Raw genomic sequence first — 57,671 nt, 5'->3', positions numbered from 1 at the left:
TGTTACTTTGTAATTGGCTGTATTTTCCCAGGTCCAGCTATAGCCGTTCCCTTTTATCAGGGAGCTTTGCAATCCTGTTTGTATAGGCGTGCTCAGGTTGGCGGCATTGGCACTGGCATAAGCCAGGGTTGGCGGAATCGTCCAGGCTCGTTCATCAGAGCGCATCTCCCCGCCCAGGTTGGTTTTCAATACCAGCCCTTTTACGGGTTCCACCTGCAGGTACATACTACCGATGCCTTTGAAGGATTTATGTTCGTCCTGGTATAGATCCAGCGTTTGCACCGGGTTATAGTGCTGCCCGTTAAACAGCAATCCCATACCGCCCGGGCCCGGCCAGTTATTCGTGGTAGCATAGTCGCCATTCGGCAAATAAACCGGCAGCACGGGAGGCATCATGATCGCTAAAGTAATGGGCGATCCCAAAGAAGGATTGGCCGCTGAAGTATTGGCATAGTTAACACTGAAGGTTGCGCTGTTTACGGCTCCCTGTGCGGGCCGCACCTGTGTAATGCCATAGGACGGGGCCAGGTTCACTCCCATTTTCAACCACGGCTTTAAATTAAGTTCGAGATTTGTTCTGAAACCACCCCGTTTAAACCCCGTACCTTTTAAGATCCCGTCCTGGTTCAAAATATAACCGGAAACAAAATATTTAGTTTTATCATTCCCTCCCGAAGCATTGATCTCCAAATTGGAAATGGGCGCTTTTCCGAAGATCTCACGCTGCCAGTCAACATTGGCCATTGAATCCGGGTAGTCAAATATAGCGGGATAGGCCCGGCCGGCATTATTGTAAGCATCCTTCACATAGTCTATATACTGCTCCTTGTTCAAGACCTTAATATATTTGCTGACTTCCTGCATTCCAACATAGGAACTTACCTGGAACCGGGCATCGCCGGACCTCCCTTTTTTGGTTGTTACCAGTACCACACCATTACCCGCACGCGATCCGTAAATAGCAGCAGCGGCGGCATCTTTTAATACATCAATTGTTGCAATATCGGCCGGGTTGATCTGGCCAAAGCTATTGGCGTCATCCAGCGGTACTCCATCAACAACATATAAGGGAGCATTGCCCGCGCCAATGGATCCAACGCCCCGGATCTTAACCTGCGGGTCATCGCCGGGGGCGCCGCTGCCCTGCTGAATATTAACGCCCGCCATTTTACCCTGCACCGCCTGTAAGGCATTGGTGACGGGCTTTTCGGCAATATCCTTTGCCGTTACGGAGGATATGGATGTTGACACAGATTTTCTTGTAGTGGTTCCGTAACCGATCACCACCACATTATCCAGGTCACCGGCAACGGGTGTCAGCACAATAGTCGGGTTCCTGTCTTCCCCTATTTTTTGTTCATAGCTTTTATATCCTATATGTTCTGCAACCAGGACCGAATTCCTGTCCTTTACTTTAATTGAAAAATACCCGGCGCTGTCCGCAACGGTCACAGCTCCCTCATTCTTCACAGATATTGTAGCGGAAGATAGCCGCTCCCCCTTATCGTTCATTACTGAGCCCTGAACGATCATTCCATTTTGTGCTTGCGCCTGAAATGTTATTGCCATGATCAGCAGGAGCACCACAGCTTTAACAAAGGGCATCTTTTTCGTCATTTTCATTTCAGCTTATTTATCATTAATTATATTATACCCGTCGTCTTTATAAACCTTATTGATTTAAAAATTTGACCGATATGGTGAACAATCCCCGGTTAGCGCTGGCGGCCGGATCGATCACTTCTGTTTTAACCACCTTAATAATGCCCACTTTATCCCCGCCGGCAGCTGATGTGGCACCGGTTTTAAAGGCGATCACATCTCCCGCATTTGCCGGATTCATATTGGAAACCGTGATGCCGGATTTGGACAGGGCCTGTATTTCCGTAACCGTGGCCTTATCAAAATCGAAGCCGGCCGGAAGTTTTAAAAAGCGGGTGGCGTTCTTTACCGCAAACTGATCTGCATTTCTGCCATTAGCTCCGGTATATTCGGTATTCTTATTATCTGTGCTGCTTCCGTCCAGCGTAAGGATCCTTGGAGTAGCCGCCCCGCCGAACATATAAAATTTCATATCTATATTATTCTCCGATACCCCGATGACATCGTTCAGGTTATAGGTACGCAGGTCTTTTACGGAAAAGAGGGTATAAGTACCCGGGCTGGCGGCATTACCTGCTGCAAAATGCTGTGTACCGGCAATATAGTTTTGCGTATACTTTAAACCGATCGCCGTATTTACCCGGGCAGACGCGGTCTGTCCTACCTGGTCCGTCACTACCACTTTTACTGCATAGTAAGCAGTTGTTAACGGAACCGGCTCCGAAACATTCCGGTCTTTTTCACCGTTATAGGAAGTGGTCTTTACCACCGTTTCACCATTGGCGCCAATACCGTAAAACACGATCGATTTGATGCCGCCATCGGCATGGCTAACAATGGGTATGTTCACATTGCCTGCCACATCTGCCTGCACAAACAGGCTGTTGATCCGTATTACCGGAAGATCTATCAGCGACCGGATGCGCCTTTTAACGATGGTGACACGATCTTCAAAATCCGTAGCGGTAACCTGCAAGGCGGTATCCAATGCAAAGTTGTAATTGATCAATGCATCAAATTTATACTGCATGGTGGTATCGGAAACATCCATCGATACCGGGGTACCGGTAGTACCGTCGTTTCGCAATACAACATAAGTAATGTTTGTTAACCCTGCATTTGAGGTTACGGCAAACTTTGTATTGGTCATAGCCGCCGGGTTAAATGTAAGCGTATCCGAGGGGAACGTGATGACCGGGGCAACCCGCTTCTGGATCGTTCTGAACGTAACCCACTGCGCATTGCTTTCTCCATTTTTATCGATTGCGATAATACGTAATTGGGGGAACCCCTCTTTATAATCAAACGCCTCCGAAAAATCATAGGAGTAGCTGTCTGCAAATTTCGTGATCGTCTTTACCGGTGTATTGGCGTTATTGGCTAAAAAGAACTGCACCTTCTGTAACCCCACTCCCGATGTAATGGAGCCCTCTACAACGGGCCGGGTATCTTTATTAAAATCGAGCACATAAGCAGTACTATCCATCAATATCACGGGTCCTGCCGGCAGGTTATAGTCCTTTTCTTTTTTGCACCCCGATGCTACCAAGAGCAGGGCAAAACAAACGGAAAAAAATACTTTCATACGGTAATCCTTTATTCTGGTCAATAATGTTTTAATGAAGTTTAAAAACGCTGATCGGTCCGGTGGTTAAGACACCGGTGGTGTTATGGTTACCAACAGGGCATCCCATTGTCCGGTTACTACAAAGGGGATCTGCAACTTATTCTTATCTACCCGTAAATCAGCGTCGATGATCAGCGGCAGCATTGCGCTTCCGTAACCTGTTACCGCATCCCTTGTCTGCCGGTTACGCCAAACTTTAACATGTACTTTCCCGTTGACCACCAACCCACTCAGCTCGCTCATATTGGCCAGCAGCAGGGTATAGCCCCTGCTTTGCAATGGGTTTAGCTGCGCTGCAGACAGCCCATCCCGCGCTCCAAGCATGGCAGTAACGCGCTTAGCGGCATCATCCCTGAATGCAATGCCGGTCACCAGGTCTGTACCCGTAGGCGTATTGGCACACAACACCCGTTTCCCACTCATTGCGGCGTAAAATGCATGTGCCCACCAAACGCCCCTTGGCCCTGTTCCATTGGTATTATTAAACAATCCGCCCAATACCGGCAGCGGGTAGGTGCCTACACCATAAACGGTTTGCGATGTCCAGGAGGCCCTTACCTGGGGAATGCCATAAACTTCGGCAGCAGCAAAAACATCTATCGCTACCCCCGGGCTGGTATTACGCTCATCGCCGGGCCTGATCGTTTCACCCGCAAATACGCCTTTAATTGTTTTCCCTTTGCCGTTGATATAGTTCACGATGGAATTGCGGTAGCCGTTATGCCAATCGGAAATATTATACCCGATCTGGAAATGCCAGTTGATATAATCGGGTAAGGTATTATAAGCAATAGCGGAATCGATGAACTGGTATACCAGCATAGAATCGGCGCGGGCATTTGCCGTATTATTGATGGTGGCAGAGGGCCCATGTATGGCCGCCTCAGGAAAATACTTTTTTACCGCATGATAAGCCGGGTTCCAGTATTCGGCCATAAACCGGCTAAAATCGGTCTTTAATGAGTCGTTGGGCTCGTTAAACAGGTCCCATTCAAAATTATAGCCCGCTTCCTTTGCTCTCCGGGCAAGCGTATCTGTAAGCGCGCCGTAGCCGTTCCGCTGAAAAATATCCGTATAAAAGCTGTTATAATTCCTGTAGTCGCTCACCAGCAATAGCTGTCTTTTGACACCCAGCCGGTTCAGTCTCGGGTACAGGGCAAAGGCATCGCCCTGCCGGCCGGTACGCCACAACGCCGGCTTTAGCGGCGTTATCAGCTCATCGGCTGGGGCTGCAGTGGTTACGGAGCCCAAAAAGCCAACCAACCCGTTCTTTTCGTTGCCGGTTCGCCTAAGATCAAAAGTGATCGTGGAGGGCAATACAAAAGCAGTGGTATCATCTACCCGCGGGTCAGTTACCACATCCCTGATACCGGTAGACAACTCTCTCTGGCAGCTTTGAAGCAGCACTATTCCAATAACAAGCACAAGCATTCTGTTCAATAACATTATTTACTGTTTTATTTTTTGCATAACGGGTTTCATGCTCCCTGTTGAAGAACAATTTCTCTGGCCAAAGCCTGCAGCAGTACCCGATAGCGTACTACCTGCCATTCATCATTTCATCCGGAATCATTTCATGCTATACAGATGCTGAGCCGTCAATTTCCTGCAGTCAAAACAATCTTCTTAAGCAATAACAAACCTTCCATCCGCCTTTATCCGTGTCCCTGGGCACAGGTCCGGCAATTAATGTAAACGATTGCATTAAAACAAACACTTACCCATCTAAAACAGCGGTATTGTTCCTGCGTTTCAATGGGTATCGTCCTCGTTATCATGGCAATTATGGCCCTGATGCAAGGTAGCCTTTTTTGCAACCAGAAATGCAATCGATTGCATTTTTTTACGAAAACGAAATAGTTAGCACCTGCAGACTTACGGATTTCACAGGTAAAAAAACGAAAGAGAAACCTTCTTTAAACAAAGAGGCTCCGGGCAACATCCCGGCATCGCCATGGCTCCTGCATGACCGCGTCTGTTACTCCAGGCTTTTTATCGCTATAATCAGTGGATGATCGCTGAGCACCAACTGCACTTCTGCCGTATTTTTGACCACACGCACTGCCTGCGTTCCCACTGCCGGGTCATAAATATCAAGCTGCCGTTGTTTCCCGTTGAACCGGATGGTTACGGCATCGCTGCCCTTCAGTTTTTCACCCCATACAACCAGGTAATAGGTGCCGTCGGATCTTTGGAGCAGCAGGTCGTGCACTGTAGGTATGCTGTCCTGTATGCGGTAAGCAAAGGGCCGCAGCCTGTTTTTGGGAGCCACCCTGTCCTCCAGGATGGTGGTCATGTTATGCAAATATATTGCGGCGGCCCTGGGTGTATAATCCGGGCGATAGAATCCAAACTGCTGGTTACCGGCCTCATCACTCCGGTCGCGAAGTAAATAAACCGCGGTATAACTCCAACCCCGTTTAAACTGTGCTAAATACATATTGAGCAAAAGCGCGGCATGCTGTGTTTCTGTGATGCCCGGCCCCATTGTTAAACCGGTCTCTGTGGTAACCCGGGGCAGCGTTTCCAGTTGCACAGCGGTGTACCCCTTAAACTGTTTAGCCCAGGTGATACCATAGTTTCCTGCCAGCCCGTCTACCCTGCTGTCGAAACCGGGACTGGCAGCGATCCAGGTCTGGTTATCATGCAGGCCCGGCCATCCCGGGTGAACGATATAATTATGGCAATTAGCAAAATCAGCAAACCGGGTGCCTGCCGGTAAAAGTGTTGGCGCGCCCTTCGGAATTTCCAGGAACTGCAGCCCGGTATGATCCGTCTGCGCCCCATTTTCAGAAAGGCTCCACACCGGGTATTCCTTCAAGACGGGGTCCGCTTTTACCGCAGCATACAAATCGCGCTGTAACCGGGCCACGGGCAGCCAGCTTTCATCACGCCCGCCCTTTTCTCCTTTGTAAACGATCCCCCAGTTATTCGGTTCATTGGGTCCCTCAAATGCCAGGAGGGCTCCCGCCGCTGCGATCTTCTTGCCGCCGCTTAATAACCGGGCGATATCAGTTCCCCCGCTCAGAAGTCCATAGCTAAACCTGACACCTGTTTGCCGGTGAAGTGTTATAAGATCTTCAACCGGTACCTCCCCTTCGTAACCGGTCCTGATCCAGGAGATGCCCGTATACAGAAGCGCATCCCTGGTCTTTTCAAGACTTTCACCGCGCTTTGATATCGACGAATTCACACCGATACTTGCCAGGAAGGCACGGACAGGTACTGCGGTTACAGGCGGTATCCTATTTGCCGGTGAGGCCTGCCCTTTAGCAATGGCGATCCATAAAGCAACCACGGATAAAGAGGCTCCTGCATATGCTATCCATTTGAGTTTCATCATATCCTTTTTAAAACACCGGTTTGCGTGCTTACTGCAGTTCTGCCTTTTGCTGCTTTTCCTGTTTCCTGCGCAGCTTTTCCTGTTTTCTGAAATAGCCTCTGAAAAGGAAATTATGCCGCAGGGCTTCCATATTGGTATCCAGTTTGCCCGTACTGCTTTCGAGGTTCCGGATCGTCTGCTGCAGCTGGCGGGCCGTAGCGGAATCGTTCAGCAATACGCCGGCGGGCGATTCATTAGTGTTGAGCCGGCTATTGACATTTGCGCTTACGGCCTGAAGATCGTGCGCTACCTTATTAGCCTGCACCGCCGCTTCCTGCAGCTGGGTAGCCGTACCCCTTAGTTTATTGAACACCACGGTATCACTTACGAGGTCGCTGGCCAGCACGCCGGGCTTCTGTAACCTGGCAGCGTAACCCGCAAGGCCTTCTGTAAGCTGCTGCGTATTACCGGCTGTTTTATGCAGCAGGGCCAGGGTACGGTTCAGCTGCTCGTAAACAGAGGGATCAGTGATCAGTTTACCCAGCGTGCCCCTGCCGGCTGTAATATTTTCCATAATGACCCTGAGGTTACCGGTAACAGCAACCAGGTTCTTGTTATTCACCTGGAGCGTATCCATCATCTCCTCCGTGCTGACGCTGGCTTCCACGATGATCACATCGCCATCTTCGATGGGAGCCGCCTGCGCAGTGCCTCCATCCAGGGCAATGATCTTGTTACCGACGAGCCCATCGGAACTGATCCGGGCCCTGACATCCTTGTGAATAAAAGGACGGGCGTTCTTATCAATGTTCATCAGCACTTCTATCCGGCTATGATCCATAAAAGTGATCTTTTTAATCGTGCCTACCTTCACACCGGAGTACCAGACATTATTGCCCCTGGAGAGGCCTCCCACATTATGAAAAATGCCTTTGATCTGTATAGATTGCATAAATGATTTCTTTTGTCCGCCCAAAACCAGGATCGCCGCAGCAAAAATGATCAATCCCAAAACGATAAATATACCCACAGTGGTGGCCCTTCTTGAATCAGTTGTTTTCATGCGCTATTGAATAAAATTATACTCATAAAATTCCCGGATCAGCTCATCCTCAGAGCTGAACACTTCATTAAAGTTTCCCCGCCGTATAAACCGGCCTTCTTTCAGCACAGCGATCGTGTCACCGGTCGATTTGGCGCAGGTAAGATCATGTGTAATAATGATAGAACTGGTTTTGAACCGGTGCTGCACTTCATTGATAAGATCATTGATTTCCGTGCAGGTTATCGGGTCAAGCCCTGCCGTAGGCTCGTCATACAGCATGATTGCAGGGCGAAGTATCAAGGTGCGGCCGATACCGATACGCTTCTTTTGCCCGCCGGATAACTCGGCCGGCATCTGGCCGATGGTATGAGAAAGCCCGATGGCCTCCAGCACCATTTCGATGCGCTTGTCGCGCTCCTTACGGCTCATCCCCGGCTCATTCCGCCTCAGGGGAAAGGCGAGGTTTTCGCCTACCGTCATGCTGTCGTATAACGCACCGTTCTGAAAGCAGAAACCAACTTTCAGGCGCAGCGCGCGCAGTGCATGAACCCCCAGTTCCGGCACTTCCTGCCCCAGTACATTAACGGTACCGGCATCCGGGTACAGCAATCCAACGATTACTTTTATCAGCACAGACTTTCCTGTACCGGAGCGGCCTAACACAACAATATTCTCCCCGCTGTGCAGATCCAGGTTTACCCCGCGCAGTACATGATTACCGCCAAATGATTTATACAGATCCCGGATCGAGATCACCGTTTCCTGCCTGTTGATATCGGGGATAAAAGATTTCATAGTTATCGTATCATATTCACCAGCTGAACAATAATCACCTCTTCTATAAAGATCAGGAACATGGATGCCACCACGGATACATTGGCAGATTTGCCAACGCCTTCTGTACCCTGGGTAGCATGAAATCCCTGGTAGCAACTAACGATGCCAATTGTAAACCCATATATGAGCACCTTTACAAGCGAGGACATAAGATCCAGGAATGAAATATTGGTAAATGCATTCTGTATAAATGTATCCATGCTGGTCTGCTCGTTCAGGTGGATGTCGACGAAAGCGCCGGCAAGCGCTATCAACCCGTTGTAGCACATCAGCAACGGCAGGCATACCACACAGGCCAGCACCCTTGTTACAACCAGGTATTTGAAGGGATTAATAGCCGAAACCTCCATGGCATCTATCTGCTCGGTCACTTTCATAGAAGCCAGCTCTGCACCCATGCTCGATCCCACACGGCCGGCACAGATCAGCGCTGTTACCAGCGGGGCCAGCGCCCGCACAATGGCAATGGATATCAGCGAGGGCAGCCAGGATGTAGCTCCGAACTCAGCCAGGGAGGGCCGGGACTGCTTGGTAAATACCAGCCCGGTAATGAAGCCGGTGAGACTGATCAGCGGCAACGACTTGTTGCCGATATGAAAACACTGGCGGATGAATTCCCGGGTTTCAAAAGGGGGGCGTACAACTTCGCGAAGGAACCGGCCGATAAACCCGAATATCGCGTATACGGTAATAAAGAAATGATCGATGCGCTTCGAAATAACAGGTTTGCCTGATTGTCCGATAGGTTCCATTGCCAGGTTTTAATTTTAGCAAATTGCGGCCGGGTTTACGATACAATCCGGGTATCCGCTCCGGCTCTGTCAGCACCGGGCGGCTCCTCCTGTTGCGCATACATTGCCAACACAACTGCTGTTTTGATGGTGAATGTAGCATAACCTGCGCCAAGAATAAAATTAATTCCGGGTTAAATGCCGCCCGCCGCAAAATACCCGGAGAAGCCGGCATACGGGGGTCTTGCCAGAGCCCTCTTCCATAACCGTTCTCTGCCGGGGATTACGCCACAAAAAGCGCCTTTGCGAAGGGCCTGCCAGGCCCGGAGACCTGCCTGTGGCACCCGGGAAACCATACCCGGGCAGTGCATCTTTACACTCCCGTAAAAAATACTGCAGGCTGCTCTATGAAGTTACCGGCTTTATAAACAAAGAATCGCTAAATTATTAATATTTGATTGCTAAATATTTATAAAAGCAGGATCGCTATGATCAATTTTACCCGGGTAGCCTTTAGTTACCTGGCCGGTAATCGGCAAGCGCCCCAGATAATGCGCCGCAGGTCCGCTGTGTTTCCGTACTTAAGCAACAGGGCTCGTTTCTGTATGAATTTATTAAATTTTACGGCAGATACCGTACCTTCGGGACTATTAACGGAATTGCCATTTATAGTGCACCAATGTTAGCGTAATGATCGCAGGATATCGTGATTCAGCATTATCTGGATTAAGGAAAAACGTATTTCTAACCGGGCGGTGGCGGAAGATTCAAAGACAAATCAACCTGGGATCAGCATGCAAATGGCCATTGATGTGTTGTATTTCAGAGACGCCTTAATATTGAGTTAACAAGCGGATTTTACCTTTATCAATGAATGAATGAACAAGTTGAAATGCCATCCAAACTGATATATCAAATTAATGTCCGGCTGCGCAATGGTGACCATGAAGCATTTTTGGAGATCTATGAACGCCACTCGGCGCTGCTCTACAATTTTGTGAGGAAATATATCCAGGACCAGGACACAGTTGCCGACATGGTCCATGATACCTTTTACAACCTGTGGAGATCAAGAGAACGTGTTAAGGCTGAATACCCGATCAAAAATTACCTGTACCGGATCGCCCGTAACGTTGTATTCAAGGAATTAGAAAAACAGGTTAAAACAGCGGATGCCCTTGCGAACCTGCAGCGCCAGGAAACCTTACGCGTTGCCACTACACCGGTGGACCACCTGGGCGGGGCATACCGGACCCTGTATGAGCAGGCTCTGGCGCAGCTTCCCCCTCAGCGGAAACGCATATTTCAGCTTTGCAGGGAAGAGGGCCTAAGTCATAAAGAAATTGCGCGGTTCCTGGAAATCTCGCCCAATACGGTAAAAGAACATATGTCCCTGGCCATGAAATCGATGAAAGATTACCTGGCCAGGGAGCATGATATTGTTATGCGGCTGATCATTCTTTATGTATGTTTTGGTACATAGCCGCCGGTGCAGCACGCGCTCAACACAACCCGAGCGCTTATAGCGGGTGTTTTACCGGACGGTAAATGTAGCCTGCACAGGAAAATGGTCCGACTCCCTGTTTGCCCAGTCGTAAACACTGTACAACTTCGTCGTAAACGCATTCAGCGGCGCATAGATGAGATAATCTATGGTCCGGTTAGGAGCCGCAGTTGAAAAGGTGAACTGCTTGCAGTCGCCATTTAAGCAGCCCAATGAAAAATGCCCGCGCAGTAACTCAATAGTATTGGAAGCAGGAAGCGCATTGAAATCGGCCCCCACAATAACCGGCTTGTCAAACGTTTTAACAAGTGCTACAAAGTCCTGTGCCTGCCTGATACGGTTGCGTTCATCGCCCAGATGATCAAAGTGGGTGCTGATGAAATAGAATGGTTTCCCTTCTTTTTCTACCAGGATCCGGGCAACGGATCTCCGCTCCCCGCCAAGGGCCGGGTCTACCTCCAGGTTATAGGCTTTTTTTTCCTTCACCGGCAATTTAGACAGCACCGCATCGCCGTATTCCCCGCCATAGGTATCTATGGCTTTGGCAAAAAAATAATCCATATTGGTGAGCCGGGCCAGCTCTTTGGCAATATCCCCGTTGTTCGCATTGCGGGTCGTGAACTTATCAACTTCCTGAAGGGCCACCAGTTCCGGATCTACGCGTTTAATGACATCCGCAATGGCCTGCAGGTCCGGAATCCCCCCGCTGCGCGCACCATAAATATTGTAGGTCATCGTTTTTACCGTAACCTCTTTTTGCAGGGGAGGATCTGTTTTCGGAGCTTCTTTTTTCCCCTTGCTGCAAGCGCAGAAGAGGAAAAAAAAAGCATACATATATCGTTTTCCAAACATATTCATATTGAAATAATACAGATTATCAGAAGGCTTCAATTTCTGCCACCGCGGTTGTTTCGCCGCCCGTGGCACTGCTCAGTACCGTCACCTTCATATAACGGCCGGCGACGCTTTTCTCAAGATACATGGTGGCTGCAGTTTCATCAGAAGATGCTGCAATTGTAAAAATACCGGCTGTGCTCCAGGTTACAGCGTCCTCGCTTGTTTCTATCTGTACAGTCTTGGGGAACAGATAAGCATTTGAAGCACCACGGCGGCCATACAGTTTAATACCATGCAATACCTGGCTCTTTTGCATATCGATCGTTACGTAGTGCGGATGGCCCGGCCGCCAGCCATTGACCCGCCGGTAGGTAGACAGCCAGCAGGTATTTACATCTCCATCAATGCAATAAGGCGCCCGGCCGCCAATAGCGTCGTAGTCATCATCCGAATAATCATGTATCTTCCAGTCGCTGATCGGGTAAGGAGCAAAGGGATTGGTTTCATAAAACCCGTTCACAATAAAATAAGTAGTCTTCAGCCCCGCCGCTACTGTGAGGGTGGAGCTTACTGTTTTAATGCTTACGGGAACAAGATACGCCCGGGTACCACCCAGTTTCAGCGGGTTTATATCCAGCGAAACGGAGTTACTCCCGTTCTTTCCGGATGCGATCTGGACCTGGTCCCCGCTCAGCCGGTAACTTCCGGCCGGCGGCAGTTCATAACTGGTATTGTTTTGCTCATTGTAGGTCGCGATCGATGCCGGGTCGATCTCCAGGGTAATATCAATTGCCTGGCTCAGTTCTGCAGGACCGCCATAGCCCACACCCAGGGAGCTGCTGATCCACTCATCTTTAATGGGGAGTGCTTTTGTGATAGCCCCGTTACTTGCCAGCGGCATAAACACATGCGCATAAGATTCAGGATCCTCCACCTTAAAGGCGGGCTTCTTACAGTTCTGAAATAACAGGCATAGTACCAATAAACTGCCGGTGGTAATAAGCCGGGGCGTTGTTATGATTTTATTTGTCATTGTATAATTACATTAAGTGGACGGTAAAAGATTACCAGCCGGGATTTTGCACGAGGTTTTGATTACGTTGAACTTCTGTTTGCGGGATCGGGAAGAAATAGAAACTCTTCCGGAACACTCTGGTCTCAAACCGGGTCCTCTTAAAAAAGTTCAGGTCTGTATTGGAGGTACCCCCCTCTACATTCATACCATAAAAAGATCCGCCATCGGTTTGCTCTGCAATTTTCCAGCGCCTTGTATCGAAGTACCGGAGCTGCTCCATGGTTAACTCAATACGTCTTTCCGTGCGGATATGCCGGCGCATTTCCGATTGACCCAGACCGGCTGTCAATGCCGGTAAACCTCCCCGCTCGCGTACCTGGTTAAGATATTTCAGTACATCAGGATTAGATGGCTGCGATTCATTGAGCGCTTCAACATAGTTCAGCAGTATTTCTGCATAGCGCATCATCACAAACGGGCGGGCCACATTATTTTGCGTGGGGTGATAGGTGGGTGAAATATTTTTCCGGAAAATATAGCCTGTTTCCGAATAATCATGCGAGCCGCCTTTCCCTGATTCACCGGTATAGTACAATTCGATCTCCCTTACGCCCAGGCTCGAAGTCGTATTGATCCAGTCGCTGCCGCTGTAGGTAACCGTGGCATAAAAACGCGGTTCCCGGTTAATATACATATTAAAGGTGTTCTTGGCCCGTGTTGATCCCGGTGCGCGGAAGCTGGAAAATCCTGTTTCGGAATAGCCGCTGGCGCTGTTGACAACAGGGCTTCCGTCGCTATTGTACCCCTCCACAGGGCTCTCGCCATTCGCCATCCTGTAAGCATCAATCAATTGCTGTGTAGGCCCCATAGAAGCATACCCGTTTGCTAAACGGGGTGTAGACGACCGCTGGTAGCTGCTAAGGTTATTTTTGCCCCTTGCCAGGATCCATTCTATATTCCACGAATCCAGGAAAGCATCCCTGTAAGAAAGATACGGATCCAGCACACCACTGGTATATTTCTTATAGAGCCCCAGTTTTCCTGAAGTTTCTGCATAATCGATGATCGCTTTTGCTGCTTCGGCAGCCCTGGTCCATTTGCCCACATCGTAAGTGGTACTGATAAGGGCTTTACCATCATGGTTTTTAAAGTTGGCGTACTCGGTGTTGCCATTCACCAGCGGACTGGCAGCATACAGCAGCACTTTACTTTTTACCGCCTTGCAAAGGAGTTTACTGGCCCGGCCCATATCGTTCTCCAGTACGGCATCGCCATTGTAATAGTGCTCAATATCCAGATCAGCTTCCGCCTGGTTCAGTTCAGCGATAATGTAATCAACGCACTCATCATAGGACGACCGGGGCATCTGCATTGCGGGGTCCGTCAATGGCAGATCCGGATCTATTTCTTCATCGCCCAGGATAATAAACGGACCATATTGTTTCAGGATCTCGGAATAAAAAAAGGCTCTCAGGAAGCGGGCTTCCGCCTTTCTCCGCTTGATCAGCGCTGCGCCCTCCCGCTCCTTTAATATCTCCTGGTTGCCCTCTATATGATTGATGAACGTGGTCGCAGTACGGATCCCTTTATAATAATGATCCCAAAAGTTCCAGTAGTTGGAGGACGCGTTCCAGTTGCCCAGGTTTACCCTGTACGGAGCGTTGCGCTGCGATACATCGCAATCATCAGACAGTACATCCCAGGGAGTATCATTGGTACGGTGCGCTTCGTCCCGTATATAGTTATACGCGTTGGCCAGCCAGGCTTCAGACAGGTCCCGGCGGTTAAATACTTCATCCACCGTTAACATGTCATCCGGCACCTGATCCAGGAATTTTTTTGAGCAGCCGGCGCTTAGGATAACAGCGCCCGTTACGATCAGGAATTTCAGAAAATAATTATATAGTGAGCTCATATTTGTAATACTTAAAAGTTAACATTAACACCAACAGAGTAGGTTTTTAAATTCGGATACCGCGTGCCACGGCCATCGCCCAATTCCACGTCCCAGAACCGGAACGGGCTCCAGGTAACCAGGTTGTACCCGGCAAAAAAGATATTGGCGCCGGATAAGCCAACCGGTTTAATGATCCGCTCGGGCAGCTTATAGGAAGCCTGAAGGTCTTTTAAACGCAGGTAACGGCCGTTTTTCAGCCACCAGGTACTGGTATTATAATTTCCATTGGGGCTCCCATCGGATAACCGGGGATAAAATGCATCCTGCCGGGGATTTTCGATGGTCCAGCGGTCTTCAATATTACTCAGCAGGTTACCCCGGCTCATGGAAACCGAGAAAGGCATGAGTCCTTCACCATTCATCATGATATCAACATTACCAACGCCCTGAAAGAGGGAAGACACGGAAAAACTCCCGTACGAAACCGAAAGACCGAACCCGTAAACAAGTTCGGGGATCGTACCATACCCAATGGGTATTTTATCAAAGTCATCTATTTTTCCATCGCCGTTCACATCCTGGAACCTGATATCCCCTGGTTTCACCAGGCCCGGGTGCAACGGCCCATTGGCGATCTCGTTATCCGATTCAAACAGGCCCAGCGCGTTCAGTCCCCAGCGCTGGCCTACTTTATGCCCGCGCTGATCCAGCCAGGGATATAAAGGAGCCGGCTGGTCATTTTCGATAATATTATTCCTGTTGTAAGTGAGGTTCCCAAGCACCTGGAAGGAAAATTCACCGATCTTTTTTGAGTAGGTGAGCGAGCCGTCAATCCCCTTGTTTTCGATAATACCCAGGTTCCCGTAAGGCGCTTTCTGCAATCCTACGTAACCGGGCACATTGCCCCGGCGGAGGAAAATACCTTCCCGGTGCTCTTTAAATACATCAAACTGGAAAACGAGGGCGTTGTTCTTCGTTTGAAGATCAATACCCAGGTTGGTTTTGGTGGCTGTTTCCCAGGTAACATTAACGCCATACTCGCCAATATTATACCCTTTAAAAGTGTTGCTCCGGTCCTTTCCGAAATCGTACCCGGTAGTTGCCTCCACTGTAGAAATATAAGCAAACCTGCGGTCGCCCTCTATATTACTATTGCCCACTTTACCGTGTGAAAAACGGATCTTGGCCAGTGTGAGATGATCTTTTAAACTACCGAAAAAGGATTCCTCGCTGATGACCCAGGCCAGCCCCACAGAGGGGAAAAACCCAAACCGGCTTTCCGGAGCGAAGTTTTCAGATCCGTTATATCCAAAATTAAATTCGCCAAAATAGCGGCTGTCATAGTTATAGGTAGCACGGCCGGAAAGTCCCAGGTAACGGTACGGCAGCGAGTTGATAAAATTAGTTGCCTGCGCATCCAGCCGGTCACTCTTATTAAACAACAGCATTCCCGAGGTATTATGCTTGCTGAAAGAGCGGTTATAGTTCAGCGCCGCTTCCACATACATCGTACGCTCCCCGATACTGTTGCGGCTGAACGTTAAAAAGCGCTCTCCTACATAGGTTTGCTCATATTGCATTTCCCCGTTTTCATCCCTGCCGGTAGCAAGGAAAGCATCCGGCCGTTTGGTACGCCGCATACTGGTGTAGTTGTATACATCAAACGAGAACATGGCAGTGGCCGACAGCCCCTTTGTTATAAAAGGAAGGTCATGGGTTGCCCGTAAGTTGGAAAAAAGCTGGTTGCGCCACTGGTTGGCATAACCCGTTTGCGTAAGCATCGCGTAGGGGTTTTGCAGCGAACCCGAGCGCTGGTCCGGTACGGTTCCATTCTCATACATCGGGGGATGCACCACCGGCGTCATATACCAGGCTCCTTCAAAGATATCCCCCTGCCCGGCTGCCGGGTAGTTGGCATTCGCAAGGTATCCCTGTATCCCCAACTCTATTTTTGAAAGCGGCGATGGCTTAACCGTAAGGTTGGAGGTAAGATTATAGCGCTTATAGCCAACCTGCTGGTTGTACTTGACCAGATCATCCTGCTTATACAACCCTTTTTCATCAAAGTAGCTGATGCCGACATAATAAGTTGTCAGATCAGACCCTCCGTTGATATTAAGATTGCCACGTCGCTGGTAGCCGTGCCGGTTAAACAGGGTGCCCATCCAATCCACGTTCGGGTAAAGATACGGGTCCTCACCGCTGGCTGTTTTCTGAATACGTTCCTCGCTGTACAGGGGGCTGGCGCCACGGTTGGTGAGTGCTTCGTTAGACATGCGCATATAAGTGATGCCATCTGCAAACTCGGGCAGCCTGGTAAATTCGGTGATCCCTTCGTAGTAGCGAAAGTTAAACCTCGGGCGTCCCGTGCGACCGCTTTTCGTTTTAATGATCACCACCCCGTTGGCGCCCCTTACCCCGTAAACTGCGGTTGCCGACGCATCCTTTAAAACAGTGAAGCTCTCAATATCTTCGGGGTCAACATTGGCCATTTTGCGTGGAGTACCATCAACCAGCACCAATGGCTCGCTGAGGCCCTGGCTGAAAGTGGAGATACCACGGATCCAGATACTGGCATCATCAAAGCCCGGCTCCCCGGTCCGTTGTACAGAAACCACGCCCGCAATACGGCCGGAGAGCGCGTTGGAAAGATTGGCTACAGGAATTTGGAGATCCCTGGCTTTTACGGTAGACTGCGCCCCTACAAGGCTTATTTTCTTCTGTGTTCCAAAGCCCACTACCACTACTTCATCTAACCCCTTTTCCGTCAGCTCCATTGTTACCTGTAAGGTCTGCTGCGTTCCAACGGCCATCTCCACGGGTTTATAGGAAACATTTTGGAACACAAGCGTTGCTGAAGACGGTACTACCAGTACAAATTTACCGTTGATATCCGTAGTTGTTCCGATGCCAGGTTTATCTTTTACAAAAACAGAAACTCCCGCCAGCGGCTCGCCGGCTTTATTAACAACCGTTCCGGTAATTTCGCGCTCCCGGAAAATCACCGGCCTGTCCGGCACCTGGCGACGTACGATGCGAACAAAATCGTGGCGCAATTCAAAAGTCATATTATGACTCTTTAAAAGGTCCGTAAGAATAACTTTTGCCTGTTTGGTTGCCGTATAGTTTACCCGGGCCCTCAGGAAAACCTCGTCATTATTATAAGCCAGCGGTATTTGATAATCCGTCTGCAACTTTTCAAGTGCCTGCTGCAGACTGATATTGTTGAAACTGACATGAATGGTTCGCTCCAGCTCCTTCTGCCCATAGCTGCTGTTACTGGCAAAAACGATACAGGTGGTCAAAAGAAACGCCCATAGCATAAAAGAAATGCGCATAATCTGTTTGAGATTTTGGATACAGTAAGTAAGTCTTTTTTTTTGCATCTTTGCATTGTTAATAAAGGTGATACTTTGTTAATAAATCAGCTGTGTCTCAGGAAGTTTCTCAGGCCGACTGCAGACACGCTTGAACAGCTCCAGAAGTGCCATGCACTTCTGGCTTTTTTTGGAATGGGTTATTTATTCAGGATCTTCCATATATTGTCTTTTTTATCTTTTATTAATTTCGAATTGGTAATTTCACTAAGTGTCTTCACTACCTGTTCCACGTTTTTATTGCGGAAAGTGATGGTTATCTGGGCTGAGGAAAGCCTGGGACTTACATAGATGGAATCCCCGTAAAACCGGTAGGCTTTTTCAGCAACCTGCCATAGCGGCTCATTGAGATAAACCAGCTCATTGTCGTGCCAGTTCTTGGTGTTAAAGCGGAACACGGTCCAGGCGTTTCCTGTAAGCCGGGCTTTCTGTCCTTTTTCCAGGACCGCCTTGTTAAAACTGATCTGCTCAATTTGCTGCTGAAAGCGTTGCTGATTGGCCTGCATATTTGCGAGACAGGATTGAAATTGCATGGCGCTGAGTGAAAAAACATTCACCTTCCCGGTATTCACTTCTATGGTCTTTTCAATTTTGGAATCAATATTAAACGACGTACCCACTACCCGCGTTACAAAATCGGATGCCGCTACATAGAATGGCCGGGCCGCGTCTTTCGCCACCTCAAAAAAGCCTTCCCCGTCGAGCTTCACGATCCGGATATATTTTAAATTGCCTGCGGGATATTGAAGCCTCGAATTCCCGTTCAGCAAAATCGAGCTTCCGTCGCCCAGGATTACCCGCTTATGTTCCCCGTGTTTTGTTTCAACGGTTTGCCAAACGATGGCAGGGGGAGCCGGTTCCTGTTTTTTATATAGCATCAGGAAACCGGCCACAAGGAGTACAGAAGCTGCTATAGCAACCGCCGGCCATAATCTTCTCCATTTTCCTGAAGAGCGCGTTCCTGCCTGCAGCTTGCTCAGCAGCTGTGCTTTTACCTGGTCCTGCCGGGAAAATCCCGGGAGTTTATCCTCCCTGAGTTCCAGGTCACTAAAAGCCTGCTGCATATCAGCGAGAAGTTCCTTCGCAGTTCCGGTCTCCGACAACAGTCGTTTTAACCGGGAAAGTTCCTCTGCATCAATCTGTTTTGATTTCAGCTTCCCGATCAGCAGCAATATTTCTTTATTTTCCATCTACATAATATATCCGAAAAAACGCCGGTGGTAGGGGTCGGCGTCATTATTTTTTTTTAGCCGGTCCGGCAGCAATAAAACAGGCCCGCATATGGCACGGCAAAAGGGTGAAAAAACATAAGACCGGTTTGTACAAAAAAATTTTGCCGGGCCCGTGTTGTTACAACACAGACCCGGCAAAATAAATCAGATGCCTGTCTTGATTAAAAAGCAGAGGACCGGTTTCCTGCGGATCGTGCAGACCGGCACAGGCAAAACGGAGTCTTCTGCTGCCCTGCTATGCATCCGGTATCTCAGGCTCCACCAGCTTCGCCAGCTTTTCCAGCGACTCCTGCCAGCCCAGGTAGCACATTTCTGCGGGTATCATTGCAGGTATATTCTCCTGCAAGACCTTCAATTCCGTACCAACAGAAGTTTTTTGAAGCCATACGGAGGTGGTCATAACATCCGGCATATTCGGGTCTTCAAATTTGTCGGTATACTTCAGGAATGCGTTCGGTTCAAGCGCCAGGTAATCTCCGCCAAAGGAATGGCTGTTCCCGGTTGTAAAATTCTGGAACGACATCCTAAAGGAGCAGCCTACTTTCACGTTCATTTCGTGCACGGTACAAAGAAAACCCCAGGGAGGCAACCATGAAGCGATTGCCAGGGCTTCGGTAAAAGCACGATATACTTTTTCGGGAGACGCTTTAAGCACCCGGTGCAATGAAACTTTGTTGTCTGACATAAAAATAGTTTTATAAGTCCCTACTCGTCTGGCTTTTCGGTTCCGCCCGTTTTTGAGGTGGTAGCTGCTCCACCATTTGCCGCTTGCCGGCTTCCGTTTCTTTTATCAAAGATGAAGGTAAATACCGGCTTTGAACAAGGGTGGATACGACATTCTGCAGGGCATTTTGCGAATACCCCGTTTTAGCCGGACAGCCATACCGGTATACTGCTACGGTACGCGCACCGGGGCTAATCCCCTTTAAGACCGTTTGCCGATTGATCTGGCCAAAATTGAAAACCTTTTTCTGTGCTTTCAGCATCTCCTGGGCAAAGGAGCAGCCATTCAAAGGTCCGGAACGCTGAAGCACAGCAATATATGCCGCCTTAATCATAAAAATACGCCCTTATAAGATCCAGATGCGTTAGCCCTGCTCCTGCTCTGCGGGACCATTTCGTCGCGATAAATCCCTATCTTTAAAAAAATATCTTTATGTGGGATTTTCCTGATCTGCTGTATAAGATTACTTTCTCCGCAACCGGCACAGCCTCCGTTGTGATGTTCATTAAAAAAACGAAAGCCTGACCCCAACCTGCCCGGTCAGTGAATCCCTCTTTATGTATCTGCCATGCTTACAATAATACTCATTATCCTTATTTTCCTAATTGTTGGAGGTTATACCCAACGTAACAAGTAGCGCCGCTTTTAAGCAGCAACTTATACAACCCGGCGCTTAAGTGCCCCGTGTTTGCAGCCAGGCATTAATGAGAAAAAAACGGTTCCGCATAAAATTGTCAGGCCCCATCAGACACAACGCCCCTCCGGAGCTGATCATTGCTGTAATTAGATGCGTTTACCCTGACTTGCCCGCCCCCCGGGGATCGATCACCTGCAATTCTTTGTATATTTGTACTACCAGATAAACCGGAAGACTGTTCCGCAGGATACGACCAGGTCCCGGGCTGCTTTTAGTCCCTGATGATCAGGTTGGTCCTGCCCGGGCGGATATCTGCAATGCTCCATAACAAACCGTATTATGCCCATCACCTCAAAATACCCTGTTTATGAAACCATTCCGCTTACTATTTTTAAGCTGCTGGATAGGCCTGCAAACATTAGCTTCCTGCGGCAAATCAGACCCTTCTCTTCAATCGAAACTCAATGCAGTCATCGAACAGGAACGACGGTCGCTGGAGAAAGCATTGGACGCTCCGGTTCCTTCCATCAGTGTGCTCGTCGAGACGCCCAACGGCCGCTACTTCGCCTCTTCCACGGGAAAGAACGGGAAACCGGTGAAAGAAACCACCTGGTTCCGGTTTGCAAGCAACACAAAAAATTTCACCGCTACGGCTATCCTGAACATGCAACAGGAAGGCTGGCTGCATATTGACGATAAGATCACCGCAACGATCCCCGGCAGCGGACTTTCTTATGTACCTTCAGACCCCGCCTGGAATTTTCCGCACAGGAATGAGATCACTATCCGGCAGCTGCTACAGCACAATGCCGGGGTTTACGATCTTACCAATGATACCACCCAGTACGCGGTTAACGGGGATACCTACCTGGAGCACGCCATGACCCTGGATCCGGATCACCCGTTTACGACCCCCGAGTATATCAATGTGCTTACCCAGCACCATCTTACCTATGGCCCTCCCAATACGGTCTATCACTATTCCAATACCGGCTACTCCATCCTGGGAGAGATCATTGCAAGAATATATTCCTTTCATTCCGGTAAAACCAAGACCTATGCCGATTACATGCATGAGAAGATCACCGGGGTGGCCGCTAAGATCCCGCTTGGAGTGCGGTTTATAGAAAGCGCTGCCGATAAGCAATTACCGGCGCCCTATCTTACGGGTATGATCCGGCTTCCGGATACGACCATCATTACGGACCAGGAAAATGCATCGGGTCATATAGCTGAAGGTAACGGGATTGGAACCATGACGGATCTTAACAGGTATATCCGGAGCCTGATGCAGGGGCGTAATGTGCTGAAACCGGAAACCGTTACACTGATGCAAAACAGTGAGGGCCCGGCCAAACCAACGGATGGGAGCCGGTATTCCTTAGGCTGCTCTCATATCGAAGGCCTGGGATATGGCCATAACGGCGCCACCGTAGGCTATCTTTCGATGATGGCTTACGACCCTGCTGCCGATGTATCTGTGGTGGTACTGTTACCTTACTGGGATCTTACCAGCAAAACCCGGTTTGAAGGCTGTTTAAGGGCATTGAGCAAGGCCGGCCGGGCTGCCCGTTCGGTGCTGGGCTACCCGTAAAACGGACCTTGCCCGCCATAAAACAAGCCTGGCACCGGAATAACCGGGCCAGGCTTTAACCACAACCAACACTTACAACTTAGTTCAATTCTGTAATGAACTGGTCCTTATGTTTCCTGACTTTCTTAAGATTGACCAGCCAGTCTTTTTCTGTATCTCTGTATCCCAGGGCGATGATCACTGCGCTCCGCAATCCTTTTTGTTTCAGCCCCAGGATCTCATCCAGTTGTACCGGATCAAATCCTTCCATAGGAGTGCCATCCACGCCTTCCGCTGCCGCCGCAACGATCGTTACTCCCAGTGAGAGGTAAGCCTGCCGGGCAGCATGAGCGTAGCCCCTGTCTTTATCCATGCTTCCGAAGTTGTTAAGCAATGATTGCCGGTGTCGCTCCAGCCGCTCCGGGTCGCCCCCTCTTTCCCTGGCTGTATGCTCAATAAATGCATCGATCCTTCCGGGCGTATACTGATCCCAGGCCGCAAATACCAAAAGATGCGAGCAGCCGGTAATTTGCTGCTGATCGAACGCCGCCGGTCGGATCTTTTCCTTTAACTCCTGGTTGCTGATCACAATAATCTCAAACGGCTGCAACCCGTTGGAAGAAGGTGCCAGCCGGGCTGCCTCTAAAATCCTCCCGATCTTGTCCTCCGGAATGCGCCTCCCGTCCATCGCCTTGGTGGCATACCGCCAGTTGAGTTGTTCGATTATTTTCATAGTCCTGTATTTGAAAATCATTTAAAAAAATAAAAAACATCCATGCCACAAAGGCAAGCTCCTATTGCTGTGGCTGCAGCTCCAGGTAGATCCTTACCTCCACGTCCCTTGCCACTGCCTGGCCTGTCGGATCAAAAAGGATATGATAGTCAAACCGATTGATCTTCAGTGAAGTCTGAAAACCGATCACTTCTTTACCCATCTGGTTCTTTGTTTTTCCGCCATAAATTGCCTCCAGAACAACGGGTTTTGTAACATCTTTAATAGTAAGATTGCCTTTAAGGGCATACCGGTTGCCCGTTTTCTTTTGAAACCCTGTGCTTACAAATTTCATTTCCGGGAACTTTTCCACCTCAAAAAAATCCGCGGTTTTCAGGTGCTTATCGCGGGGAGCCACGCCGGTATTGATGCTGGCTGTAGCTACCGTAAAATGGATCTTTGCATCGGAAAAATCTGCTTTTGATGTTTCGAGGGTCCCCCGGAACTGATCAAATTTGCCTGTCACAAAACTGATCCCCATATGTTTAATGGTAAAATTGACCGAAGAGTGCATGGGGTCGGCCGACCAGGTGGTTTGGGCCAATAACTGGATACTGAATATTGAAAGCCCGAGGAATAAGAAAATTTTTTTCATCTGTTGATAATTTTTTAAGAACATATACTGCTTTACAAATGCAGGTGCAAAGCAACCACAAGTGCTGGTCTTAAAAAATAACCTAGATTAAGTGGCGGTTTACAGGGTGCGGAAAGCGTTGGCCGGAACGTTAACTATTATATAAATAATCAGCGAATCAGCGGCTAATAAATCATTCCAGCCACAGATGCGCAGATTGGAGATTCATTGTAATAAAAAAGCCACCAGGACTCCCGGTGGCTTTGTCAATTATATTACCGAACGGCTATCCCACCATCCGCTTGCTTTCCTCCCACTGTATCCGGCCCAGGCCCGGATGTACATGCCGGTCACTATGGTAAGAAGAACGCACCAGGGGCCCGCTTTCCACATAGTCCAGTCCCATTTCATAACCGGCATCCTTATAAAACGCAAATTCGTCCGGATGCACGAAGCGCTGTACCGGCAGGTGTTTGGGCGTAGGTTGCAGGTATTGGCCAATGGTGACCACATCGCAGCCATTGTCTTTCAGGTTCCGCAGGGTTTGCAGCACTTCCTCCCGGCTTTCGCCCAACCCCAGCATGATGCCGCTTTTGGTGCGGGCGCCGCCTTCTTTCAGGGTCCGGATCACTTCCATACTGCGCCAGTATTTAGCCTGGATGCGTACCTGCCTGGTGAGCCGCTCCACCGTTTCAATATTATGGGAGATCACTTCCGGTGCGGCTTCCATCACCGTTTGAATATCTTCTTTTTTCCCTTTAAAATCGGGGATCAGGGTTTCCAGGGTCGTTTGGGGATTCAGTGCTTTTACGGCACGGATGGTATTAAACCAGATCCCCGCACCTCCGTCCTTCAGTTCATCCCGGTCTACCGATGTGATCACGGCATGTTTTACCTTCATGAGGTAAATCGCTTCCGCCACCCGTTGCGGCTCGTCATAGTCCACCGCTTCGGGGCGGCCGGTGGCCACTGCACAAAATCCGCAGCTGCGGGTGCAGATATTTCCCAGGATCATAAAAGTGGCGGTCCCTTCCCCCCAGCACTCACCCATATTGGGGCAGTTGCCGCTTTCACAGATCGTATGCAGTTTATGCTGATCCACCAGGCCACGCACATGCTTATAGCTTTCGCCAATGGGCAGTTTTACGCGCAGCCAGTCGGGCTTCTTTATCTTCGTTGTTACCGGTAATTCGATCATGGTGCGAAAATACTACAATTTATCATCACTATCTTTCATTTTGGGGCTGTGGGCGGCAGCACAGGCCCCGGCTGCAGTTCCCGCTGCTCCGGGCTGCGGCCACGCCTTTTGCGTGGCTAAACCCTGCGCATCGGGCAGCCCATCTACTAACAACAGGTGGCAGCAATTTGTTCGTCCTTAACAACAAAGTACTGTTTCCTCCCTGCAACTGTGGCCGGGTCACTACGCCGCTGCATGCGATTTGCAGCCGCGTCTGACTGTCTATCGCCCGCGGCGATCGTAAAACCAGCTTTGCCGTCAACTTTTTTTAAAATTCAGCCCCAAAAATGAAACAATTGCCCCGGCGCGCAGTATTATACTGTCCATATGAAAATCGTGATCGGAAGGCGAAGCAATGGCAATGCTGTAACCATTCATCTGGAGGGCACCCATTTATTTGTTTCGTATACAGAAGAGCATCAAATAGGCGGTCTCTTTGCTGATATGGCAAAAAGTCCGGATCATTCTGTACAACTATTTTTATCAGCATCGGAGGCATTAAAAATGCAGCTTTCCAGGTATTGCAAAAATGCGATAACGGAAAACGAGGCAGTATTGATAGAAATGATCCACAGAAAGCTTATCACCAGGCAAAAACGGGAGTACCCCAATACCCCGAGCGCCATCTTTGTACTGATTGAAGACATCTGGAGCTGGGTACGGCTGACCAATAAAAAGAAATACAGCCAGCGCCTTGCCCGCCTGCTTACCATGGCGCCGGCATATAAAATATTCCTGGTCTGCGGTTCTATGCTCCCTTTAAGAAACCTGCTGGCCGGGCTTATTGCTAATAACCCGAAGCTGAAAAACAAGCTGATAACAGACGATTCATTCAGGCCCCTGGGGACTCTTGGCGCTGAGCTGGTGTATACAACAGAAGGTTTTGCCTTTTATAAACCAAAGGGGGCTGCTGAGTTTGAAAGGATGTATTAGGCACCATTCTAAATAACTTCATGAACTTTTTGTACAACCAAAAGTTTCTTTTTATCTTTATTATGACTACTTTGAGGGAAAATTAAATGCGTCTGAATTCTAAAACAACCAAAATAACAATTTGAAATCTTAATCAATAATATATATACATTCAACATTAAGAACGTTATAATTCCTTAATAACTGCGACCATCAATTATTCTTCGCACCTTAATTTCAAAACAGCTTCTCAAAGATATTGCACGGGCTGCTTCTTGAACAGGAGAAAAACGGGAGCGACATTGATCGCAATAATCTATGGAGAAACGATCTATGTACTTCATTTCACTTTTACCTACTAATACTTTCTAAAAATTTATGATTACAACCCAATTCTGCAAGGACTTCCCTAAATCTATCGAACTCTTTAATCTAATCCAAGAGAAAATAATAACAATGAATCCAGAAGAAGTTAAAGCAATTTATAGTACATGGTCCAATAACTACGACAATAATGAAAAACACAATGATAAAGTTTTGGATGTCGATCGAATAAATCCCAGCATTCTTACTGAAAAAAACCGATCGAATGGCTCCTTGTTTGGAATTGACTTTCCTTCTTGGTTTGGAGATTACAATTCTGGTAAAAGGATCATGATAGTAGGTATTGATCCACTTCGCAATGAGGTTGCATTTAAAAATTCAGACAAGAAAAACAATGTAATCATAGGTACACCCTACGGGTTCCATAACTCTGCTACTCCAAAAGTCAAAAAGTATGCATTCGCCAAGCAACTCTCTGAAAAAAATTTTATATACTTAACAGACATTTTCAAAATCTATTTCAAGTTAGACAAAGGTGCGAGAAGAAGCTACGATATATTTTCTGAAGAAAAAAATCATTTCAGATTGATTCTCTTAAAAGAATTAGAGATTATAAATCCCGACTTAATTATTAGTTTGGGGCATCTCGCAGATTTCTTTTTTAAATCAATCATTAAACAGACCGACATAGCCTATAAGAACCTAAAACATCCATCGGCAAGACCTAATATTCTGCTAAAATTCCTTACCGATGAAGGACAGAAAGAGAGTACCAAACACGATGATATAAAATCAAGTTATTCTAATATTATCAACAACATATTATTGAAAAAATAACTAAGTCAAAACTTCTGTTATCCCCGCTGTGTGCGACTTGCAGTCGCACACGATTATTTTATCGCCCGCGGCGATCGCAAAAAAACTATCTTTAGACCCTAAACAAATTCACAATGACCTCAGAAGTTCTATACAACGGCGATCTGCGCACCACCTGTACCCACTTAAAAAGCGGATCGCATTTTGAAACCGATGCCCCTGTTGACAATAAGGGAAAAGGTGAACGGTTTTCCCCTACCGACCTCCTGGCGACCAGCCTTGCCGCCTGTATGATCACCGTAATGGGCATCAAAGCCCGTACCATGGACTTTGACCTGAACGATGTAAAGATAGAAGTACTGAAGAAGATGGCTGCCGATCCCCGGCGGGTAAGCGGTATCGACCTGAAGGTACATATCCCGGAAAACCTGGCCGTGATCGATGCTAAAACCATCGACATCCTGAAACGGACCGGCTATACCTGCCCGGTTGCCAAAAGCCTGCACCCGGATATTGAAATAAATATCGACTGGGGCGCCTGGGCTTGAGATACCGGATATGAGATAGGAAACGCAGGACCTGGGGGATCAGCTCCGCGTTTATAGCCGGCATCCTGCTGGTTTTATTTCCCCGCGATTGCCCGGAACAAATGAAAACGATTCAAAGACTTTTTCTCTTTCTTTTTGCGACCCTGGGGGTTATTCATCAATGCCCGGCACAAAAAGATCAGCCTGCATTTAAGGTAATCGCTTTTTTTACGGCCCGGAATGACCCGGCACATATCAGTTTTGTGCACGAGGCCAACAAGTGGTTCCCGGCAATGGCACTGAAATATCATTTCCGGTACGATTCCACCAATAACTGGAATAACCTCAATGATACATTTCTTGCCCGGTATCATGTTGTACTCTTCCTCGATACCCGGCCCGAAACGCCGGAGCAGCGAAAAGCATTTGAAGCCTATATGCAGCGGGGAGGCGGCTGGATGGGTTTTCATTTTGCCGCATTTGCCCTGCCGGGATCAGCCGTTCCCGATAACTGGCCCTGGTACCACAACCAGTTCCTGGGTTCCGGCAACTATGTAAGCAATACCTGGCGCCCGACTGCCGCCGTTTTAAAAACGGAATTGAAAAAACACCCCGCGTTAAAGGGAATACCGGCCTCATTCCGCACCGCGCCCAATGAATGGTACCGCTGGCAACACGACCTCCGGAAAAATCCGGACATTGATATCCTCTTGTCCATCGATTCCAGCAGCTTTCCGCTGGGCACGGGTCCCAAACCGCAGGAGATATGGCACTGCGGATATTACCCGGCGGTATGGAGCAATAAAAAATATCGTATGGTGTACTTTAACATGGGACATAACGATATCGATTATGAACACCATACCAACCAGGAATTATCGTTTACATTTACAAACCCCGTACAAAATCAGCTGGTGCTGAATACGCTGCTTTGGCTGGGTGGCCAAGGCAACCAAGGAGGCAAAGCCCAATAACCGGCGTGCTGCCGCAGCCTGCTTACCGGATGGTCTGCCCCCCGGGGTCACCCGGTACCGGGATAACGGCCGGTTAATAGTTAATACTTTCGTCGATATCGTATTTCATACCGGGGTAATCCAGGATCCGGCGCATCAGCCCGATCTGACCAAAGAGATAATCCTCACGCCCGATACACATGCCTACCATATTCAGCTTATTTTCTTCAACAAACCCAACACCCATTCCAAAAGGATACGCTTCATTTAACTCCTCATCGGTTATGGTATGCAGTTTCTGAAAAACCATGGGTGATATTTTATGCCATTCTGCTTTTAACGCGGTAAGCGTGGGATAGGTTGCCGCCGGATCCAGCGCCTTTGCATCTTTAAACAGCTGTTCGTTCGGGTCCTTATCGGCCAGCCCCAGCACACTGGCCAGCCAATACCGGCAGTTGACCAGGTTACCGGCCATCCATACAATATGATTGGTGCGGCCTTCGATCCGTTTTAAAGCATCGGTTTCATTGATATCCGCAATTGCATTATTGAATTGCTGGGTATGCATCCGGTAGGCTGGAATGATCAGCTGCAACCGGCTAACTGTTGTTTCCATGTTTTTATTTTTTAATATTGAAAGAACGGAAGGGATCAGCGATCAGGTATCAGCTACCGGGGTCCGGACACGGACTACTGAACTGCCAACAGCCGACGCGGCTTCCTTCCCCAAGGTCCTGTCTTACTTATTATGTCCCTGCCGGGCAGCGTAATTAATCATCCAGTGTATCCCGAATTGATCAACAAAGCTGCCGAAATAGTCGCCCCAGAACTGATCCGCCATGGGCATTTCTACTGTTCCGCCGGCGGATAGCGCGCCAAACAACCGGTCGGCTTCTTCCCTGCTTTCGGGAAAAACGCTGATATAATTGTTATTGCCAACGTTCAGTTTATGCCCCATGGAAGGCACAATATCCGAGGCCATCAGCACATCTTCGCCAATGGGGAGCGCGATATGCATCACCCGTTTTTTCTCGTCTTCCGGCAGGTTTTCAGTACCCGGGGCATCGCTCATGCGCATCACCCCGCCCAGGAATTCGCCGCCAAAAACGGATCTGTAAAAATTGAATGCTTCTTCGGCCTTGCCATCAAAATTCAAGTAAGGGTTTAATTTTGCCATTTTATTTTGATTTATAGTTAAGAGAAGTGAAATGTTGGGGAGTGAGATGTGATGTTGAGGAGTGAGATGTTGGAGCGTTATTTTTCCGCCAGCGTCTTTACCGTTTCAAGTCCTTTGATAAATCCGTTATCCATCATTTCTTTATATTTCGGATCGACGTCTACCAATACCTCAAGTGTGGTAACGCCCCCTTCTTCCTTCAGGTAGTACCGTTCCAGGGCGCCGGCCCATTCTTTTATGGCATCGCTGGTGGTATCTTCAACCCCGTTCTCAATGAAGCCCAGGTGTTCAAACACCAATTCTTCCGGTTCCCGGATGCTGCGGATGGTACTGACCATACCGTTCCCTTTCCCATCCAGGAAACGGGTACGCCCCTGTACTTTCCAGTCAGACGCTATTGTAGAGCCGGGTGCAAAGGCAGCCGTCCATTGCCGGTAGGTATCCGTGTTCCAGAGTATGTTCCATACTTTTTGTGCGGGTGCGTTGATCTGTTGTTGATAAGAATAGGTTTCCATATTTCTTTGATTAACTGTTATTAAATGAGGCCACAACGGCTCACCCGTTATTGCTGTTGTAAGCTGCTTCCAGTGCTGCAATGTTCAGCTTCTTCATTTTCATCAGTGCCTGCATCATTCGCCCGGATGCTTCCCGGTTTCCGGCAGCCATCAGTCTGCCCAATTGAGCAGGAATGATCTGCCAGCTAAGGCCGAAGCGGTCCTTCAGCCAGCCACACTGGCTTTCCGCGCCGCCGGCTGCAATCAGCGCGTCCCAATAACGGTCGATCTCCTCCTGCGTATCACATTCCACCACCAGGGAAATGCCTTCATTGAAATGAAACGGATGCGCCAGCGAGCTGTCCATAGCCGCAAGCGTGTACCCGCTGATATGAAACTGCGCATGCTGCACATTGCCGGCGGTGTCCCCGCCCCCTTCCGGATACTCCATAATGCCCTCAGTCCCCGAACCCGGGAACAGCCCCGTGTAAAAGCCGATCGCTTCCTTTGCACGTCCGTTCTGTTTATTGACAAACATCAGCGTAGGAGTAAAGTATTGCTGGGTGTTTCCCCGTTCTCCGGTATAGAGCTGCCAGGACACGCCGTATTGATCCTGCACCCAGCCGTACTTTTTACTAAAAGGATACACTTCCAGGGGCATCAGGGCCATTCCTCCTTTTATCAACTCGTGGTATAACCGCTCGGTTTCCTTTTCATCTTCACTGGCAACCAGGAATGAAACGGAGGGATTGGGGGTAAATACAGGTCCGCCGTTCAGGAACATCAGTTTTTGACCACTGCATTCAATGGTCACCACCATACCGGAGTCTGCACTGATCTTTGTATCCGGAAAAATACCGGCATAAAATGCGGCTGCTTCTTTGCCGTTTGCATCGAACCAAACACAAGGGTAAATTGACTGAATCATGAGTTCTTCGTTTTAGTAAGGAGTTGTTTTTTTGTTACCGTTCTCTTTTTGCTGCCTGCTGTTTTTTTCTTTTGTGCTTTTTCAGCTTCCGCCCATACCCGGTATGCGATCATTTCCCCGATCAGCTTTTTGGGCAATGTTGCATCCAAAGGAAACTGTACCGCACCCTTTGAGGTTTTGTATTCCCTTAGCCGGTCGGCAAATACCATTACCGGTGAACCGGTTGGATAAAAACCGATATGCTTTTCGTAAGCGGCATAATACACCAGCACCGCTGTTGTTTTTACCGCCGGCATATTGTAACTGATGACCTCTACGGCTTCTTTAGGAGCGGCCTGCTTTACGATCTTCCGCATCTCTTCCAGCTTTTTTTTCTGAATACCGGAGAACGTGTCGATGTAGGCATCTACCGTTGTAAATTTTGCAGCATTCATTCCGGGAATTTTATACTTTCTGTGTATGCTTTAAACCTGTTTAAAACGGACCGGCAAAAATCATGCTGTAACGCTTCAGCCAGGTTTACCTCGGGTTCAAACTGTTCAACCACAGTAGTTGTAGCGCCATTTTCTAAAAACCGGACCACCGCCTTGCGGCCATCTGTTAAGGTGTAGGCAATCTTTTCACAGGGGATCACCTGGTCATATACTCCTTTGTGATCAAATCCCTCGCTGCCGTCCCGCGCTTCCATGCGATAGCAGAACGCACCGCCTTCCCGCAAATCCGTTTCTGCTTTTGGAACCCACCAATGGTCAAAAGGAATATTCCAGGCAGCAATCGCCGCCGGACTTGTCCAGGCATCCCAAACCATCGGCGCCGGTTTATGCACAGTAACCGCTACGCGGATCATTGTTGATGTAGTATCCATATTATTTTATTTGATCAATCTTTGAATGTTAACCCGGAAGCCTCCAGCGCCATTTTTAAAACCGGTAAAGATGCCGGCCCCATGCCATGCAGTTTCATGATTGCCGCTTCTGAATGTTGTGCCAGCGCCTCAACACTGCTGATACCCGCGCCTTCCAGCGCCCTTCGTGCCGGCGCACCCAGCAAAGAAAGGAAACCGGTTTGCGGCTTCCTTTCCTGCTCACATACGGGACAGGAGGGACAGTCGCTGCTTTTATAATATTTATGCCCCTTTGCACAAACCCGGAATGTTCCCTTGCTCATAGCTCCTGGTTATACTTTATTGAAGAACGGCTGCATCTGCTCCAGCTGGTGCGTATGACGCTGCAAATGATAGTCCCCGAATAATACCCATTCCATACCGGTCATATCTCCAATGGTCGGGAACGGCAATCCCACACAGCGCGCCAGGAGGTTGCCTTCACTTATCCTGATGCAGAGCGTCCCGGTTATCTGCGCCAATGCAGTAATAAGTTCCTCTTTTCCGATCCGGTCTTTCGAAGGTTCCACAATGGCTGGAGCCTTTGACTTCCGGTCAAAATTCAGGAATATCTCCCGTAGCAGGGGCTCATGGGCATCCGGTGCACGGTCCGGCTCCGCCCTCGGCATCCGGAGTGCCGCATCGATCCCTCCCAGGAATTTATGTACATGATCGCCCACCTGTGCCGGCGACCAGCTGCCATCAAAGGGTACCCGGTTAAAAGCGGTGCCGGGAACCGTTTTCAACCGTTCTATAAATGCATCCGCTGAAGCCGTAAACCCCGGAAGCAGCATCGCTTCCTGAACCACTACTGTTTGCATAAAACTGGTTTATTAATAAAAAATCTCTTTTCCTGATGACACTGACCCACCCTATCAATGCAAAACGTCTGCACGATAGCCCTCTGTTTTTAAAGAAAAAGTAACCTGCCGTACGTCGATGGGGGCAGGCGATTCTATGCGCAGGATCCTATCGCAATCATCAAGGTCAAAGCTGATCTTTGATCCCGGGAAAAGCCTTCTTAAACTTTTAGCCAGCTCCCTTGCGGCAGCTTTATCCAGCACATTTGTTTTAAAGACCTCGATCAGTTTCATCCTTTTTGTTTAGATCCTGCAATCAACTATTTTATCACCTTATAATTCAGGCATACCGTTCCCGATGGAAATACCCTTGCATCCAGCAGCTGGAGGGCCGTTCTGTTGATGTTCCTGAAAAACGGTTTTCCGGCCCCAAGCAACTGGGGGTCCAGGATCAGGGAATACTCATCGATCAGCCCCAGCCGGTGTAAGGCCATACTTACATCGCCGCTCCCCAGGATCACGATATCTCCTTTTGCCGTTTCCTTTATTGCCGTAACCGTTTCGCGGCTTATCTCTTTATGAAAATAACTGTTCTGCCAGGAGCTGCTGTTGACTGTAGTGGAGAAAGTGTGTTTTTCGGCTCCGTTCATATATGCCGCGATCTCCGGGAACCGGCTCCTGGCCTCCTGTGTTGGCCAGAATGCTTCCATCATCTTAAACGTAACCCGTCCAAATAAAATTGTGGAAGCTTTGGGAAGGTTCTGTAAATTTTCGCTGGCCAACTCCTCATCCGGGGTAAACCAGTCCGTTTCCCCATCCGGACCGGAAAAAATGCCGTCAACAGCTACCCAGTTCACAACAACGATCCTGTTCATAATTTTCTATTTTCAGATGATACCAACAATGCTGTTACAAACCTACAACGCAGAACACTTAATGTTAATACGCAAATACGACAATATCTGGGGTTGATTACGACAATCTTCTATTTTATATTTGCAGGACAAAACAGGAACATATGAAAAAGGTAGTCATCCTTTTGCTAAAAGGAGCCAATCTCTCCAGCATTGAAAATCCCCGGCAGGGCTTTGAGGAGGCCAACCGGTACCTGCAGGCAAGCGGCCGCTCCGCATTATTTGAGATACAGCTGGCTGCTGCGGAACCACGGGTTCAATTAAATAACGGGCTGTATGAAGTACAGGCACACCGGCTGGTGCACGAAACCGATCAGGCCGATCTGATCCTGGTACCCGCCCTGCAGGAGCCTATTGCCGCACATATCCTGGAAAACCAGGCCATTATTCCCTGGCTGCAGGAACAACACCGGTGTGGTGCGGAAATTGCCAGTCTTTGTATGGGCGCGTTTTTACTGGCCGGCACCGGCCTGCTTAATAACAGGAGCTGTGTAACCCACTGGAAGGCGAGCAATGAATTTTCAAAACTCTTTCCCGAGGTAAACCTGGTGGCGGATAAGATCCTAACGGATGAGGGCGGTGTATATACCAGCAGCGGCGGGTTCTCTGCCTCCAACCTGGTACTTTATCTTATCGAAAAATATGCCGGCCGTGAAGTGGCGGTCTATTGCTCCAAGTACTTCCAGATCGATATCCAGCGCAGCAGCCAGTCACCCTTTATCATTTTTTCCGGGATGAAGGACCATGGCGACGAAACCATCAAAGAGGCCCAGGATTACATTGAACAGAATTTTGACGAACGCCTGCCCGTAGATACGCTTTGTGAGCGGTTTTCCGTTGGCCGCCGTACTTTTGAACGCCGTTTTAAAAAAGCGACAACCAATACCGTGGTGGAATACATCCAGAAAGTAAAGATCGAAGCCGCTAAAAAACTACTCGAACAGGGGCGCAGAACCATCCAGGAAGCCATGTACCATGTCGGGTACAACGATGTAAAGGCATTCCGCGATGTTTTTAAAAAAATAACCGGGATGACGCCGGTTGATTATAAACTCAAATATGAAAAAATACTGGTGTAAAGGTCAGCGGTGCCTGTACCTGAACAACGGCCTGCGGAAAAACGCATCCACCTCCCTGTTAAACTGGCGGCTATGATCGATTAACGTGGCATGCCCGGAATTGGGGACGATCCACAACCGGCCCCTGGGAATATGCGCCGCTATCTGCCGGGTATGTTCCACCGGTATCAGGTCATTGTCGCCCCCGATGATCAGCGCCGGGCATTTTATCTTTTGCAAGGCCTCCAATGCAATATCGGGCTGCTCGTAGTCCAGCATAAATACCTTGTAATCGTTCTTTTCCTTTGCATCCGTGAGCGGCATCCGTTTTTGCCAGGCGTTATACTCTTTTACCCCATCCAGCCATACATCCGGACGCAATCCCAGGGAGTCTGCCCATAGGTTTGCCCCCGAGCTTGCCAGCCGGGTCACTTTTTCCGGGTACCGCATGGCCATTTCCAGGGCAATGATACCCCCATCGCTCCATCCCAAAACATCGGCTCTTGAGATATGCATAGCGGTAAGCAACGCGGCATAATCATCCGCCATCATTTCAAAACTGAGGGAGTCTGAAGCATCCGCCGAACGTCCGTGGGCCCGGCTATCGGCCAGGATCACTTTGTACTTTTTCGAAAAATAGGGAATATTATTGGCAAAGGCGCTCATATCCCCGCCGTTCCCATGGATCATCAGCAGGGGCCTGCCCTTACCATATGTTTCGGTATACATGCGGATTCCGCGGATATCATAATACTTTCCAACAGCATTATTGTAACCGGAGGTGAACACCCGCAACCGGCCACAACCCGATATTCCTGATACCATCAGCAGCAGCATAAGCCCAATCCCCGTCTTTTTCGATTTCATCTTCAGCAAATTTACGAACCCTATAAAAATAGGATACTTTACCACGAATTTGAAAAGAATAAAAGCAATGCATATCCGGGATTAAGGACATGAATTAAATTTTCCGCCAACCCGCCCGCCAGCCCGGTAAACAGATCGCAAGGCTGAATACAGGAAAAGACGGCACCAGCAGGAAGTCAGAGGAAAAATGCCTGTCCCGGGCCTGTCTGCTCAAAAACATTTGCCGGGCACGCTCCGCGCAGGCCAGTCTTCGTCGTTCTTTATAATGGGTTACCATTTTCTGTTTTCCGTATTAACTGCCATTATGCGTGTCCGGTAATTACATATCATCCTTTTACGCTGCTCCTGCCGGAGCAGTTTTCCTGTAGCACAATTTTTATCAAATCATTTTTTCAACGGTGCAAATAGATTGCACAGGAGCCGATCAATTTTGTTCTGCGCTTCGCCACCGGGGGCATTTCCCGGACGGGCCTGGCAGAGCATCCCTGTTCGTTTGCTTATCCTGTAGTTCTGAAAATTTCAGTTATATATTAACAACACAACCATGAACAAATTAAAAATAACCGGAAAAGAGTTAAGACAACTGGGTTATCCCGAGGGTCCGGTGATCAGCATTACTATGAACCTAATGCAAAAACACTACAAATACGAATCAAAGGAAAATGCGCTTGCCATTTTAAGGACGGTATTACAGGCCCCGTCGGATTTTGTATCGGATGCCGTGCTGGCGCCTGTTGCACAGCAGCTGTTACCTCCGCCACCCAAAGAGACAGCAGGCATGGCCGTATCCTTAAATCAAACGGGTATCGGCTTCAATGTATTTGGGAGCGCGTATATTGAAGAAGGCGCCATGGCACAGATGTACACTGCTGCCAAGCTGCCGGTATCGGTTGCCGGGGCCCTGATGCCGGATGCTCACCAGGGCTATGGCCTGCCGATCGGCGGTGTACTGGCTACAAAAAATGCGGTGATCCCCTATGGTGTGGGGGTAGATATCGGCTGCCGGATGTGCTTAAGCATCTTTGACATTGACCCCAAAGAGCTCACCAACCGCGAGCACTATTTTGTGCGCGAGATCAATGAAGCCACTTTATTTGGAAGCGGCGCCCAGTTTCAAAAGGCGGAAAACCATGCGGTGATGGATCATGAAGCTTTTCAGCATTTGCCTTTTTTAAAAGAACTGCATGGCCGTGCCTGGAAACAATTGGGAAGCAGCGGAAGCGGTAACCACTTTGTGGAGTTCGGCATCGTGGAGATCCCCGCGCATGATGAAGTGCTGCAGGTTCCGCCGGGGCTATACCTTGGCTTATTGTCCCACTCCGGCTCCCGTGCACTGGGTGCGGCTATTGCTACTCATTACACCAAGATCGCCATCAGTAAAAGACGGCTGCCGCAGGATGCCAAAAACCTGGCCTGGCTGAACCTGGATGAGGAAGAGGGACAGGAGTACTGGCTGGCTATGAACCTGGCGGGAGACTATGCATCCGCTTGCCATCACATCATCCATGCAAAAATAGCCAGGCAACTGGGCCGTAAGCCTGTTAAGATGGTAGAAAACCATCACAATTTTGCCTGGAAGGAATTGCTGGAGGGGCAAGAGCTGGTAGTACATCGCAAGGGAGCCACCCCCGCCGGCAGGGACGTGCTGGGCATTATACCCGGCAGCATGACGGCTGCAGGCTTTATCGTAAAAGGTAAGGGCTCCGCAGCAGCCGTCAACTCGGCTTCTCATGGAGCGGGCCGTAAAATGAGCCGCAGCAGGGCGCTGCAAAGCATTACAGATGCCGACCTGAAAAAAGAGCTTTCCAAACATGGTGTAAAACTGATCAGCGCCGGTCTGGATGAAGCGCCGTTTGCTTATAAAGACATTGAAGTGGTCATGAAAAGCCAGCAGACCCTGGTAGATGTGATTGGAAAGTTCACTCCTAAAATTGTAAAAATGGCGGGTGACAAAATAAAGAAATGGCAGGAGAAGGAATGAACGGATCGCAGCCAAAGAGGTCTTATGAACCGCAAAGGTCACGTGAGGAACCTGGGGTATTTGTATTGCATTAGCTCCGGTCGCTGCGGCAAATAAACCGCTATGCTGCCGGCAAGGCCTCTGTCGATTTTTTATGGAGATCTGGGAAAAGCCCGTTAATTTAGGCACAAATATTCAATTTATGTTTTTTCCCGCAAGAGCCACCGGTTACCTGCTCCTTATTGTTTTATTCATATGGGCACAAACAGCTATCGCACAGAAATTGCAATGGTCCGCCGACGGAAATCGTTTTTACAGTTTCTCCGACCAGGGCATTTCCAGCATTGATCCTGTACACCCGGAAAATAATAAAGTGTTCATGACCCAAAAGGAACTTACTCCTGCCGGAGCAACCGGGGCACTTAGCGTACAAAGTTTTACCATTTCTCCTGACGGGGGACGGATCCTGTTATTTGCCAATACCCAACGTGTATGGCGGGAAAACACCCGCGGGGACTACTGGATATTTGACCGGGGCGCTCAAAAGCTTACACAACTGGGCCGGGGCCTGCCTGCCGCATCATTGATGTTTGCCAAATTTTCTCCCGACGGTAAAAAGGTGGCATATGTTTCCAAACACAATATCTATATTGAAGACCTGCAGGATCAAAAACGCACGGCGGTTACCGGCGACGGAACCGACCGGATCATTAACGGCACTTTTGACTGGGCCTATGAAGAGGAATTCGGATGCCAGGATGGTTTTCGCTGGTCACCGGATGGCTCCCGTATTGCCTACTGGAAGCTGGATGCACGCAATATCCGGAATTTCCTGATGATCAACAACACGGATTCCCTGTACCCCTTTACCATACCCGTAGAGTATCCTAAGGTAGGACAAAATCCCAGCGCCTGCACGATCTGGCTGTTCGATATTGCCAACGGAAAAACCAGCCAGGCAGCTATTGAGGGAGACCCGGTGCAACACTATATTCCCCGCATGGAGTGGACCCCCAGGGGCGAGTCGGTTATTTTACAGCAGCTTAACCGGCAGCAGAACGACAGCCGGATCTTCCTGGTGGATGCGGCTTCTGCAAAGGCCAGACAGATCTATCATGAAACAGATGCAGCCTGGATCGATATTAAAAGCAGGTGGAATGATAACGACCCGAGCGGGTGGGACTGGGTAAATGCGAATGGTGAATTCCTGTGGCTTTCGGAAAAGAATGGATGGAGGCAGATCTATAAGCTGGACCTTACCGGTAAAGAAACGCTGATCACCAGGGAAGCCTACGACGTTATACAGTTCAACCTCTTTGATGCTCCAACGCAGACCATCTATTTTGCAGCTTCTCCTGAAAATGCCACTCAAAACTATTTATATAAGATCAGCCTGAAGGGTGGTAAAGCCGTAAGAGTAACACCGGCCAGCCTGAAGGGCACCAACAAGTACACCATTTCACCTAATGGAAAGATAGCCATCCTGAACCACAGCAGCGCCACAGAACTGGCCAACGGCGCCATTGTCAGCCTTCCGGATCACCGGGAACTGGCAAAGGCCCGGAGGGTCCTGGCAGCAAATGCCGGTGACCCCAAAACGGAATTCTTTAAGCTGAAAACGGCTGATGGCATTGAACTGGACGGATGGATGGTGAAACCGGTCCCTTTTGATCCTCAAAAAAAATACCCGGTCGTTTTTTATGTATATGGAGAGCCCGCATCACAAACCGTGCTGGACAAATACGGCACCGGTAAGAACTTCCTGTACAACGGCAGCATGGCCAATGATGGTTATGTATATATCTCCCTGGAGAACCGGGGCGCCCCGGCCCCCAAAGGCAGCCAGTGGCGCAAAGCGATCTACCGGAACATTGGCCGGATCAATATCCGCGATCAGGCCATGGGCGCTAAAGAAATTCTAAAATGGGATTTCATTGATTCCAGCCGGGTGGCTGTTTGGGGTTGGAGTGGTGGCGGCTCCTCTACACTCAACCTGCTTTTTCAGTATCCGGAGATTTATAAGACCGGCATTGCGATCGCCGCAGTTACCAACCAGCTGTTATATGACAATATTTACCAGGAACGTTATATGGGCGTGCCGGTAAGTTCAAATGAAGATTTCGTAAAAGGATCGCCGATCACTTATGCCAGGAACCTGCGGGGTAACCTGCTCTATATACATGGTACCGGCGATGACAATGTACATTATCAGAATGCTGAGATGCTGATCAACGAACTGATCCGCCAGGGAAAACAATTTCAGCTGATGAGCTACCCTAACCGCACCCACTCTATCTCCGAAGGTGAGGGTACGGGTGCACATCTTTCCGCCCTTTATACCCATTATTTAAAAGCACACTGCCCGCCGGGCGGCCAGTAGCAGAAAAAATACAAAATTTGAACTTCAGCAGATCCACACCGTTTTGCCCCGGCGCAGCATCTCACGGCTCCTTACAAAACCGTTGACATTCGTCAATAGTTACCAAAATAACGTTGAATATTTTTGCCTTCTAAATAAAAATACAATGAAAAAAATATTCAGTTATGCAGGTTATGGATTTGTTTGTATTTCAGCCCTGAGTCTTGCATGGGTTTCAGCAATGGCCTGGTACAGCCCGCAAGCCGTAATGGACCTGGTGCAGGTAACGCTGAAGAATACGGACGCTTTAAGTTCCATAAGAGGTGTGTATGGCGGTGTTGGTTTTTCGGTTATTGCCATATTGCTTTATATGACCCGTCAACAACTTTCCCATGCATTGCTTTTCCTGAGCCTGTTCTGGCTGTTGTATGCACTGTCCAGACTGGTCACTATCTGGGCGGATGGGGCCTTGGGTGCTTTTGGCTCCAACTGGCTAATTATTGAAACAACGTTTGGTATTTTTGCACTGGTACTTTACCTGGGGAACAGGAAGCGGTCTTATACTCCGGTTTCATAATGCTGGAAAGCAGCACAGATCCTGGTGAGGGGCGCCCAAAGCGTCCCCTTCGTTTTTACAGTACTTTGTTAAAATGCCTGTAAAATGACCGGAGAACAACACAACCTTTGCCGCTTCCGCAACACCTTTGCTAACTTGATGCTTTCCGCATCATTTCAAAACACTAAAATATCCGCTATATGAAATATCCCTTTCTGCTTGGCATGGCGTTATTGATAACAGGCTGCAACATGCCGGATCCCGTCTCTGCAGATCTGAAAAAGCCCGCTTCTGCTAAAGATACCCTGCATGTCTTTTCAAAAAATGTGAAAGACTCCTTTATCGTCCAAATAAACCTTCCCGCTGATTATACGTTGGACAGCAATAAACGTTTTCCGGTTGTGTATCTTCTTGATGGCAATCTCTATTTCGATATTATGGCTACTGTACTAAACAGCTACGCTGAGGTAGGGCTTGCACCCCGGGTAATACTGGCAGGTATCGGTTACAGGGATTTTCCAACAATGGATTCGCTGCGAAACAGGGATTATACTTACCCGGTAGCCATCCCGGATTACGAAATGCCGGTCAGCGGAGGAGCCGACCGGTTTTTATCTTTTATTAACGAAGAGCTTGCGCCAATGATGGACCGCAGGTTCAGGACAGATACGCTACAGCAAACATTGATGGGACATTCGCTGGGCGGCTATTTTACCTGCTATGCTTTAGAACAAAGGCTATCCGGAAAAATACATCGGTTCAAAAACTTTATTGCCGCAAGTCCCTCTCTCCATTATAACCGTTATTTTTTATTGGAAGCTCTTAAAAAAAGCAGCCTGCCAAATGCTGACAGCCTTAACCTTTATATTGCCTATGGCGGGCTGGAGCAACAGGACAGCCTTTTCCGGCAGCTTTCATCCCTGTTCACATCCGGCAACATTACAAAAAAGATGGATACTTACACGGCGTTAGATCATATGGATACGCAATTACCCTGTTTCATAAAAGGGCTTCAATGGCAGATACCACCAGTGCCATAACAAAAAAAATGCCCGCGTTTAAAGGCGGACATTTTTGTATGGAACAGTTTACGTATTAATAATCGTCGTTCAGCGCAAATACCGGTTTCCGGTACATCCAGTCGCCGCCGGTAAAGTCGGGGAACTCCACGGTCTGGTGTCCCAACGCAATCGACTGCTCGCTCAATGGTGTAATCGCGCTCCAGGTAGCGGCATCGTACACATCCATCTGGGTGGGCTCTTTTCTTTTTGCAGATTCAATAAATGAATGGATCACAAAAAAGTCCATCCCGCCATGGCCGGCACCTTCTGCATCCTTCCCGTATTTCTTCCACAGCGGGTGGTCGTATTTATCCAGCCATTCCTGTGCCTTGTCCCATGTATGAGGTTTGGAAACGCCTTCCACATAGATACCGCTATTCACATCCATCCACAATCCTTTTGTTCCCTGTACCCGGAACCCTAATGAATAAGGGCGTGGCAAATTAGTGTCATGCTGCAGGATCACTGTTTCTCCGTTCACGCAGCTGATCTGGGTGGTTACAATATCGCCCAGTTTAAAATTCACCTTGGCATTCTTATGTGTGGCCCCGCCTGTTTCAACAATATATTCATGCAGCCCGCGGGATTTTGTAGAGAACGCATTCAGCGACACGAAACGGTTGCCCCTGTTGATGTTGATATACTGTGCCACCGGCCCGATACCATGAGTTGGATAGAGGTCCCCGTTGCGCCAAACGGAATGATCCGTGCGCCACCTGGATTCGGAATACCCGTCGGTATGACCAAATTCTGCACCCTTTCCATAAGGAGATTTACCATCGTTGAATTTCACCCCGCGCAGGTCGTGCTGATAGCCCCCCTGCAGGTGGATCAGTTCGCCAAACACATTCTGGCGTACCATATTCAATACCGCCAGCACATCGCGCCGGTAACATACATTCTCCAGCATCATCACATGCCCGTTGTAGCGCTCGGCCGCACGTACCACATCCCAGTGATCCTGCAGCGAGATACCCAGGATCACTTCGGTACCTACGTATTTGATGCCGGCTTCCAGCGCGCCGATAACCATCGGTTTATGCAGTTCCCAGGGGGTAGCGATCACCACCGCTTCGATCCCCTTCTTTGCATACATATTCTTCCAGTCATCTACCCCGTTGGAGTAATATACCGGCTGTTTTTTACCCGCCTTGGATACTTTCTCTTTTGCGGCTTCAATACACCGGGGATCAATATCACAAACGCCCACAACCTCCACATCATCCCGCTTTAATAAAAGGTCCAGGTGCCAGATACCACGGGCGCCCACGCCTACAATTGCTACCTTTAATTTGGTAGCGGCGGTAGGTTTAAATACAATTTCTGATGGCAGCACTGCAACCGAAGCCATTGCCAGGCCGGTGCTTTTTACAAAATCTTTACGTTTCATCCGTATTTTATATTTGTGTCCGCCCTGCGATGATGGGGTCGAACGGGTTTGCATGATCATTCCTCGTTGTTGCGGAAATGCGGTTTATCTTTGAATCCGGCCTGTATTCTCCGGCCATTTGCGGCCGGCTGCAATCGCCGGGATCATACGATCCGGCAGTCTAAGGTAGCCTGAATCGGACATACCAGAAAGAATCCATCCTTTTTTTTAAAGAGCAACCGTTTGCGCATCGCCTTTAGCGCAACGGGCGTATCCAGTAGCTATAAGCATAGGTACCCGCAGGAATCCAGTACTGTTTCAGGGGCATGGCACCCCAGCTGTCAATACCCTGCAGGCCTAACTGCTTCAGATCAACGTGCATAAAGATCCGGTCTGCTTTTTCCAGCTCGCCGGAATGGAATTGTTTTTTTTCAGGGGCCGGATCCAGCTGCTCCAGGCTGTAGGGCAGTGCTGAGGCCGAAAGCACACTGTCTGCCAGCTCGAACCGGATACCCAGCCCCCTGTTGTTTTGCATGCTGATCCAGCGGACATCGGTTTTGTTACCGCTTTCCTGCGGACGGGCGTAAGGGAAATACTGCTGATCGATGGTTTGGCTGTACCTGCCGATATTGCTGGCGGTACGACGATCCCAGTAGTTCTCCCATGGGCCGCGGCCATACCACTGGATCTTTGAAAATTCCTTTCCAAGCTCTATATCATTCCCGATGCGCATTACGGTTTTATAATCGCCCTCCTTAATGGTATAGTTATTCTTTACCAGGATGGTTCCATCGCCATATACTGTAAATACCTGTTCCGTATTAGCCTTCCCGTTCAAAAGATCAGCAGTAAAGGAAACCCGGTATTCACTCTTGCTTACCTGCTCCGTTTTTGCCCGGATGCCGGTGGCAGCTTCATATGCATTGCGCCAGTTGCGAAGCGAGCGGTTCAGGCCCGCGCCAATATCGTTATCTGTTGGCGCACGGTAAAAAGCAGGCTGAGGTCCTCTTGTAAGAACGGGAGTATTCTTTAAAGAATATCCCGAGAGGATCCCTTTATCCAGATCAAATGTGGCAGCAAAACCGTTGCCTTTCAGTACCAGGTTGCTCCCGTTTTGCGTTGCTGTAATTGCGGCACCTGTGCCCTGGTAATTATAGGCTACGGGAGCACCATTGTATCCGAATTGCGCTGCTGCTACCTCATAATCCTTATCCAGGAACGGCTCTTCCTTCTTCAGCCGGTAAGAAACGTTCAGCAAATATTCTTTACCCTCTTTGAGTTTCAGCTTCACGGGCAGCACCATTTGCGCCTTTGTCTGTGGCTCAATGGTCAGGCTGGCAAGCGTTCCCTTTGCCACAACAGTTCCGTCTTCTGTAATTTCCCAGTCAAGCTTTATATTAGACAGGTCTTTAAAAAAGAAGCCATTGATCACTTCTATTTCATTATTGCCTTTGTAGACGGTTTTTATATTCTGATGTACCTTTTTTATTTCGATAGCCATCGGCGTCAGGTGCCGGTACGCAGTAACCACTCCTTTCACACAGAAATCATTGTCGCTGAAATTTTCATCTACCGGCCCGCTCAGCGGGAAATCGCCCCCATAGGCCAGGATGCGTTTCCCGTTCTTCACGGTATCAATGCCCTGATCGATCCACTCCCAGATATACCCGCCCTGTGTACCGGAAGTAGATTCGATGGCATCCCAGTACTCTTTGAAGTTCCCCAGGCTATTGCCCATGATATGTGCATACTCGCTCATGATGTAGGGCCGGCCGTCTTTTGAATTCTTTTGCCAGGCCACATAGGAAGGCGAAGGATATTGCGGGCAGATCACATCCGTATTATAGTCATACTCAGCACGCTCGTATTGCACGGGGCGGTTATCTTTTTTCTTCAGCCAGTCGTAGCCTTCATACATATTGATACCGTTACCGGCCTCATTGCCCAGCGACCAGGTAATGATGGAGGGATGGTTCTTATCCCGCTCATACATCCGCTGGATCCGCGCCAGGTGCGGCATGCGCCACTGTTTATCATTGGCAAATGTATACTCCAGGTCGTAATACCGCCCATGCGACTCAATATTTGCCTCATCGATCACGTACAACCCGTACTCATCACAAAGCTCCAGCCAGTAAGGGTCGGGAGGATAATGCGAATGCCGCACTGCGTTCACATTCAGCTTTTTCATCATCTCCATATCCTTCAACATGTCTGTTCTTGTAAGCGTATGGCCTGTGCGGGCATTATGCTCATGCCGGTTTACGCCTTTAAAGAATACGCGTTTACCGTTTACCAGAAAATCGCGGCCTTTTATTTCTATGCTCCGGAAACCTACACGTACCGGAACCACCTCCAGTATTTCACCGCCCTTATTTTTCAGGGTAATGAACAGCGTATACAAATTGGGGGTTTCTGCAGTCCATGCTTTTACGGCCGGGATCGTTTTTGTAAACGATAGTTCCGTTTTATAGCGTCCCAGTACCGAAAACGCCGGCAGGGCCTCCTTAAAAACAGCCGTACCATTGTTATCTACCAGCTCCAGCTCTACAGTGGCCGTGTCCCTTTTTGAGTGCAGTGTCTTTATATCTGTTTTGTAACTGTTGATCTCTCCCCAAAAAGTAAAGGCCCCATCCTTATAGTTGTTTTCCAGTGCAGAGCCGATCTTAAAATCTCTTATATCCAGCAGTGGTGTGGCGTACAGATACACTTCCCGTTCAATACCGGAGATCCGCCACATATCCTGACATTCCAGGTAGCTGCCGTCGCTCCAGCGGTATACCTGCAGCGCTACCAGGTTCTCGCCCGGTTTTACATATTTTGTAATGTCAAACTCTGCAGACAGTTTGCTGTCTTCGCTGTACCCTACTTTCTGCCCGTTCACCCAGATGAAAAAAGCCGACTTTACTGCCCCCAGGTGAATGAATACCTGGCGGCCATCCCAATCCTGTGGAATGATCACTTTTTTCCGGTAAGACCCAACCGGGTTGTTATCTTCCGGTATGTCAAAAGGCGGGGTCAGCCGGCTCCCCGTTTTTGTTCTTCCGGTGAACTCATAGGGATGATTTACGTAGATCGGCAATCCATACCCGTTCACTTCCCAGTTGGCCGGCACCGGAAAGTTGGTCCATTTGCTGTCATCAAAACCGGGTTTGTAAAAATCCACAGGACGTTTGTTAGGGTCCTGTACCCAGTTAAAACGCCAGTTACCGTTTAAGGAAATAAAATATTTCGACGCTTCCTTTGCTCTTTTTTCTGCCAGTGCTTTTGTTTCAAACGCAAAAGCATTGGCCCGCATGGGCATCCGGTTTACGGAAACTACTTCCGGCGTCTGCAGCTCAGAAGGAATGGATTGTCCGCACACAGTCCCTGCTAACAGCAAGCCAACCGTCAATAGTCGTATCTGATTCTTCATAATAATAACAAGTAATGGTATCTCCAAAGGCGCTAATTTAGAAAAAGCGGGGAACATCCGCATGTATTTACTTCATTTTATACATAAGCGGCAGGGCTGCTGCAAGGCGTATCACTGCCGGCCCAAACGGGTTAAACCCTTTAGCAACAGGCATTACGGGCGCCCATGCCCCTGATTGGGCAGCTGGTGCAATCGATTGTACAACCAGCTGCCCAATCAGCTATAAAAGGTCCTGATCAGCCCTAAAGGGTACGGGATACGCAGGGAGCGTACAATGGCGGACGAAGCCCCTCATCTTTTATGATGCGTTAACGGATCCCTGCCGTCTATTTCTTTTCGGGCTGTAACACGGCCGTAACAACATTGCCGCTGGAAAAGATCTTCCCCGCCGCCGCTTTCACACTTTCCGGTGTTAACGCATTAATGTACTTTACTGAATTTAAGAAGCGATCCGGGTCCTTTTTCTCCAGCCGTGCAGAAAGGATATACTCCAGCCAGGTGCCGTTCTGCTCCATAGCAACCTTGTTCTGTTCTATCCATTGCTGTTTTACTTTATCCAGGTTTTCTTTCGATGGACCTGTTGTTTCAATGTTTTTGATCTCTGCTTTCATGGCCATTAACAGGGTATCTACCTTTGCCGGGCCGGTTGGCAGCTGTGTAAAGAAGCTGTAATGTGCATAGGGAAGGCGCTCGACGCTCACCGAAGTGCCCCCGCCATATATCCCCTGGATCTTTTCCCTCAGTTCTTCGATTACGCGGATGTTCAGCACTTCACTTACTGCACGCATATTCAGTGCCAGGTCAGGGCTGTACACCAGGTCTCCGGTTGTCAGGGAAAGGATCAGGCTCTTCTCCGCCTCGCCTTTGTAAACCGTAAGGTCCAATTTCCCTTTTACGGGGCGTACGCCATTGTCCTTAAAGACAAATTTCTTCCTGGTTGCCGGTAAACCACCAATGTATGTTTCCACCAGCGGCTTCAGGATCTTTTCATCGATACTGCCTACAAAAACAAACTGCATTCCGCTGGCATCCCCAAAATGCTCCCTGTAGATCTGGACTGCCCGGTTCATATCGATCTGGTCAAAATACTCGGGACGCGGAACTGCCACCGGCGCCAGGGGATTGTTCCTGTAAAGCGTCTTGAACAAGGTATCTATAAACACAGTTTCGGGATTGGAAAGAATATAGGCCACACTTGCTTTATTTTTTTGTATAAAAGAACGGAACAAGGCGGTATCCAGTCGCGGATCAGTTGCTTTAAGATACAATAGCTGCAACATGGTCTCCAGGTCTTTTATACTGGAGCTGCCGGAAAACCCATCTGTAATACCACCCAGCGAAGCACCTGCCGATGCTGTTTTGCCCGCCAGTGCTTTTTGCAGGTCGGTAGGCGTAAAGCTTCCATATCCCATTGCCCCTACTACACTCAGTGCATATTGTGCATTATACTTATCTGCAACACCATAGGCATTGGTACCCCCATACCGGCGCGCGCCCATCCGGATCTCATCATCCTTAAAATCCGTTTTTTTAAACGTTACGGATGTGCCGTTGCTCAATTCCCAGGTGCGGGTGCCCAGTTTGCTATCAGCAGTCTCTTTCAGGATCTTCCCCGGTTCGGGCCGGGTAGCAAGCAGCTCCGTGGCAATTGCCTTATCTTCATTGGCTTTGATATCCGTTCTGGCAACCACTTTGCCTGCAGCAGCTACCAGGTCCCGGGCCGCCGGCAATTCTGCAGCGGCAGGACCGGTAAGCGTTATAAAATAATTGGATTGTTGTTGCAGGGACTGAGCAAAAGCGTTGATCTCTTTAAGGGTGATCAGGGGCAATAGCTCTTTTACATATTCCCGCTCCTTTGCAATACCGGGAATGGGTTCGTTGGTCAAAAAGTTGCGTACATACTCGTCTACATAATTAGAGGATTCTGTTTTTTCCCGTTCATTATAGGCCTTGTCCATTCCCGCTTCCATGGTCTTCTTAACGCGGTCCAGCTCTGCCTGGGTAAAACCAAAACGCTTTGCCTTTTCAATTTCCTCCACTATGGTTTCCAGGCCTTTCCCGGCGTCTGCAGCTGTGGCCACCCCGGCCCCGGCATTGAACTGGTCGTAGTTACGGGCATAGCTTCCAAAGTAAGTATAGCCATACAGGAAGGGCGGGTTGGGCTGCTGTGTCAGATCGCGCAGGCGCTGATTTAAGATACTGGAAAAAATATTCTTTATGAGATCTTCTTCATACTCCCCTACGGTCTGTGCTTCCTTTGACGGAAATGCACTGTAGGCAATTCCTACGGAATAATTGGTTGCCTCTTTATCAGTCACCACCATTCCATCATTCCGGTTATACGGCTTTACATCGGAATAAGTCCGCACCGGGGGGTTGACAGGGTTTACCAGGCCACTGAAATGTTTTTTTACCAGGGCTTCGGCCGTTGCAGGATCCACATCTCCAACCACAACGGCAGCCATCAGGTTGGGCCGGTACCAGTCCTTATAAAATTTGCGGATCAGCTCAGGATTGTAGGTCCGGATGATCGAATCCACGCCGATCGGCAAACGGTTTGCATAACGGCTCCCGGCAAAAAGCCTGGGATAGATCTGGCGAAACATGCGGTCATCAGCACCTTTTCCCAGGCGGCTTTCCTCGAGGATCACATTCCGCTCCTCGTTGATATCATTGGTCTGGTACGTCACATTGTGTGCCCAGTCTTCCAGTATCTGGAACCCTTTTTCAAGGTTACCCGGTTTATCCGTAGGAATGGGCAGCATATATACGGTTTCATCAAAAGAGGTATACGCATTCAGGTCATTACCAAATCCCACACCGATACTTTGCAGAAAACTTACTATATCATTTTTTTTAAAATTCCTGGTCCCGTTAAAAGCCATATGTTCCGCCATATGGGCCAGCCCCTGCTGATCATCGTCCTCCAGGATAGAGCCTGCATTCAACACCAGGCGCAATTCCACCTTATGCTCAGGCTTTTTATTCTGACGGATATAGTAGGTGAAGCCGTTGGGAAGCCTGCCGATCTTTACCCTGGAGTCCACTGGAATCGAATCGGTTAGTTTTACCTGTGCAGTTGCAATAAGATTGGTCCATACAAGCAGCAGGAACACCATGGCCATTGCGGGGATCTGTTTTTTCGTCATATAGGAGTTGTTTTTTAACAATGAACATTAGTTAGCAAAAATAGGGCTTCTGCGAGAAGTAAAACAGGAAACCGCATCTTACCAGCTGCCCGCCACGTAAACCGGATTGAATGATCCGGCGCACGCTAAGATAATGACTTGCCGTCGGTCCCTTTTACCACGATCACGATCTCTCCCTTTACCGTTTTTTGGGAGAACCAGGCAGCTACTTCGGTAAGCGTTCCCCTCCGGGTTTCTTCATAAAGTTTGGTCAGCTCCCGGCTTACGCTGCATTCCCGGCCGGCACCAAAGTAGCCCGCCAGGTCATTCAATGTTTTTACCAGCCGCAGGGGCGATTCATAAAAGATCATGGTGCGGTCTTCGGTCTTCAGACGCTCCAAAAGACTATGCCTTCCCTTTTTCAGGGGCAGGAATCCTTCAAAGCAGAAGCGGTTAGTGGGCAGCCCGCTATTCACCAGGGCGGGAACAAAAGCCGTTGCACCGGGCAGGGATTCCACTTTTACCCCTGCTTTTATACAGGCCCGTACCAGCAGAAAAGCCGGGTCCGAAATACCGGGAGTACCGGCATCAGTGACCAGGGCCATTTTTTTGCCTGCCAGTAACTGATCTACCAGGTGGTCCACAATTTTGTGCTCATTGTGCTGATGATAGGGCGTCAGCGGTTTATTTACCTGGTAGTGTTGCAGTAAATATGTGGTATTGCGGGTATCTTCAGCCAGCACCACATCCACCTCTTTCAGTACTTCCAGGGCCCTGAAGGTCATATCTTTCAAATTACCAATAGGAGTAGGAACGAGGTAGAGCATTCAGGAATGTAAAATGCAAAAATATTAAATAAGCAATGTAAAACAGGCTGATCCGGATACCGCCCCCCGGTTGCAGAACCTTCCCCGGAACTTCGGGGCCGGATACCCGATGCCGCCGGGCAGTTACAGTACCGTTACTTCAAAATACTCCATCACCGCATTGGCCAGCAATTTTTTAGCGGCTTCCTCACCAATGCTTTTTGCCTCTTCCCCGGAGGCGGCGTCTACCTGCAGGGTAATGTTTTTGCCTACCCGAACATCACTCACCGATCTGAGGCCCAGGTTTTCCAGTCCTCCCATAACGGCCTTGCCCTGCGGATCCAACAATTCTTTCAACGGCATAATTACCACCTGTACTGTATAGCTCATATTCTTTCTTTATTCGGCTTAAAAATCAAAGATACAATAACATAAGCTACAAATACCACGGGAACAGCCAGCCATTTAAAAAAGATTGCCGCTATTACGGTTATCAGCACCAGCAATAACTTGTCCGTATTGGCTTTCAGCGTATAATCTTTAAACTTGAGGCTAATGATGGGGAGGTTGCTCACCATCAGCCCGCTGATGATGACAATGGCAGTATAGAGCACCACCGGGTTAAAAACAAGGTCATTGATCGCGGGTGTACCATAATAGGCAATTACCGGAAAAGATGCTACGGTGAGGCCCGCCGCGGGAATAGGGATGCCTTTAAAATAATAACGCTGCTCCTTATCGAGGTTGAACTTTGCCAGCCGCCATACCCCTGCACAGGGAAAAAGCAATGCGGGCAGCCCCCACCAGATACCCGCATGCGGATGATCTGCAGCACTCATTTCAAGCAACCGGTAAAGAATCATTCCCGGAGCCGCACCAAAGCTGACCGCATCCGCAAGCGAATCCAACTGTTCTCCCATTGCAGATGTGGCTTTAAAAAGCCGGGCCACAAAGCCATCCAGGAAATCGACGATAGCCGCCAGTAACAGGAAAAAACTGCCCATCAGCAACCCCGTTGTAATTCCTTTGTCGCCGGGACTTAAAAAAAGAGGTTCCGGCTGTAAAATAAACCGGATGGCCAGGCAGCCAAACACCAGGTTGAGCAGTGTAAATAAATTGGGGATCTGTTTCATAATTATCCGGTTAAGCGGGCTGCTAACTGATCATTGATCTTTTTATAAAGGTGGTAGGGCTTATATACCCTCCAGTTATGAATATCCATTAATTCGATCAGCTGGTTCAGTTTCGCCTGTTTAAATTCATACTGGGTCTGTGACGGCATGTTCAGACAAACGATCCAGCCCTCTGCGTCGCTCAATTCTTCATGTAATTCCTCGTAGTAATCGCGGTCACCGCTATGAAAGTTCAGCACATTTTCAGCGATCAATATAAACTTATAAATGCCCTCGTTCATGAATACCTCAAGCACATCACGCTTTAAGGTCATGATATCATTCTCCACTGCATCATTCCATTCCCCTATCAGTTCTATAATGGCATAGCCCTCTTCATAGTCGGCCATCAGCACTTTCAGGTAAAGCGTGCGGCTGCCAAAATAGTCCCATTGGGGATGAATATAATAATTGTAAACGGCATCCTTATATTCAAACTGGGAATGCTCCACCCCGTAAAAGGGAGAACGTTCGTCTTCCTCACTCAAATAAATATGCTGCCAGTTATAATAGGGTTCTATATCATGCACAGTGCGAATTTAATGTTTTTGCCACAGTTCCGATGGTTCGGAACACCGGGGCCGTGAAATTGCAAAACTTCAAAGACACCCGAAGACATGCCATTCTTATTGGGGCTGCTTTATGTTTTACAGCCTTAGTGGCAATGGGGCCGGGATCCTAGCGCCGTCTCCTCATCATCAATCTGTCAGCCAGGCCTTAAATGCGTCGTAGTCCGGGGGCATAGCCACTGCCTGTTTCGGCTGCTGCATCAGATCGCCGAGAGAAGCGGGAACTTCAATATCCCCGCCGGTGGCCTGTTTTACTGCCTCCGGAAATTTCACGGGGTGTGCTGTTTCAAGGATGATGCCTTTTGTACCCGGATGGGTTTGCTGGTAATTTTCCAAAGCCCTGTATGCCACAGCGCCATGCGGATCCAGGGTATAGCCGGTTTCGGCAAAAACCGCTTTTATGGTTGCAATCGTATCTGCGTCAGAGATACTGGTGGCAGATACCTGCTCCTTTAATTTCAGGAACTGCCGACCAAACAACTCCATGATCCGTACAAAATTACTGGGATCGCCTACATCCATTGCGTTAGACAGGGTGGCTACCGCTTTCTTTGGCTGCCAGTTTTCCGTTTGTAAAAAACCGGGCACCACATCATTGGCATTGCAGGCCGCAATAAAATGGCCAAGCGGCAACCCTGTTACTTTGGCCAGCAGGCCGGCACATATATTGCCAAAATTACCACTGGGTACGGAAACAACCGGTCCTATCCCCTTCTCCTGCCATTGCTTATAGGCAAAGAAATAATAGAACTGCTGTGGCAGCCAGCGCGCAACGTTAATGGAATTGGCCGAGGTCAGGAAGCGTTTGGCACGAATGGCATCATCCGTAAAAGCCTGTTTCACCAGGCGCTGACAATCGTCAAAACTGCCGGCCACCTCAAGCGCTGTAATGTTCTTTCCCAGTGCTGTTAACTGCTTTTCCTGTACGGGGCTTACCCGGCCTTTTGGATAAAGGATCACTACCTGCACGCCCTCTACATCATAAAAGCCGCTGGCAACAGCGCCCCCGGTATCTCCCGAGGTGGCCACCAGCACGGTCACTTCTTTTTGCTGATCTTTTAAAAAATAGCCCAGGCAACGGCTCATAAAACGGGCGCCCACATCTTTAAACGCCAGTGTTGGCCCATGAAATAATTCCAGTGATGCAATGCTGTTGGTAACCGGTTTTAAGGGAAAAGGAAAATTCACCGTTTGCGATACGATGTCAAACAGCACCGCTTCCGGAATGGCTGCGCCCACATAGGGCCTGATGACGCGAAACGCGATCTCTGCTTCAGGCAGGGATTCGATATTGCGGATCAGGTCTGCATCAATACGCGGTAAACTTTCCGGGAAATACAGGCCCTTATCCGGCGCCTGGCCCTTTATGGTTGCTTCTTTAAAGGTTACGTTTGAAGACTGATGGTTTAAGCTATAATAATGCATTAGATAATAGACTTTAGACGTTAGATATTAGACTTTAGATTTCGGGGGTCAGGTTTCAAGATGCTAATAATTACAGATCCCCCTGTTGCCCCTGGCCATTCACTATTCAATGCCATTTTCTTAAGCTTTCCGGATATAGTTTCCCCTGTAGATGCCTTACTTATGAAAACACAAAAGCTACCCTATGAAGGACCTTAGAAACATTGAGTAACATGAAATCTAACCTGGTCCCGATAGTCGGGATGAACATTAAACCTGAAACGCTCCTTGAAGGAAACGACACATTGATTAACTATTCACCATTGACCATTCCCCTTCCACCACTTCCACCCCCCGGTTATTGATCGTCGTCACATACACATAATGATCGATCCCGATCCGGGAATAGATGGCTTTCATGATCCCGGCAACATCCTGTGCAATGGCCTCTGTTTCACTCAGCATAAAGATGGATGGTCCCGAACCCGAGATCCCCCCGCCCAGGGCCCCGGCCTCCCTGCATTGCTGTTTCACTTCGTCAAACCCCGGGATGAGAATGCTCCGGACCGGCTCAATGATCACATCCTCCAGCGACCGGCTGATCAGTGCTTTATCATTCCGCATAAAACCAGCCACCAGCCCGGCAATGTTTCCCCATTGTTTGATCGCATCCTTTAACAGTACCTTTTGTTTCAGGATCTGCCGGGCATCGGCGGTACGCACTTCTATTTGCGGATGTACTACTGTAACGAAGAGATCGGGGGTTGCCAACGGTACAATATCCATAGGGTAGATCGACCGGATCAAGGTGATCCCTCCCAGGATACAGGGTGTAATATTATCGGCATGTTTGACCCCGCTGGCCAGTTTTTCACCGATCATCGCCAGTTGCACCAGCTCGTCGGTTGAAAAACGGTTGCCCAGCAGCAAGTTGGCACCAACAGCCGCACCGGCGGCACTGGCTGCACTGGAGCCCAGGCCGCTGCCCGGTTTGATCCGCTTTTCGATGGTCACTTCAAACCCGATATTGCCACCGGCTTTTTCTATAGCCGCCTGTAGCACCACCCCGGCAACGTTCTGTTCCGGATCCGTGGGCAGTTCAAAATGATCTCTATTGTGGATGATCACCTGCGGTTCATCCAGCAGGCGAAACTCCATAATATCATACGGGTCGTTCAGCGCCAGCCCAAGGATATCAAATCCGCAAACCAGGTTGGCTACCGTACCCGGCGATTTTATTTTTACTTGATTCATGGTGCGATGTTGTTTTGTGAGATATTCTTAGTGAGATGTTGTTCAATGAAACATGGATCGGCAAAGGACCATGGGCTACAGTTAATGGTCAATAGTGAATGGTTGAGTCGTTGCATCCGTCGGAGCCCCCAATAATATCCGTTCCTTATTCATTTACGGCGCGCATAATATCTGCAAAAACACCGCTGGCCGTTACATCCGCACCAGCACCGGCACCTTTTACCACCAGGGGCTGCTCCGGGTAACGGCCCGTATAAAACAACACTACATTGTCCTTCCCGTACAAATGATACAGGTCGTTTTCGGGTTTTACATGCTGCAACCCGACAGATGCTTTTCCCTCATTAAAAGTAGCTACAAACTTCAGCTTGCTGTTCGCTGCCAGAGCTGCATCCAGCAGGCCTTTAAAATGCGCTTCCTCCTTTTCGAGGGCTTTATAGAAAGCATCAACGGATCCTTCCATGCAGGAAGCTGGTAAAAATGAGTGGTTCTCTATATCCTCCATTTCCATTTCAAAACCGGATTCTCTTGCCAGGATCAATATCTTACGCATCACGTCCATCCCACTCAGGTCAAGGCGCGGGTCCGGCTCGGTATAACCTTCGTCCTGGGCCTGTTTCACCACTTCTGCAAACGGCCGGGAGCCATCATAATGATTGAATACAAAATTCAGTGTACCACTTAATACGGCTTCTATACGCCGGATCTCATCACCGCTGCGGCGCAGGTCATTCAGCGTGGCGATCACCGGCAGTGCAGCGCCGACATTGGTCTCAAACAGGAACTTTGCATTAAAAACATGAGCCAGCTCTTTTAATTTTTTATACTCAGCAAACGGCGAAGCCGCCGCAATTTTATTGCAGGCTACCACCGAAATGCTTTTCTGCAGCATCCGTTCATATACTTTTGCCACTTCCTTGTTGGCTGTAATATCCACAAAAATCGAGTTCCGCATATTCCGTTTTATGATCTCGTTTGCAAAGTCGGTGATAGAAGCAGGTTCTCCGCCGGCCAGGGTTTCTTTCCAGCCGCTTAAAGAAACGCCTCTTTCCTTAAAGATCATTTTACGGCTGTTGCTGATACCCACCACACTTACATTCAGTTTAAGATGCTGCACCAGGAAAGTGTGTTGCTGCTTCAATTGCTCCATCAGTTTGGCCCCTACATTTCCCAGCCCCACAATAAACAGGTTCAGCTGCTTCTGTATGGTTTCAAAGAACTCTTCATGCAATACATTAATGGCTTTGCGAACATCATCGGTTGCGATTACGGTGCTGATATTTTTCTCCGACGATCCCTGCGCGATCGCACGGATGTTGATCCCGTTGCGCCCCAGGGCCCCAAACATCCGGCCGCTAACCCCCGGAAGGCTTTTCATATTTTCACCCACCAGTGCTACAATAGAAAGATGTGTTTCTGCTTTCAGCGGCTCTACCTTTTTGAGCGCTATTTCATCTGCAAAAGTTGTATCCACCACTTTTTTGGCAGCCGGCAGGTACTTCTGCTCAATGGCCACACAGATCGAATGTTCCGAGGAGCTTTGTGTGATCAGCACTACATTGATCCGCTCCTTGCTCAGCGCCTCAAACAGCCTCTTTGAAAAGCCCGGGATACCGATCATCCCGCTTCCTTCAAGGCTTAGCAGCGCAATGTTATTCACACTGGAAATGCCGCTTACAATATGCTCCCGCACTATTTTGGCGCCCTTTGCTTTACCTCCAACAATGGTGCCCGGCATTTCGGGTGCAAAGGTATTCTTTACATACAGCGGGATATTTTTGCTCATCACCGGCTGAATGGTGGGAGGATATAATACTTTGGCGCCAAAATGCGATAGCTCCATAGCTTCGCTGTAAGAGATCCGCTCGATCACTTTTGCATTGATGGCCAGCCTGGGATCTGCGGTCATCATCCCGTTCACATCTTTCCATACCTGCAGGGATTCCGCATCAATCGCCGCTGCAATTAAAGCAGCCGTGTAATCGGAACCGCCGCGCCCTAATGTTGTAGTTACCCCCTGCTCATCGGAGCCGATAAAACCAGGGATCACAAATACATTGCTTTTATTTTCTTTAAAGTACTTCCGGACCTCTTTTTCCGTAGCCTCCAGGAGCACTTCGGCATGCGTATAATCGCTGTTGGTAAAAATGAACTGGCGCGCATCCTTCCAAAGCACGAGCAATCCCGCATGCTTCAATGCTTCAGCAATGATCTGCGAAGACAGCCATTCGCCATAAGCAGCAAGGCGGTCCTGGTTCCTGGGCGTGATCTCCCGCAGTAAAAAGATACCATTGCAGATCTCCTCGATTTCGTTGATCGTCTTTTTTACCAGGCTCAGCAACGAGCTCTGTGAAGCAATGGGGATCAGTTCTTTTATGGTTTCAAAATGACGTTGCTCCACCGTTGAGATCTTCGCCCGGAAATCTTCACTGCCTTCTGCGGCTTCTTTACCAGACGTCAGCAACAGATCCGTGATGCCGCCAAGGGCCGATACAACAACAACAATAGAATTTTTCTTTGCAGCATTATCCACTATGGCTGCAACTTTTTTTATATTTTCAGCATTGGCTACAGAGGAGCCTCCAAATTTAAAGACCTGCATGAACTCGATTTAATAATAAAACAAAAATGGAATAATCCCGGAAAGAAGAACGGCAGAATGCCCAATAGATGATATAGCAGCGTACAACCCTCAAGGGGTTGTGGTAATAGTGGTAGTGGTTTCGTTACCGAAAGCCAAGGAAGGTTTGATATTTTGAAAAATGTACTGCATTATCTTAGATACCTGCACAAGATAAGACAGAATAATTAAAATATTGCAAATACCGTATTTTTTTTTAAATCTCCCGGGGGCACCGGCAGCAGCCACCATGGATAAGCGTTTATTGGTTGACGGCTTCTCCCCCCAAAAGAGGTCCAAAGCCTACTATACCCAGAGGGTACGGTATGCATTAAAAAAGGCCGTCACCACCATAAGTGAACAGCCTTTTCCCGATATACTTTATACTATTTATTTCTTCCTTTTTAAAGCAGCGCGGATCTTTTTTACAAAATCAACGGAAACCTCGGCGGCATTTGCAGCCTGCTCATCGGTAAAACTGAATTGGGTTATCAGGTTTTTCACAAATTGTTCCTTACCTCTTTCCATGCCTTTTTCCATGCCTTTTTCTTCTGCGGTCTTCAACACCGAATAGGCATCCCATTTGTCCATAAGACTTTTTTGGTACAACATATAATCCTCCTTTTTTAAGTTAGCCACCTCCGAAATCCGGAACAGTTTCTGAAAAACTTTCTTATGCAAAAATACCGGAATTTTTTCCATTGTTTCCATATTGCGCAGTACATACAGCCAGCGGTCCAGGTCGGTTGTTATTTCTTCTTCCTTCAGGTTAAAATTAGGCCTTCTGCATTTCTACAATAAA

At 48.8% G+C, this 57,671-nt stretch carries 51 protein-coding genes and 1 pseudogene (2 of these 52 cut by a window edge); 11 read left to right on the top strand and 41 right to left on the bottom strand.

Annotated features, from left to right (window positions below):
* The 7 genes from BLS44_RS14195 to BLS44_RS14165 all read right to left on the bottom strand — a co-directional run.
* A protein-coding gene (locus tag BLS44_RS14195) for a SusC/RagA family TonB-linked outer membrane protein (RefSeq protein WP_090390754.1) crosses the window boundary here: on the bottom strand, window positions 1–1,623 show its 5' portion. Its footprint begins 1,593 nt before the window's first position; 1,623 of the gene's 3,216 nt are visible here — the first part of the coding sequence; its start codon is at window positions 1,621–1,623; its stop codon lies beyond the left edge, outside the window.
* A 49-nt stretch (window positions 1,624–1,672) separates the two neighbouring features.
* Window positions 1,673–3,187 carry a hypothetical protein gene (locus BLS44_RS14190; RefSeq protein WP_143019771.1) on the bottom strand — a complete coding sequence of 505 codons (1,515 nt, stop codon included), beginning with the start codon at window positions 3,185–3,187 and terminating at the stop codon, window positions 1,673–1,675.
* Window positions 3,188–3,253: 66 nt separating this feature from the next.
* A complete protein-coding gene (locus tag BLS44_RS14185; RefSeq protein WP_143019770.1) occupies window positions 3,254–4,675 on the bottom strand; it encodes a hypothetical protein in 1,422 nt (473 codons plus the stop codon).
* A gap of 532 nt (window positions 4,676–5,207) precedes the next feature.
* Complete coding sequence (locus tag BLS44_RS14180; protein ID WP_176954422.1) at window positions 5,208–6,572, bottom strand: glycosyl hydrolase; 1,365 nt, start codon at window positions 6,570–6,572, stop codon at window positions 5,208–5,210.
* A gap of 28 nt (window positions 6,573–6,600) precedes the next feature.
* Window positions 6,601–7,614 (bottom strand): MlaD family protein, encoded by a 1,014-nt coding sequence (locus tag BLS44_RS14175; RefSeq protein ID WP_090390750.1) that lies wholly within the window; start codon window positions 7,612–7,614, stop codon window positions 6,601–6,603.
* 3 nt (window positions 7,615–7,617) lie between these two features.
* Window positions 7,618–8,391 (bottom strand): ABC transporter ATP-binding protein, encoded by a 774-nt coding sequence (locus BLS44_RS14170; RefSeq protein ID WP_090390749.1) that lies wholly within the window; start codon window positions 8,389–8,391, stop codon window positions 7,618–7,620.
* A 2-nt stretch (window positions 8,392–8,393) separates the two neighbouring features.
* Complete coding sequence (locus BLS44_RS14165; RefSeq protein WP_090390748.1) at window positions 8,394–9,185, bottom strand: MlaE family ABC transporter permease; 792 nt, start codon at window positions 9,183–9,185, stop codon at window positions 8,394–8,396.
* 871 nt (window positions 9,186–10,056) lie between these two features.
* Between BLS44_RS14165 and BLS44_RS14160 the strand changes: the two genes are divergently transcribed.
* The gene (locus tag BLS44_RS14160) at window positions 10,057–10,647 is read left to right on the top strand and encodes an RNA polymerase sigma factor (protein WP_176954421.1); all 591 of its coding nucleotides are present in this window, start codon (window positions 10,057–10,059) and stop codon (window positions 10,645–10,647) included.
* Between the two features lie 51 nt (window positions 10,648–10,698).
* On the opposite strand, the gene BLS44_RS14155 is transcribed toward BLS44_RS14160, so the two are convergent.
* The 7 genes from BLS44_RS14155 to BLS44_RS14120 form a co-directional block, all read right to left on the bottom strand.
* The gene (locus BLS44_RS14155; protein ID WP_090390746.1) at window positions 10,699–11,526 is read right to left on the bottom strand and encodes an endonuclease/exonuclease/phosphatase family protein; all 828 of its coding nucleotides are present in this window, start codon (window positions 11,524–11,526) and stop codon (window positions 10,699–10,701) included.
* Window positions 11,527–11,545: 19 nt separating this feature from the next.
* Entirely contained in the window at window positions 11,546–12,538 is a 993-nt protein-coding gene (locus BLS44_RS14150) for a BT_3987 domain-containing protein (protein WP_090390745.1), read from the bottom strand.
* 31 nt (window positions 12,539–12,569) lie between these two features.
* On the bottom strand, window positions 12,570–14,435 hold the full coding sequence (locus tag BLS44_RS14145; protein ID WP_090390744.1) for a RagB/SusD family nutrient uptake outer membrane protein: 1,866 nt from the start codon (window positions 14,433–14,435) through the stop codon (window positions 12,570–12,572).
* An 11-nt stretch (window positions 14,436–14,446) separates the two neighbouring features.
* Window positions 14,447–17,755 carry a SusC/RagA family TonB-linked outer membrane protein gene (locus BLS44_RS14140; protein WP_218127758.1) on the bottom strand — a complete coding sequence of 1,103 codons (3,309 nt, stop codon included), beginning with the start codon at window positions 17,753–17,755 and terminating at the stop codon, window positions 14,447–14,449.
* 179 nt (window positions 17,756–17,934) lie between these two features.
* Complete coding sequence (locus BLS44_RS14135; RefSeq protein WP_090390743.1) at window positions 17,935–18,984, bottom strand: FecR domain-containing protein; 1,050 nt, start codon at window positions 18,982–18,984, stop codon at window positions 17,935–17,937.
* 277 nt (window positions 18,985–19,261) lie between these two features.
* A complete protein-coding gene (locus BLS44_RS14125) occupies window positions 19,262–19,711 on the bottom strand; it encodes an SRPBCC family protein (protein ID WP_090390741.1) in 450 nt (149 codons plus the stop codon).
* 10 nt (window positions 19,712–19,721) lie between these two features.
* Window positions 19,722–20,084 (bottom strand): hypothetical protein, encoded by a 363-nt coding sequence (locus BLS44_RS14120; protein ID WP_090390740.1) that lies wholly within the window; start codon window positions 20,082–20,084, stop codon window positions 19,722–19,724.
* Between the two features lie 670 nt (window positions 20,085–20,754).
* Here BLS44_RS14120 and BLS44_RS14115 point away from each other — a divergent pair.
* Window positions 20,755–21,981 carry a serine hydrolase domain-containing protein gene (locus BLS44_RS14115; protein WP_090390739.1) on the top strand — a complete coding sequence of 409 codons (1,227 nt, stop codon included), beginning with the start codon at window positions 20,755–20,757 and terminating at the stop codon, window positions 21,979–21,981.
* Window positions 21,982–22,060: 79 nt separating this feature from the next.
* Here BLS44_RS14115 and BLS44_RS14110 read toward each other — a convergent pair whose 3' ends face one another.
* The 3 genes from BLS44_RS14110 to lipA form a co-directional block, all read right to left on the bottom strand.
* A complete protein-coding gene (locus BLS44_RS14110; RefSeq protein ID WP_090390738.1) occupies window positions 22,061–22,693 on the bottom strand; it encodes an NAD(P)H-dependent oxidoreductase in 633 nt (210 codons plus the stop codon).
* Between the two features lie 61 nt (window positions 22,694–22,754).
* On the bottom strand, window positions 22,755–23,327 hold the full coding sequence (locus tag BLS44_RS14105) for a YceI family protein (RefSeq protein WP_176954420.1): 573 nt from the start codon (window positions 23,325–23,327) through the stop codon (window positions 22,755–22,757).
* A gap of 265 nt (window positions 23,328–23,592) precedes the next feature.
* The gene (lipA, locus tag BLS44_RS14100; protein ID WP_090390736.1) at window positions 23,593–24,504 is read right to left on the bottom strand and encodes a lipoyl synthase; all 912 of its coding nucleotides are present in this window, start codon (window positions 24,502–24,504) and stop codon (window positions 23,593–23,595) included.
* 366 nt (window positions 24,505–24,870) lie between these two features.
* On the opposite strand from lipA, the gene BLS44_RS14095 reads away from it, so the two are divergent.
* The 4 genes from BLS44_RS14095 (at window position 24,871) to BLS44_RS14080 (ending at window position 28,096) form a co-directional block, all read left to right on the top strand.
* Window positions 24,871–25,476 carry a hypothetical protein gene (locus BLS44_RS14095; RefSeq protein WP_143019769.1) on the top strand — a complete coding sequence of 202 codons (606 nt, stop codon included), beginning with the start codon at window positions 24,871–24,873 and terminating at the stop codon, window positions 25,474–25,476.
* A 435-nt stretch (window positions 25,477–25,911) separates the two neighbouring features.
* Complete coding sequence (locus tag BLS44_RS14090) at window positions 25,912–26,616, top strand: uracil-DNA glycosylase family protein (RefSeq protein ID WP_176954419.1); 705 nt, start codon at window positions 25,912–25,914, stop codon at window positions 26,614–26,616.
* A 113-nt stretch (window positions 26,617–26,729) separates the two neighbouring features.
* Window positions 26,730–27,143, top strand: a complete 414-nt coding sequence (locus tag BLS44_RS14085; RefSeq protein WP_090390733.1) for an OsmC family protein — start codon at window positions 26,730–26,732, stop codon at window positions 27,141–27,143.
* A gap of 101 nt (window positions 27,144–27,244) precedes the next feature.
* Entirely contained in the window at window positions 27,245–28,096 is an 852-nt protein-coding gene (locus BLS44_RS14080) for a ThuA domain-containing protein (protein ID WP_090390732.1), read from the top strand.
* Window positions 28,097–28,169: 73 nt separating this feature from the next.
* On the opposite strand, the gene BLS44_RS14075 is transcribed toward BLS44_RS14080, so the two are convergent.
* From BLS44_RS14075 to BLS44_RS14030, 10 genes are all read right to left on the bottom strand, one after another.
* Entirely contained in the window at window positions 28,170–28,691 is a 522-nt protein-coding gene (locus BLS44_RS14075) for a hypothetical protein (protein WP_090390731.1), read from the bottom strand.
* A gap of 123 nt (window positions 28,692–28,814) precedes the next feature.
* Window positions 28,815–29,252 carry a VOC family protein gene (locus BLS44_RS14070; RefSeq protein ID WP_090390730.1) on the bottom strand — a complete coding sequence of 146 codons (438 nt, stop codon included), beginning with the start codon at window positions 29,250–29,252 and terminating at the stop codon, window positions 28,815–28,817.
* 77 nt (window positions 29,253–29,329) lie between these two features.
* Window positions 29,330–29,767 (bottom strand): SRPBCC family protein, encoded by a 438-nt coding sequence (locus BLS44_RS14065; protein ID WP_090390729.1) that lies wholly within the window; start codon window positions 29,765–29,767, stop codon window positions 29,330–29,332.
* Window positions 29,768–29,807: 40 nt separating this feature from the next.
* Window positions 29,808–30,674: a VOC family protein gene (locus BLS44_RS14060; RefSeq protein ID WP_090390728.1), complete on the bottom strand. Its 867-nt coding sequence runs from the start codon at window positions 30,672–30,674 to the stop codon at window positions 29,808–29,810.
* Window positions 30,671–31,108 carry an iron chaperone gene (locus BLS44_RS14055; RefSeq protein ID WP_090390727.1) on the bottom strand — a complete coding sequence of 146 codons (438 nt, stop codon included), beginning with the start codon at window positions 31,106–31,108 and terminating at the stop codon, window positions 30,671–30,673. Before BLS44_RS14055 ends, BLS44_RS14060 begins: the two co-directional genes overlap by 4 nt.
* Window positions 31,105–31,539 (bottom strand): SRPBCC domain-containing protein, encoded by a 435-nt coding sequence (locus BLS44_RS14050; protein WP_245729218.1) that lies wholly within the window; start codon window positions 31,537–31,539, stop codon window positions 31,105–31,107. The genes BLS44_RS14055 and BLS44_RS14050 overlap by 4 nt, the downstream gene beginning before the upstream one ends.
* A 14-nt stretch (window positions 31,540–31,553) precedes the next feature.
* Complete coding sequence (locus tag BLS44_RS14045; RefSeq protein WP_090390725.1) at window positions 31,554–31,841, bottom strand: RNA polymerase alpha subunit C-terminal domain-containing protein; 288 nt, start codon at window positions 31,839–31,841, stop codon at window positions 31,554–31,556.
* 9 nt (window positions 31,842–31,850) lie between these two features.
* Window positions 31,851–32,378, bottom strand: coding sequence for a DinB family protein (locus BLS44_RS14040; RefSeq protein ID WP_090390724.1), 528 nt, complete (start codon window positions 32,376–32,378; stop codon window positions 31,851–31,853).
* Between the two features lie 54 nt (window positions 32,379–32,432).
* Entirely contained in the window at window positions 32,433–32,651 is a 219-nt protein-coding gene (locus BLS44_RS14035; protein WP_090390723.1) for a hypothetical protein, read from the bottom strand.
* Between the two features lie 26 nt (window positions 32,652–32,677).
* Window positions 32,678–33,232 (bottom strand): dihydrofolate reductase family protein, encoded by a 555-nt coding sequence (locus tag BLS44_RS14030; RefSeq protein ID WP_090390722.1) that lies wholly within the window; start codon window positions 33,230–33,232, stop codon window positions 32,678–32,680.
* Between the two features lie 143 nt (window positions 33,233–33,375).
* On the opposite strand from BLS44_RS14030, the gene BLS44_RS14025 reads away from it, so the two are divergent.
* Entirely contained in the window at window positions 33,376–34,350 is a 975-nt protein-coding gene (locus BLS44_RS14025) for a GlxA family transcriptional regulator (RefSeq protein ID WP_090390721.1), read from the top strand.
* A gap of 3 nt (window positions 34,351–34,353) precedes the next feature.
* On the opposite strand, the gene BLS44_RS14020 is transcribed toward BLS44_RS14025, so the two are convergent.
* Window positions 34,354–35,196, bottom strand: coding sequence for an alpha/beta fold hydrolase (locus tag BLS44_RS14020; protein WP_176954418.1), 843 nt, complete (start codon window positions 35,194–35,196; stop codon window positions 34,354–34,356).
* 544 nt (window positions 35,197–35,740) lie between these two features.
* Between BLS44_RS14020 and BLS44_RS14015 the strand changes: the two genes are divergently transcribed.
* The 4 genes from BLS44_RS14015 (at window position 35,741) to BLS44_RS14000 (ending at window position 41,111) form a co-directional block, all read left to right on the top strand.
* Complete coding sequence (locus tag BLS44_RS14015; RefSeq protein ID WP_090390720.1) at window positions 35,741–37,177, top strand: RtcB family protein; 1,437 nt, start codon at window positions 35,741–35,743, stop codon at window positions 37,175–37,177.
* 181 nt (window positions 37,178–37,358) lie between these two features.
* Complete coding sequence (locus BLS44_RS14010) at window positions 37,359–39,536, top strand: S9 family peptidase (RefSeq protein ID WP_090390842.1); 2,178 nt, start codon at window positions 37,359–37,361, stop codon at window positions 39,534–39,536.
* Window positions 39,537–39,681: 145 nt separating this feature from the next.
* Window positions 39,682–40,092 (top strand): DUF4345 domain-containing protein, encoded by a 411-nt coding sequence (locus tag BLS44_RS14005; protein WP_090390719.1) that lies wholly within the window; start codon window positions 39,682–39,684, stop codon window positions 40,090–40,092.
* A gap of 179 nt (window positions 40,093–40,271) precedes the next feature.
* Window positions 40,272–41,111 (top strand): alpha/beta hydrolase, encoded by an 840-nt coding sequence (locus BLS44_RS14000; RefSeq protein ID WP_090390718.1) that lies wholly within the window; start codon window positions 40,272–40,274, stop codon window positions 41,109–41,111.
* 55 nt (window positions 41,112–41,166) lie between these two features.
* Here BLS44_RS14000 and BLS44_RS13995 read toward each other — a convergent pair whose 3' ends face one another.
* From BLS44_RS13995 to BLS44_RS13935, 13 genes and pseudogenes are all read right to left on the bottom strand, one after another.
* Window positions 41,167–42,522, bottom strand: a complete 1,356-nt coding sequence (locus BLS44_RS13995; protein WP_090390841.1) for a Gfo/Idh/MocA family protein — start codon at window positions 42,520–42,522, stop codon at window positions 41,167–41,169.
* Between the two features lie 235 nt (window positions 42,523–42,757).
* Window positions 42,758–45,916: a glycoside hydrolase family 2 TIM barrel-domain containing protein gene (locus BLS44_RS13990; RefSeq protein ID WP_176954417.1), complete on the bottom strand. Its 3,159-nt coding sequence runs from the start codon at window positions 45,914–45,916 to the stop codon at window positions 42,758–42,760.
* Between the two features lie 326 nt (window positions 45,917–46,242).
* Window positions 46,243–49,065: a M16 family metallopeptidase gene (locus BLS44_RS13985; protein ID WP_090390717.1), complete on the bottom strand. Its 2,823-nt coding sequence runs from the start codon at window positions 49,063–49,065 to the stop codon at window positions 46,243–46,245.
* A 125-nt stretch (window positions 49,066–49,190) separates the two neighbouring features.
* Complete coding sequence (gene rsmI / locus BLS44_RS13980) at window positions 49,191–49,871, bottom strand: 16S rRNA (cytidine(1402)-2'-O)-methyltransferase (protein ID WP_090390716.1); 681 nt, start codon at window positions 49,869–49,871, stop codon at window positions 49,191–49,193.
* Window positions 49,872–49,994: 123 nt separating this feature from the next.
* Window positions 49,995–50,240 carry a phosphoribosylformylglycinamidine synthase subunit PurS gene (purS, locus tag BLS44_RS13975; protein ID WP_090390715.1) on the bottom strand — a complete coding sequence of 82 codons (246 nt, stop codon included), beginning with the start codon at window positions 50,238–50,240 and terminating at the stop codon, window positions 49,995–49,997.
* Window positions 50,237–50,983, bottom strand: a complete 747-nt coding sequence (locus BLS44_RS13970; RefSeq protein ID WP_090390714.1) for a CDP-alcohol phosphatidyltransferase family protein — start codon at window positions 50,981–50,983, stop codon at window positions 50,237–50,239. Before BLS44_RS13970 ends, purS begins: the two co-directional genes overlap by 4 nt.
* A gap of 2 nt (window positions 50,984–50,985) precedes the next feature.
* Entirely contained in the window at window positions 50,986–51,552 is a 567-nt protein-coding gene (locus BLS44_RS13965) for a hypothetical protein (protein WP_090390713.1), read from the bottom strand.
* Window positions 51,553–51,720: 168 nt separating this feature from the next.
* Window positions 51,721–53,016 (bottom strand): threonine synthase, encoded by a 1,296-nt coding sequence (thrC, locus tag BLS44_RS13960; protein WP_090390712.1) that lies wholly within the window; start codon window positions 53,014–53,016, stop codon window positions 51,721–51,723.
* Between the two features lie 288 nt (window positions 53,017–53,304).
* A complete protein-coding gene (locus BLS44_RS13955) occupies window positions 53,305–54,249 on the bottom strand; it encodes a homoserine kinase (RefSeq protein ID WP_090390711.1) in 945 nt (314 codons plus the stop codon).
* 145 nt (window positions 54,250–54,394) lie between these two features.
* Complete coding sequence (gene thrA, locus BLS44_RS13950) at window positions 54,395–56,851, bottom strand: bifunctional aspartate kinase/homoserine dehydrogenase I (RefSeq protein WP_090390710.1); 2,457 nt, start codon at window positions 56,849–56,851, stop codon at window positions 54,395–54,397.
* Between the two features lie 408 nt (window positions 56,852–57,259).
* Entirely contained in the window at window positions 57,260–57,481 is a 222-nt protein-coding gene (locus tag BLS44_RS26955; protein WP_245729217.1) for a hypothetical protein, read from the bottom strand.
* Window positions 57,482–57,589 (bottom strand): annotated as a pseudogene (locus tag BLS44_RS27165) (hypothetical protein); the annotation flags it as partial.
* A 55-nt stretch (window positions 57,590–57,644) separates the two neighbouring features.
* On the bottom strand, window positions 57,645–57,671 hold the end of the coding sequence (locus tag BLS44_RS13935) for a PD-(D/E)XK nuclease family transposase (RefSeq protein ID WP_090390707.1). The gene runs 252 nt beyond the window's last position; only the last 27 of its 279 coding nucleotides appear in the window; its start codon lies beyond the right edge, outside the window; it ends in the stop codon at window positions 57,645–57,647.

Origin of the sequence: Niabella drilacis, from assembly GCF_900101395.1 — a bacterium.
GTDB classification, from domain to species: Bacteria; Bacteroidota; Bacteroidia; order Chitinophagales; family Chitinophagaceae; genus Niabella; species Niabella drilacis.
The sequence above is the reverse complement of the archived record's forward strand: the minus strand, read 5'-3'. Positions and strand labels throughout refer to the sequence as shown.

Excerpts from the sequence above, each read along its gene's own strand:
- BLS44_RS14190 (WP_143019771.1), bottom strand. The coding sequence starts at position 3,187 with ATGAAAGTATTTTTTTCCGTTTGTTTTGCCCTGCTCTTGGTAGCATCG.
- BLS44_RS14185 (WP_143019770.1), bottom strand. The coding sequence starts at position 4,675 with ATGTTATTGAACAGAATGCTTGTGCTTGTTATTGGAATAGTGCTGCTT.
- BLS44_RS14180 (WP_176954422.1), bottom strand. The coding sequence starts at position 6,572 with ATGATGAAACTCAAATGGATAGCATATGCAGGAGCCTCTTTATCCGTG.
- BLS44_RS14175 (WP_090390750.1), bottom strand. The coding sequence starts at position 7,614 with ATGAAAACAACTGATTCAAGAAGGGCCACCACTGTGGGTATATTTATC.
- BLS44_RS14170 (WP_090390749.1), bottom strand. The coding sequence starts at position 8,391 with ATGAAATCTTTTATCCCCGATATCAACAGGCAGGAAACGGTGATCTCG.
- BLS44_RS14165 (WP_090390748.1), bottom strand. The coding sequence starts at position 9,185 with ATGGAACCTATCGGACAATCAGGCAAACCTGTTATTTCGAAGCGCATC.
- BLS44_RS14160 (WP_176954421.1), top strand. The coding sequence starts at position 10,057 with ATGCCATCCAAACTGATATATCAAATTAATGTCCGGCTGCGCAATGGT.
- BLS44_RS14155 (WP_090390746.1), bottom strand. The coding sequence starts at position 11,526 with ATGAATATGTTTGGAAAACGATATATGTATGCTTTTTTTTTCCTCTTC.
- BLS44_RS14150 (WP_090390745.1), bottom strand. The coding sequence starts at position 12,538 with ATGACAAATAAAATCATAACAACGCCCCGGCTTATTACCACCGGCAGT.
- BLS44_RS14145 (WP_090390744.1), bottom strand. The coding sequence starts at position 14,435 with ATGAGCTCACTATATAATTATTTTCTGAAATTCCTGATCGTAACGGGC.
- BLS44_RS14140 (WP_218127758.1), bottom strand. The coding sequence starts at position 17,755 with ATGCGCATTTCTTTTATGCTATGGGCGTTTCTTTTGACCACCTGTATC.
- BLS44_RS14135 (WP_090390743.1), bottom strand. The coding sequence starts at position 18,984 with ATGGAAAATAAAGAAATATTGCTGCTGATCGGGAAGCTGAAATCAAAA.
- BLS44_RS14125 (WP_090390741.1), bottom strand. The coding sequence starts at position 19,711 with ATGTCAGACAACAAAGTTTCATTGCACCGGGTGCTTAAAGCGTCTCCC.
- BLS44_RS14120 (WP_090390740.1), bottom strand. The coding sequence starts at position 20,084 with ATGATTAAGGCGGCATATATTGCTGTGCTTCAGCGTTCCGGACCTTTG.
- BLS44_RS14115 (WP_090390739.1), top strand. The coding sequence starts at position 20,755 with ATGAAACCATTCCGCTTACTATTTTTAAGCTGCTGGATAGGCCTGCAA.
- BLS44_RS14110 (WP_090390738.1), bottom strand. The coding sequence starts at position 22,693 with ATGAAAATAATCGAACAACTCAACTGGCGGTATGCCACCAAGGCGATG.
- BLS44_RS14105 (WP_176954420.1), bottom strand. The coding sequence starts at position 23,327 with ATGAAAAAAATTTTCTTATTCCTCGGGCTTTCAATATTCAGTATCCAG.
- lipA (WP_090390736.1), bottom strand. The coding sequence starts at position 24,504 with ATGATCGAATTACCGGTAACAACGAAGATAAAGAAGCCCGACTGGCTG.
- BLS44_RS14095 (WP_143019769.1), top strand. The coding sequence starts at position 24,871 with ATGAAAATCGTGATCGGAAGGCGAAGCAATGGCAATGCTGTAACCATT.
- BLS44_RS14090 (WP_176954419.1), top strand. The coding sequence starts at position 25,912 with ATGAATCCAGAAGAAGTTAAAGCAATTTATAGTACATGGTCCAATAAC.
- BLS44_RS14085 (WP_090390733.1), top strand. The coding sequence starts at position 26,730 with ATGACCTCAGAAGTTCTATACAACGGCGATCTGCGCACCACCTGTACC.
- BLS44_RS14080 (WP_090390732.1), top strand. The coding sequence starts at position 27,245 with ATGAAAACGATTCAAAGACTTTTTCTCTTTCTTTTTGCGACCCTGGGG.
- BLS44_RS14075 (WP_090390731.1), bottom strand. The coding sequence starts at position 28,691 with ATGGAAACAACAGTTAGCCGGTTGCAGCTGATCATTCCAGCCTACCGG.
- BLS44_RS14070 (WP_090390730.1), bottom strand. The coding sequence starts at position 29,252 with ATGGCAAAATTAAACCCTTACTTGAATTTTGATGGCAAGGCCGAAGAA.
- BLS44_RS14065 (WP_090390729.1), bottom strand. The coding sequence starts at position 29,767 with ATGGAAACCTATTCTTATCAACAACAGATCAACGCACCCGCACAAAAA.
- BLS44_RS14060 (WP_090390728.1), bottom strand. The coding sequence starts at position 30,674 with ATGATTCAGTCAATTTACCCTTGTGTTTGGTTCGATGCAAACGGCAAA.
- BLS44_RS14055 (WP_090390727.1), bottom strand. The coding sequence starts at position 31,108 with ATGAATGCTGCAAAATTTACAACGGTAGATGCCTACATCGACACGTTC.
- BLS44_RS14050 (WP_245729218.1), bottom strand. The coding sequence starts at position 31,539 with ATGGATACTACATCAACAATGATCCGCGTAGCGGTTACTGTGCATAAA.
- BLS44_RS14045 (WP_090390725.1), bottom strand. The coding sequence starts at position 31,841 with ATGAGCAAGGGAACATTCCGGGTTTGTGCAAAGGGGCATAAATATTAT.
- BLS44_RS14040 (WP_090390724.1), bottom strand. The coding sequence starts at position 32,378 with ATGCAAACAGTAGTGGTTCAGGAAGCGATGCTGCTTCCGGGGTTTACG.
- BLS44_RS14035 (WP_090390723.1), bottom strand. The coding sequence starts at position 32,651 with ATGAAACTGATCGAGGTCTTTAAAACAAATGTGCTGGATAAAGCTGCC.
- BLS44_RS14030 (WP_090390722.1), bottom strand. The coding sequence starts at position 33,232 with ATGAACAGGATCGTTGTTGTGAACTGGGTAGCTGTTGACGGCATTTTT.
- BLS44_RS14025 (WP_090390721.1), top strand. The coding sequence starts at position 33,376 with ATGAAAAAGGTAGTCATCCTTTTGCTAAAAGGAGCCAATCTCTCCAGC.
- BLS44_RS14020 (WP_176954418.1), bottom strand. The coding sequence starts at position 35,196 with ATGAAATCGAAAAAGACGGGGATTGGGCTTATGCTGCTGCTGATGGTA.
- BLS44_RS14015 (WP_090390720.1), top strand. The coding sequence starts at position 35,741 with ATGAACAAATTAAAAATAACCGGAAAAGAGTTAAGACAACTGGGTTAT.
- BLS44_RS14010 (WP_090390842.1), top strand. The coding sequence starts at position 37,359 with ATGTTTTTTCCCGCAAGAGCCACCGGTTACCTGCTCCTTATTGTTTTA.
- BLS44_RS14005 (WP_090390719.1), top strand. The coding sequence starts at position 39,682 with ATGAAAAAAATATTCAGTTATGCAGGTTATGGATTTGTTTGTATTTCA.
- BLS44_RS14000 (WP_090390718.1), top strand. The coding sequence starts at position 40,272 with ATGAAATATCCCTTTCTGCTTGGCATGGCGTTATTGATAACAGGCTGC.
- BLS44_RS13995 (WP_090390841.1), bottom strand. The coding sequence starts at position 42,522 with ATGAAACGTAAAGATTTTGTAAAAAGCACCGGCCTGGCAATGGCTTCG.
- BLS44_RS13990 (WP_176954417.1), bottom strand. The coding sequence starts at position 45,916 with ATGAAGAATCAGATACGACTATTGACGGTTGGCTTGCTGTTAGCAGGG.
- BLS44_RS13985 (WP_090390717.1), bottom strand. The coding sequence starts at position 49,065 with ATGACGAAAAAACAGATCCCCGCAATGGCCATGGTGTTCCTGCTGCTT.
- rsmI (WP_090390716.1), bottom strand. The coding sequence starts at position 49,871 with ATGCTCTACCTCGTTCCTACTCCTATTGGTAATTTGAAAGATATGACC.
- purS (WP_090390715.1), bottom strand. The coding sequence starts at position 50,240 with ATGAGCTATACAGTACAGGTGGTAATTATGCCGTTGAAAGAATTGTTG.
- BLS44_RS13970 (WP_090390714.1), bottom strand. The coding sequence starts at position 50,983 with ATGAAACAGATCCCCAATTTATTTACACTGCTCAACCTGGTGTTTGGC.
- thrC (WP_090390712.1), bottom strand. The coding sequence starts at position 53,016 with ATGCATTATTATAGCTTAAACCATCAGTCTTCAAACGTAACCTTTAAA.
- BLS44_RS13955 (WP_090390711.1), bottom strand. The coding sequence starts at position 54,249 with ATGAATCAAGTAAAAATAAAATCGCCGGGTACGGTAGCCAACCTGGTT.
- thrA (WP_090390710.1), bottom strand. The coding sequence starts at position 56,851 with ATGCAGGTCTTTAAATTTGGAGGCTCCTCTGTAGCCAATGCTGAAAAT.
- BLS44_RS26955 (WP_245729217.1), bottom strand. The coding sequence starts at position 57,481 with ATGTTGTACCAAAAAAGTCTTATGGACAAATGGGATGCCTATTCGGTG.